This window comes from Streptomyces sp. NPDC055189 (assembly GCF_053606765.1).
Genome location: NZ_JBSGSG010000003.1, coordinates 113283 through 169938, shown reverse-complemented (window position 1 = coordinate 169938; position 56656 = coordinate 113283). Strand labels below are relative to the sequence as shown.

The 56656-nt window shown below is 70.9% G+C and carries 47 protein-coding genes (2 of these 47 only partly in view); 23 read left to right on the top strand and 24 right to left on the bottom strand.

Features of this window, described 5'->3' with window-relative positions:
- Nucleotides 1–1248 carry the 5' portion of an SWIM zinc finger family protein gene (locus ACWFR3_RS03985; protein ID WP_453732949.1) on the bottom strand. It extends 93 nt beyond the left edge of the window, so only the first 1248 of its 1341 coding nucleotides appear in the window; it begins with the start codon at nt 1246–1248; its stop codon lies beyond the left edge, outside the window.
- A complete protein-coding gene (locus tag ACWFR3_RS03980; protein WP_453732948.1) occupies nt 1245–4112 on the bottom strand; it encodes a DEAD/DEAH box helicase in 2868 nt (955 codons plus the stop codon). The genes ACWFR3_RS03985 and ACWFR3_RS03980 overlap by 4 nt, the downstream gene beginning before the upstream one ends.
- 250 nt (nt 4113–4362) lie before the next feature.
- Here ACWFR3_RS03980 and ACWFR3_RS03975 point away from each other — a divergent pair, with 250 nt between their 5' ends.
- From ACWFR3_RS03975 to ACWFR3_RS03965, 3 genes are all read left to right on the top strand, one after another.
- Nucleotides 4363–5418 (top strand): acyl-CoA desaturase, encoded by a 1056-nt coding sequence (locus tag ACWFR3_RS03975; RefSeq protein ID WP_453732947.1) that lies wholly within the window; start codon nt 4363–4365, stop codon nt 5416–5418.
- Nucleotides 5419–5559: 141 nt separating this feature from the next.
- Nucleotides 5560–5742: a hypothetical protein gene (locus ACWFR3_RS03970; RefSeq protein WP_344522782.1), complete on the top strand. Its 183-nt coding sequence runs from the start codon at nt 5560–5562 to the stop codon at nt 5740–5742.
- Nucleotides 5743–5934: 192 nt separating this feature from the next.
- Nucleotides 5935–9354: a hypothetical protein gene (locus tag ACWFR3_RS03965; protein ID WP_453732946.1), complete on the top strand. Its 3420-nt coding sequence runs from the start codon at nt 5935–5937 to the stop codon at nt 9352–9354.
- A gap of 21 nt (nt 9355–9375) precedes the next feature.
- Here ACWFR3_RS03965 and ACWFR3_RS03960 read toward each other — a convergent pair whose 3' ends face one another.
- On the bottom strand, nt 9376–10269 hold the full coding sequence (locus ACWFR3_RS03960; protein WP_453732945.1) for a hypothetical protein: 894 nt from the start codon (nt 10267–10269) through the stop codon (nt 9376–9378).
- 490 nt (nt 10270–10759) lie between these two features.
- Nucleotides 10760–11038: a hypothetical protein gene (locus ACWFR3_RS03955; protein WP_453732944.1), complete on the bottom strand. Its 279-nt coding sequence runs from the start codon at nt 11036–11038 to the stop codon at nt 10760–10762.
- Between the two features lie 100 nt (nt 11039–11138).
- Between ACWFR3_RS03955 and ACWFR3_RS03950 the strand changes: the two genes are divergently transcribed.
- Complete coding sequence (locus ACWFR3_RS03950; RefSeq protein ID WP_453732943.1) at nt 11139–12044, top strand: oxygenase MpaB family protein; 906 nt, start codon at nt 11139–11141, stop codon at nt 12042–12044.
- Here ACWFR3_RS03950 and ACWFR3_RS03945 read toward each other — a convergent pair.
- Nucleotides 12033–12554 carry a PadR family transcriptional regulator gene (locus tag ACWFR3_RS03945; protein WP_453732942.1) on the bottom strand — a complete coding sequence of 174 codons (522 nt, stop codon included), beginning with the start codon at nt 12552–12554 and terminating at the stop codon, nt 12033–12035. The genes ACWFR3_RS03950 and ACWFR3_RS03945 overlap by 12 nt on opposite strands.
- 135 nt (nt 12555–12689) lie before the next feature.
- Here ACWFR3_RS03945 and ACWFR3_RS03940 point away from each other — a divergent pair, with 135 nt between their 5' ends.
- Nucleotides 12690–13442 (top strand): alpha/beta fold hydrolase, encoded by a 753-nt coding sequence (locus ACWFR3_RS03940; protein ID WP_453732941.1) that lies wholly within the window; start codon nt 12690–12692, stop codon nt 13440–13442.
- Here the strand turns inward: ACWFR3_RS03940 and ACWFR3_RS03935 are convergent.
- The gene (locus ACWFR3_RS03935; RefSeq protein WP_453732940.1) at nt 13439–14038 is read right to left on the bottom strand and encodes a class I SAM-dependent methyltransferase; all 600 of its coding nucleotides are present in this window, start codon (nt 14036–14038) and stop codon (nt 13439–13441) included. The two genes, ACWFR3_RS03940 and ACWFR3_RS03935, sit on opposite strands and share 4 nt — an antisense overlap.
- 151 nt (nt 14039–14189) lie before the next feature.
- Here ACWFR3_RS03935 and ACWFR3_RS03930 point away from each other — a divergent pair, with 151 nt between their 5' ends.
- From ACWFR3_RS03930 to ACWFR3_RS03910, 5 genes are all read left to right on the top strand, one after another.
- The gene (locus ACWFR3_RS03930; protein ID WP_453732939.1) at nt 14190–14963 is read left to right on the top strand and encodes an MHYT domain-containing protein; all 774 of its coding nucleotides are present in this window, start codon (nt 14190–14192) and stop codon (nt 14961–14963) included.
- 70 nt (nt 14964–15033) lie between these two features.
- Nucleotides 15034–17580, top strand: coding sequence for a sensor histidine kinase (locus ACWFR3_RS03925; RefSeq protein ID WP_453732938.1), 2547 nt, complete (start codon nt 15034–15036; stop codon nt 17578–17580).
- Nucleotides 17577–18011: a roadblock/LC7 domain-containing protein gene (locus tag ACWFR3_RS03920; protein ID WP_453732937.1), complete on the top strand. Its 435-nt coding sequence runs from the start codon at nt 17577–17579 to the stop codon at nt 18009–18011. The genes ACWFR3_RS03925 and ACWFR3_RS03920 overlap by 4 nt, the downstream gene beginning before the upstream one ends.
- Nucleotides 18012–18030: 19 nt before the next feature.
- Nucleotides 18031–18444, top strand: coding sequence for a DUF742 domain-containing protein (locus tag ACWFR3_RS03915; RefSeq protein WP_453732936.1), 414 nt, complete (start codon nt 18031–18033; stop codon nt 18442–18444).
- Nucleotides 18425–19030 carry a GTP-binding protein gene (locus ACWFR3_RS03910; protein WP_453732935.1) on the top strand — a complete coding sequence of 202 codons (606 nt, stop codon included), beginning with the start codon at nt 18425–18427 and terminating at the stop codon, nt 19028–19030. The genes ACWFR3_RS03915 and ACWFR3_RS03910 overlap by 20 nt, the downstream gene beginning before the upstream one ends.
- 22 nt (nt 19031–19052) lie before the next feature.
- Here the strand turns inward: ACWFR3_RS03910 and ACWFR3_RS03905 are convergent, their stop codons facing one another.
- Nucleotides 19053–19481, bottom strand: a complete 429-nt coding sequence (locus tag ACWFR3_RS03905) for a PPOX class F420-dependent oxidoreductase (RefSeq protein ID WP_453732934.1) — start codon at nt 19479–19481, stop codon at nt 19053–19055.
- Between the two features lie 94 nt (nt 19482–19575).
- On the opposite strand from ACWFR3_RS03905, the gene ACWFR3_RS03900 reads away from it, so the two are divergent.
- From ACWFR3_RS03900 to ACWFR3_RS03885, 4 genes are all read left to right on the top strand, one after another.
- Entirely contained in the window at nt 19576–19989 is a 414-nt protein-coding gene (locus ACWFR3_RS03900; protein ID WP_453732933.1) for a roadblock/LC7 domain-containing protein, read from the top strand.
- A 109-nt stretch (nt 19990–20098) separates the two neighbouring features.
- Nucleotides 20099–21055: a DUF6397 family protein gene (locus ACWFR3_RS03895; protein WP_453732932.1), complete on the top strand. Its 957-nt coding sequence runs from the start codon at nt 20099–20101 to the stop codon at nt 21053–21055.
- Nucleotides 21056–21410: 355 nt separating this feature from the next.
- On the top strand, nt 21411–21689 hold the full coding sequence (locus ACWFR3_RS03890) for a hypothetical protein (RefSeq protein WP_453732931.1): 279 nt from the start codon (nt 21411–21413) through the stop codon (nt 21687–21689).
- Between the two features lie 17 nt (nt 21690–21706).
- On the top strand, nt 21707–21958 hold the full coding sequence (locus ACWFR3_RS03885) for a hypothetical protein (protein WP_453732930.1): 252 nt from the start codon (nt 21707–21709) through the stop codon (nt 21956–21958).
- 562 nt (nt 21959–22520) lie between these two features.
- Here the strand turns inward: ACWFR3_RS03885 and ACWFR3_RS03880 are convergent.
- From ACWFR3_RS03880 to ACWFR3_RS03870, 3 genes are all read right to left on the bottom strand, one after another.
- Complete coding sequence (locus ACWFR3_RS03880) at nt 22521–23042, bottom strand: tetratricopeptide repeat protein (protein WP_453732929.1); 522 nt, start codon at nt 23040–23042, stop codon at nt 22521–22523.
- Between the two features lie 132 nt (nt 23043–23174).
- Nucleotides 23175–24203, bottom strand: a complete 1029-nt coding sequence (locus ACWFR3_RS03875; protein WP_453732928.1) for a LacI family DNA-binding transcriptional regulator — start codon at nt 24201–24203, stop codon at nt 23175–23177.
- Nucleotides 24196–24357: a hypothetical protein gene (locus ACWFR3_RS03870; protein WP_453732927.1), complete on the bottom strand. Its 162-nt coding sequence runs from the start codon at nt 24355–24357 to the stop codon at nt 24196–24198. The genes ACWFR3_RS03875 and ACWFR3_RS03870 overlap by 8 nt, the downstream gene beginning before the upstream one ends.
- A gap of 346 nt (nt 24358–24703) precedes the next feature.
- Between ACWFR3_RS03870 and ACWFR3_RS03865 the strand changes: the two genes are divergently transcribed.
- From ACWFR3_RS03865 to ACWFR3_RS03855, 3 genes are all read left to right on the top strand, one after another.
- On the top strand, nt 24704–25702 hold the full coding sequence (locus ACWFR3_RS03865) for a glycosyl hydrolase (protein WP_453732926.1): 999 nt from the start codon (nt 24704–24706) through the stop codon (nt 25700–25702).
- 139 nt (nt 25703–25841) lie between these two features.
- The gene (locus ACWFR3_RS03860) at nt 25842–27563 is read left to right on the top strand and encodes a carboxylesterase/lipase family protein (RefSeq protein WP_453732925.1); all 1722 of its coding nucleotides are present in this window, start codon (nt 25842–25844) and stop codon (nt 27561–27563) included.
- 129 nt (nt 27564–27692) lie between these two features.
- The gene (locus tag ACWFR3_RS03855) at nt 27693–28595 is read left to right on the top strand and encodes an NADP-dependent oxidoreductase (RefSeq protein ID WP_453732924.1); all 903 of its coding nucleotides are present in this window, start codon (nt 27693–27695) and stop codon (nt 28593–28595) included.
- A gap of 120 nt (nt 28596–28715) precedes the next feature.
- Here the strand turns inward: ACWFR3_RS03855 and ACWFR3_RS03850 are convergent, their stop codons facing one another.
- The gene (locus ACWFR3_RS03850; protein WP_453732923.1) at nt 28716–29621 is read right to left on the bottom strand and encodes an acyl-CoA thioesterase; all 906 of its coding nucleotides are present in this window, start codon (nt 29619–29621) and stop codon (nt 28716–28718) included.
- 122 nt (nt 29622–29743) lie between these two features.
- Complete coding sequence (locus ACWFR3_RS03845) at nt 29744–32287, bottom strand: DEAD/DEAH box helicase (RefSeq protein WP_453733019.1); 2544 nt, start codon at nt 32285–32287, stop codon at nt 29744–29746.
- 114 nt (nt 32288–32401) lie between these two features.
- Here ACWFR3_RS03845 and ACWFR3_RS03840 point away from each other — a divergent pair, with 114 nt between their 5' ends.
- The gene (locus tag ACWFR3_RS03840) at nt 32402–33196 is read left to right on the top strand and encodes a metal-dependent hydrolase (RefSeq protein WP_453732922.1); all 795 of its coding nucleotides are present in this window, start codon (nt 32402–32404) and stop codon (nt 33194–33196) included.
- Between the two features lie 24 nt (nt 33197–33220).
- Here ACWFR3_RS03840 and vph read toward each other — a convergent pair whose 3' ends face one another.
- From vph to ACWFR3_RS03825, 3 genes are read right to left on the bottom strand one after another with little or no spacing between them, the layout of a single operon-like run.
- Complete coding sequence (vph, locus tag ACWFR3_RS03835) at nt 33221–34111, bottom strand: viomycin phosphotransferase (RefSeq protein WP_453732921.1); 891 nt, start codon at nt 34109–34111, stop codon at nt 33221–33223.
- Nucleotides 34104–35885 (bottom strand): ABC transporter ATP-binding protein, encoded by a 1782-nt coding sequence (locus tag ACWFR3_RS03830; protein WP_453732920.1) that lies wholly within the window; start codon nt 35883–35885, stop codon nt 34104–34106. Before ACWFR3_RS03830 ends, vph begins: the two co-directional genes overlap by 8 nt.
- The gene (locus ACWFR3_RS03825; protein ID WP_453732919.1) at nt 35882–37738 is read right to left on the bottom strand and encodes an ABC transporter transmembrane domain-containing protein; all 1857 of its coding nucleotides are present in this window, start codon (nt 37736–37738) and stop codon (nt 35882–35884) included. The genes ACWFR3_RS03830 and ACWFR3_RS03825 overlap by 4 nt, the downstream gene beginning before the upstream one ends.
- A 295-nt stretch (nt 37739–38033) precedes the next feature.
- On the opposite strand from ACWFR3_RS03825, the gene ACWFR3_RS03820 reads away from it, so the two are divergent.
- From ACWFR3_RS03820 to ACWFR3_RS03810, 3 genes are all read left to right on the top strand, one after another.
- A complete protein-coding gene (locus tag ACWFR3_RS03820) occupies nt 38034–38768 on the top strand; it encodes a L,D-transpeptidase family protein (protein WP_453732918.1) in 735 nt (244 codons plus the stop codon).
- Between the two features lie 101 nt (nt 38769–38869).
- Nucleotides 38870–40489, top strand: coding sequence for a peptide-N4-asparagine amidase (locus ACWFR3_RS03815; protein WP_453732917.1), 1620 nt, complete (start codon nt 38870–38872; stop codon nt 40487–40489).
- Between the two features lie 159 nt (nt 40490–40648).
- Nucleotides 40649–42085, top strand: coding sequence for a cation:dicarboxylate symporter family transporter (locus tag ACWFR3_RS03810; RefSeq protein WP_453732916.1), 1437 nt, complete (start codon nt 40649–40651; stop codon nt 42083–42085).
- Here the strand turns inward: ACWFR3_RS03810 and ACWFR3_RS03805 are convergent.
- From ACWFR3_RS03805 to ACWFR3_RS03790, 4 genes are all read right to left on the bottom strand, one after another.
- A complete protein-coding gene (locus tag ACWFR3_RS03805; protein WP_453732915.1) occupies nt 42024–43478 on the bottom strand; it encodes a Gfo/Idh/MocA family protein in 1455 nt (484 codons plus the stop codon). The genes ACWFR3_RS03810 and ACWFR3_RS03805 overlap by 62 nt on opposite strands.
- 185 nt (nt 43479–43663) lie before the next feature.
- Nucleotides 43664–45508, bottom strand: a complete 1845-nt coding sequence (locus ACWFR3_RS03800; protein ID WP_453732914.1) for a protein kinase domain-containing protein — start codon at nt 45506–45508, stop codon at nt 43664–43666.
- Nucleotides 45509–45643: 135 nt separating this feature from the next.
- On the bottom strand, nt 45644–48562 hold the full coding sequence (locus ACWFR3_RS03795) for an FAD-binding and (Fe-S)-binding domain-containing protein (protein WP_453732913.1): 2919 nt from the start codon (nt 48560–48562) through the stop codon (nt 45644–45646).
- Between the two features lie 117 nt (nt 48563–48679).
- On the bottom strand, nt 48680–49123 hold the full coding sequence (locus ACWFR3_RS03790) for a MarR family winged helix-turn-helix transcriptional regulator (protein ID WP_453732912.1): 444 nt from the start codon (nt 49121–49123) through the stop codon (nt 48680–48682).
- 116 nt (nt 49124–49239) lie between these two features.
- Here ACWFR3_RS03790 and ACWFR3_RS03785 point away from each other — a divergent pair, with 116 nt between their 5' ends.
- Together ACWFR3_RS03785 and mltG are read left to right on the top strand one after the other, a co-directional pair.
- Entirely contained in the window at nt 49240–51057 is a 1818-nt protein-coding gene (locus tag ACWFR3_RS03785; RefSeq protein ID WP_453732911.1) for an ABC transporter ATP-binding protein, read from the top strand.
- A gap of 46 nt (nt 51058–51103) precedes the next feature.
- A complete protein-coding gene (gene mltG, locus ACWFR3_RS03780; protein WP_453733018.1) occupies nt 51104–51970 on the top strand; it encodes an endolytic transglycosylase MltG in 867 nt (288 codons plus the stop codon).
- Nucleotides 51971–52007: 37 nt separating this feature from the next.
- Here mltG and ACWFR3_RS03775 read toward each other — a convergent pair whose 3' ends face one another.
- From ACWFR3_RS03775 to ACWFR3_RS03755, 5 genes are all read right to left on the bottom strand, one after another.
- Nucleotides 52008–53096: an NAD(P)-binding domain-containing protein gene (locus tag ACWFR3_RS03775; RefSeq protein ID WP_453733017.1), complete on the bottom strand. Its 1089-nt coding sequence runs from the start codon at nt 53094–53096 to the stop codon at nt 52008–52010.
- A gap of 102 nt (nt 53097–53198) precedes the next feature.
- Nucleotides 53199–54407 (bottom strand): LLM class flavin-dependent oxidoreductase, encoded by a 1209-nt coding sequence (locus tag ACWFR3_RS03770; RefSeq protein WP_453732910.1) that lies wholly within the window; start codon nt 54405–54407, stop codon nt 53199–53201.
- Between the two features lie 2 nt (nt 54408–54409).
- Nucleotides 54410–55453 (bottom strand): ABC transporter substrate-binding protein, encoded by a 1044-nt coding sequence (locus ACWFR3_RS03765; RefSeq protein WP_453732909.1) that lies wholly within the window; start codon nt 55451–55453, stop codon nt 54410–54412.
- Nucleotides 55454–55506: 53 nt separating this feature from the next.
- Nucleotides 55507–56292: an ABC transporter ATP-binding protein gene (locus ACWFR3_RS03760; protein ID WP_453732908.1), complete on the bottom strand. Its 786-nt coding sequence runs from the start codon at nt 56290–56292 to the stop codon at nt 55507–55509.
- Nucleotides 56265–56656 carry the final stretch of an ABC transporter permease gene (locus tag ACWFR3_RS03755; protein WP_453732907.1) on the bottom strand. The gene runs 529 nt beyond the window's last position, so 392 of the gene's 921 nt are visible here — the last part of the coding sequence; its start codon lies beyond the right edge, outside the window — the gene reads right to left on this strand; it ends in the stop codon at nt 56265–56267. Before ACWFR3_RS03755 ends, ACWFR3_RS03760 begins: the two co-directional genes overlap by 28 nt.

Genomic DNA, 56656 nt, shown 5'->3' with positions numbered 1-56656 from the left:
CCACCAGCGGCCGTCGGCCCCGTGCCGCAGTTGTGCATCACTGCCGACCACGGTCCAGCGGTTGCGGGCCGCGCGCAGCCGCGGTCGCTCGTCCTCGTCCCAGGCCGCGTCCAGCGCCGCACGCGCGCGTGCCAGCGCGTCCGCCTCGGGGGTCCACTCCTCCTCAAGGACGGACAGCGCGGCCGGGCCTCCGTACTCCCAGGCACGCACGGCAAGGGCGAGCCCCTCCCGGCCGCGGCCGGCGGCGGCCGAGAGGCGCGCGGCCACCGCCGCGGGAGCCGCGGCGGCGAGGCGCACGGCATCCTCCTCCGGCGTCAGTTCCCTCTCGACCGGCTGCCGGTCGTGCCCGGGGGAGAGCGCCTCGGCCAGCATCCGGTGCGCCCCGGCGGCGGCCTGTGCCGCCAGGAACTCCAGTGCCGTCACATCGAGACCGGGCGCGGGCTCCGCCTCCGTGTCGAGCGCGGGCGGCAGACCCGGCTCAGGCGGCAGCGGAGGCAGGTCGGGCAGCGGGGGCAGGATGGTTCCCTCCGCGTACGCCTCGTGGGCGTCCACGCCCTCCAGGGCCCCCTCCTGCTCGTCCGCGGGCGTTTCCTCGGCCTCCGCCTGCGCCACACTGCGTACTTGCAGCTCGTCGAGGAGCTCGCGCTCGGCACGGCCGCGCATCAGGAACAGCACGAACGGATCCTGGTCGAGCAGCCGGGCCACCTGGTAGCAGAGCGCGGCGGTGTGCCCGCAGTGGTCCCACGCGTTGCAGTCGCACTGTGGCTCCAGATCGCCGATGCCCGGCAGGAGTTCGACACCCGCCGCTGACGCGTCCTCCACCAGATGCGGCGGCATCTCGCGGTCGAGCAGCGCCGCGATGTGCCCGGCCCGCTCGACGGCCATGCCCAGGAAACGGTCCCAGTCGTCTTCGCCGAGCTGCTGCAGCAGGACGTCGGAGCGGTGCGGGGTGCCGTCACGGTCCTTGACGACCGCCGTGATCCGTCCGGGGCGCACCGAGACCGCGCCGACGGCCCCCGCGCGCGCGAGCCTGCGTCCCGCCTTCAGCTGTGCGAGGTCCAGCGCCGTGTCCTCGAGCGCCTTCAGCCAGGCCTGGCCCCACCAGGTCTGCGCGAAGCCCCGCCCGTGCGCGGGTGGCAGCGCGGCGAAGGTGCGCTCGTGCTCGTACGCGCCCTCTCCGTGCGGCCCGTCCGCCTGATATCCGTCCGCGTGTGTGTCGCCGTTCGGCTCGTCGTACATGTCGCTCATCGCGTCCCCCCTCGCAGCTCCACCAGATCCGACAGTTCGGCGTCGGTGAGTTCCGTCAGTGCCGCCTCGCCGGAACCGAGCACCGCGTCCGCCAGCTCCCGCTTGCGCAGCAGCATCTCGGCGATGCGGTCCTCGATCGTCCCCTCCGCGATCAGCCGGTGCACCTGCACCGGCTGCGTCTGCCCGATGCGGTAGGCCCGGTCGGTGGCCTGCGCCTCGACGGCGGGGTTCCACCAGCGGTCGTAGTGCACGACGTGCTCGGCGCGTGTCAGATTCAGACCGGTGCCCGCGGCCTTCAACGACAGCAGGAAGACCGGGACTTCGCCTTCCTGGAAGCGCTCCACCATCGCCTCGCGCGCTGCGATGGGGGTGCCGCCGTGCAGGAACTGGGAGGGGGTGCCGCGCGCTGCCAGGTGCTGCTCGATGAGGCGCGCCATCTGGACGTACTGCGTGAAGATGAGCACGCTCGCGTCCTCGGAGAGGATCGTGTCCAGCAGCTCGTCGAGGAGTTCCAGCTTTCCCGAACGGCCCGCGATCCGCGGCTTGTCCTCCTTGAGGTACTGCGCCGGGTGGTTGCAGATCTGCTTGAGTCCGGTGAGGAGCTTGACGATCAGGCCGCGGCGGGAGAAGCCGTCGGCGCCGGAGATCTCCGCGAGGGTCTCGCGCACCACGGCTTCGTAGAGGCCCGTCTGTTCCGTGGTGAGCGACACGGCCCGGTCGGTCTCGGTCTTGGGCGGCAGTTCGGGTGCGATGCCGGGGTCGGACTTGCGCCTGCGCAGCAGGAAGGGGCGTACGAGCTGGCCGAGCCGCTCGGCGGCTGCCGGGTCCGTGCCGCCCTCGACGGCGTGGGCGTAACGGGTGCGGAAGGTGCCGAGTTTGCCGAGCAGGCCCGGTGTGGTCCAGTCGAGGATGGCCCACAGCTCGGAGAGGTTGTTCTCCACGGGGGTGCCGGTGAGTGCCACGCGCGCGCGTGCGCCGATGGTCCGCAGCTGTTTGGCGGTGGCCGAGTAGGGGTTCTTGACGTGCTGGGCCTCGTCGGCGACGACCATGCCCCACGGCGTGTGCGCCAGGCTGTCCGCGTCCAGTCGCATCGTGCCGTAGGTGGTGAGCACGAACTCGCCGTCGGCGAGGTCCTCCAGGCTGCGCCGGGCGCCGTGGAAGCGGCGTACGGGGGTGCCGGGGGCGAACTTCTCGATTTCGCGCTGCCAGTTGCCCATGAGGGACGTGGGGCAGACGACGAGGGTGGGGCCGGCGGACTCGGTGTCCGTCTGACGGTGCAGATGCAGGGAGATGAGGGTGATCGTCTTGCCGAGGCCCATGTCGTCCGCGAGGCAGCCGCCCAGACCCAGGGAGGTCATCAGGGCCAGCCAGTTCAGGCCGCGCAGCTGGTAGTCGCGCAGGTCCGCTGCGAGCGCTGCGGGCTGGCCCACGGGCTCCATTGCCTCGGGGTCCGCGAGGCGTTCGCGCAGGGTGGCCAGCCAGCCCGTGGGCTCGACGTCCACGCGGCGCCCCGCCACTTCGGTCGTGCCCGTCAGAACGGCGCTGAGGGCGTCGATCGGCGTGACCTTGTGGTCCTGCTGTGCGCGGGCGCGCCGGACCTCTTCGGGGTCGATGAGCACCCACTGGTCGCGCAGGCGCACGACGGGACGGTTGGCTTCGGCGAGCCGGTCGAGTTCCTGGCGGGACAGTTGCTGACCGCCCAGCGCGAACCGCCAGTTGAAGGAGAGCAACGCGTCGGCGGAGAGATACGACGGCGTGTCCGACGACAGCTTGTCCGGGTTCTTCGTGTCCTCGTCGGGCGGGCCGATGACCGCGCGGGCGGTCAGATTGCGCGCCAGCTCCCTGGGCCAGTGCACCTCGACACCCGCGGTGGCCAGCAGGCGGGAGCCCTCACCGAGGAGCGAGGTGACCTCTTCGTCGGCGAGCTCGACGGCATCGGGGACGGTGGCCGAGAGCAGCGGTGCGAGCGGCGGCCACGCGCGCGTGGCGCGACGCAGCGCGAGCAGGGCGTCCATCCGTGACCGCGGCCCGAAGCCCTGCCCCGAGGCGCCGGATCCGGCCCACACTTCGGCCGCGTCCGCGACGAGCGAGGGGTCGCTGACGCTGTGCATCTGCAGGACGGCACTGAACGGCAGCCGAGTTCCCTCGGGGTTGTCGGACATCAGGCCGGGCAACTCGACGCGCAGCGAGATCCGTACGCCGGCGTCGTGCCCGGCTGCGACGTCGGTGGCCCAGGGGCGCTGCTCGGGGATGTGCTGCGGTGGCGAAGAGGTGAAGGCCGCAGTGCCCGCCGCCAGCGTCGCGGCGGGAGTGCGCGGCAGTGTGTCGGCCACCGCGTCCAGGAACTGGCGCAGCAGCCGCTCGGGTTCGGGCAGCCGCAGCGGCTCGGAGCCCTCCAGCGGGAGGGCGTGTGCGGCCGGTGGCATCGCGGCGGCGAGGTCGCGCAGCCGGCGCAGGTCGTCGGCGCCCAGCGGGCCCGAACGCCATGCGTCGTGGTCGCTCGGCGTCAGTCCGGGCAGCAGCAGTCCGCGCGCGGCGAGTTGCAGCGCGAGCAGGCCCGCGGTGCCCCAGAACGCGGCCGTCGGGTGCGTTCCTGCCGCGGCACGCGCGCGTGTGAGGACCGGCAGGGCCGCGCGCACCGGGAGCAGCACCGCGGAGACGTCGCTGAGCTGTGCTCCGCCGTCGCCGGGGACCGCGATGGTCAGTTCTTCGACGGCGCCCGCGGAGCACGCGGGCGGCGCGTCTCCGTCGGGGCGCCAAAAAGCGATCCGGCCGGTGCGGGCCGGGTCGGCGGCCACGAACAGCACGGAGCAGCGGGACAGTTCAGAGATCTCGGAGGGTGAGGCGGCAGAGGGCCCGGGCACGGCGATAGCGCATTCCTCAAACTTGACTACTGGGTCTGGAGCGGCCGAGAGTACAGCACGTCACCCCGAAGGCGTGAGCGAACGCGCAGTGATCCGCGTCACGCCTGGGTGCGGGGGTGTAGGTAACCCCCCTCACGCGCGGTGCTGTCCCCCTGCGGAAGACGGGTGAAAGCGCCATGGTTGCCGCAGGTCACGGGCTCATACGTTGTGTCACGTCAGCCCGATCCAGTCAGAGACCGGAGACCTCACCATGTCCCAGGCCGCCGCAGCAGTCGCGGAGCGTTCCCCAGGCACCACTCCAAGGCAGCCCGCCGGGAGCGATTTCGCGCCGCTGCTGCGCACCGTCAAGGAGCAGGGGCTCCTGGGCCGGCGCACCGGCTGGTACGCGCGCACCATCGCGGTCAACGCCCTGGCGCTGGCCGCCGTCGCGACGGGCATGTTCCTCATCGGAGGCTCCTGGTGGGTGCTGCTCCTGGCGCCCGCCCTCGCCGCCCTGTGCGCCCGCACCGCCTTCATAGGCCACGACGCGGGACACTCCCAGATCACCGGCGACCGCGGCGTGAGCCGCGCCATCGGGCTCATCCACGGCAACCTCCTCCTCGGTATGAGTTCGGCCTGGTGGAACGACAAGCACAACCGCCACCACGCCAACCCCAACCACATCGACAAAGACCCCGATGTCGCCGCCGACGTCCTCGTCTGGACCAGCAAGCAGGCCAAGGTCCGCGTGGGCTTTCGGCGCTGGCTCACCCGCAACCAGGCCTGGCTGTTTTTCCCGCTGACACTGCTCCAGGGCGTCGCCATGAAGATCTACGGCTTCCAGGACCTGCGCCGCCAGGCCCCGCGCGAGCGCCTCATCGAGGGCCTGCTCCTGGTGGCGCACCTCGCGGGCTACGTGACGCTGCTGCTCGCCGCGATGCCGCTGGGCCACGCCCTTGCCTTCGCCGCCATCCACCAGGCCCTTTTCGGCCTGCACCTCGGCCTTGCCTTCGCGCCCAACCACAAGGGCATGGAGATGCCCGACCCCCACGGCGAGCGCTGGGGCCATCTCAGCCGCCAGGTCCTGACCTCGCGCAACATCCGCGGCAGCGCCCTGACCGACTGGTTCCTCGGGGGACTCAACTACCAGATCGAGCACCACCTGTTTCCGAGCATGCCCCGCCCCAGCCTGCGCCGCGCCCAGCCCCTGGTCCGCGCCCACTGCGCCGAACTGGGCATGCCCTACACCGAGGCCGGATTCATCGACTCCTACCGTCAGGTGCTGCGCCACATGTACGAGGTCGGCGAGCCGCTGAGGGTCGAGTAGCCGCGCGGGGAGCGGCGCGGCTCAGGGTTGCCTCAGGGTCGCTCCTCAGGGATTCATCAGGGGAGCAGACTGGAACCCTGGGCGGCCCGGGCCCGTTTCTCAAGACAGAGAGCGGCAACAGCCGCGAAGGAGGCGACGCACATGTCGAAGAACGCGAAGATCGCCGCAGGAGGTGTGGCGGCCGGCATCATCCTGCTGATCTGGCTGCCCTGGTGGGCCGCCCTCCTGATCGTGCTGGGAGTCCCGGCCGCGGCCTATCTGACACTCGATCCCGGACAGCGGCGCAGGCTGCGCCGCGTCTCCCGCAAGGAGCTCGGCCACTGACCCGGCACCCCGCAGGGGGCGCCGCACCGGTGAGCAGACGCTCGACGTACAGGGGCTGACGGCCGCTCCGCTCGTGGTCCTGCCCCTGGCGGCTCCGCGAGCGGAAAACCCGTTGCGCCCCCGCAGTTGCCGAGTGATCATTGCGCACATGACTTCCCGAGAGGAGGCCCAGCGATCCTTCGGTGATCGCTGATGGCCGCACACGAGGCGTCGCAGACGCCGTCCACCCAGCCTCAGCCCACTCCCGCGCCGCTGACACCGGCCTGGCTGCAGGCGCACTTCGACCCGCTGCCTTTCCCCGCCCGCATGAGCGCCCTGGCCCGCTATGCGCGAGCACTCACCGCGGACGCCTACGCGACACTCCGCGACTGCCTTGCCGCCGGCACCCCCGACGAACGGCACACCGGGCTTTTTCTCGCCGTCACCCGGCGAGATCTCACCACCATCAGCCGGGCTTTGACCGACCCGCTCCTGCGCCGCCGCGCCCTCGCCGCCGCCATCCGGCTTCCCGTGCCGGACGCGGCCCTGGAACAGCTCGCGTTGAGCGACATCCGGGCGGTGCGCCACGAGACCTACCGCGTCCTGCGCCTCAGTCGCCGCCGCACCCTCGCCGCACGCCTGCTGCCCGAGGTCCACCAACACTTCGGCGCCGGTGACGCCGCGCAGCTCCTGCCCGCATGCCCCGCCGCGACGACCGCCGCATGGCTGCCCCGACTCGATCCGCCCCCGGGCGTCCTGAACGCACTGACCCGCACCGCACCGCTCGCCGTCGCCGAGCTGCTCGCCACCCGCATCGAGGGCCGCGGCGACCGCGACCGTCGCGGCTTCACGGGCCGCTACCGCGCGGTGGCGAGCGCAGCCGCCGAACGCGACCCGGACGCCGGACTGCTGCTCCTGGCACGGGCGCCCGGACTCCTGACACCACGAGCGGCCCGCGCCCTGCTGCGCCGGCCGGCCAGAGTCCTGGACGTCCTGCGCGCGGCCCCACCGAACCAGGACGGCTCTCCCGGCGAACTCCCGCTCGGCGCCGGGGCACTGCCGCCCGCCACGCGGCGCGCCCTGCGCGAACTCCCGCCCGCCGACCTGATGGACCTCGCCCGTCGCTGCCCCGTGACCCAGCCACGCCACCGCGCGCCGGGGCGCCACGACATCGAGCCGGACAGCCTCCTTGCGATGCTGCCCGCACCGGAGCGCCGTCGCGTGGTCGAGGAACGCACCGCCCGCCGCCGGTCGGTGCGAAGCCTGCCCATCGCCGCCCTCACGGCCCTGGCGCCGGCCGACCGGGCGGCGCTCGTCATGCCCCGGGTGGAGCGCTGCTCGAGCCGGGAGTGGACGGCCAGCCGCCTGGCCGTGGCGCTCCCGCTCGCTCTGGGGGAACCGATACTGCGCGACCTGGCCGGGGAGCATCGCATCCACCAGCGCCTGATGGCCTGGCCCGCGTTGCTGGCGTGCGCCGAACTCGAAGGGAACCCGGACGACTTCGCACGGATCGCCGGGGACTGCGAACGGGCCTGGCACGATCAGGAGGAGGTGCGCAGGGCCGCCCTCCAGCAGCTCGCGGGAACACCCCCGCACCTGCTCGCCGCGCTGCCCGACCGGGTCCTGCGGGACGCGACGCTGACCACCGTCCAGTCCCGCGACTCCACCGTCCACACCCTGGCCCCCGCCGAGCGGCTGCTGCGCCGGGCCGCGGAGAGGGCCGCGGCGACGGGCCGACACGACCGCGCCGCCTACGCCACGGAGTTGCTCTGCCACGTCGTGTCCGACCCGCGCAGGCAGCACCCCGTCGCACCCCTGCGCATCGACCAGGAAGCGGCCCGTGCCCTATGGGCCGCGATGCCGCCGACCGCACCAGCGCGCCCCGATCTGCGTACGGCCGTCGCGGAACTCCTCGCCAGGCATCTGACCGCGCTGCCGGAACTCGACGCCCTGGTGCGCGCCCTGGCCCTGGAGTCCGACGATCCCGGCATCGCGGCCCGCGCGGCCGCCGCCTGGGCGGCACCGACAGAACTGCGGGAGCAACGCGCCGCCGAACTGATCGCCCGCGACGCCTCCTTCGCCTCGGTGCCGCTCATCCTGCGCACCCTCGCCACCCGGCGCACCGACCTGCTGGACGCCGTACTGCCCGCAGCAGCCGAGGGCCTCAGCGGCCGCGTACGCCCCCGCGCCGCCGCCTGGGCCCCCGGCCTGCATCCCGGCGTCACCGGCCGCTGGCTGCCCGCACAACGCCGCGCGTGGGACGAACACCACGCGCACGTGGCCGCCGACGAGCCGGCAGCCCTGCGCACCCGCGCCGACGCCGCAGCGCAGGTGCGCGACCCGGCGCTCCTGTCGGCCCTCGCGGAGACGGCACCCCAGCCCGTCGCCGCGGCGGCACTCGGCGCCCTGGGCCACGTCCCCGGTGTGGCCCACGACAGCACACCGCCCGCCACCGAGCCGCTCCTGGACGTCCTGCTCCGGCACGCCGCGACGGGCGGCGTCCGGGGCCGGGCCGCCATGGCATCGGTCCGCCGACTCCTGCACGCGGTGCCGGACTTGCAGGCGGTCGACCTGCTCGCCCCCGTGGCCTGCGCGCCCGATGCACCCGTCGGCTCCCGCAAGGAAGCCGTACGAGCCCTCGGCGCGCTCACCGGTGACGCCGCGTTCGCTGCCCTGGTGGCCGCCTGGGACACCCCGCGCCAACACCGCGACGTACGCGCCGTCGCGGCACGCCACCTCCTGGCCGCGATCGACCGCCCCGCCATCGCCGACCGCCTGGCCCGGGCGGCCGACGAACCCGCCGTACGCGAAGCAGTCGTCCACGCGCGCGTGGGACCCGTGCCCGAATCGGCGCGGGAACCCTACGCGAACTTCCTCGCACGCCTGGTGAGAGAGGGCGACAAAGAAACCGTCGTTGCCGCATGCCGTGCCCTGCCCGCCTGGATCACACCGGATTCGGCCGACGCCATGCGGGCCATCGCCGAGGTCGCCACGGACCCGGCGCGCCGCCGCAGGGAGTGGGCCGCGGCCGCACAGCAGCTGGCCTGCTTCCCCTCGGGGCCGGTCGGTGGGTCCATCCTCACGGCAGTCATCGGCCGGCTCCAGGACCGGGCCGTCACACCGGATCCGCAAGCGCGCGCCGACGTGCTGCGACGCCTCTCGGGCATCGGCGAGGCCTTGAACGTCCGGCGGGGCACGTCCCAGACGCTCCTCATCGCCGACACTCTGGCCCAGTCGATGCAGGCCGTGGGCTTGTACGCCGATGCGGCGGCCCTGGCCTGGGACACGTCGCTGGCGGCCGTCTACCTCGGCGAACACCACACGGGGCGCTGGGAACGGCTCCTGGATCTGGTCGAGGAACGCCCCGAACGGTTGCCCCTGGGGGGCGGGTTCCACCTCGAAGCTCCCACGCCACGCGCGCGTGCCGCCCTGCTCGCCGCCGCCCGTCTGCTGCGCGAGCGGGGGACACCGGTGGCCGGAGTGATGGCGCTCGCGCTGGTGCGCGTCGGCGGCCGGACCACGTCGTGGGACGAGACCTGGTGCGCCGAACTGATGGCCCTTCGCGACCACGCCGACCACGACACGGCCATGGCCGCGTTCCTGCTCGACCCCGACCCCGACCACAACCGCTGACGGGGACAGGGGCGCGGGGGATCAGGCGGGGCGTACGGCTATCTTGTCGAGCGCGTCCAGGAGCCAGGGGAGTTCGGGTCCGCGGCCCACCGGCAGCACCTCGCCGGGCTCCTCGTCCAGGAGCACGAACGCGATGTCGTCGGTTCTGGCGACCATGGACCAGCCAGGGCCGTCGGCACGCAGGATGCGAGCCTCCCCCGAGGCGAAGGACGATCGCACGCGGCCCGGGGGCGGCGGCGTGCTCACATATGCCCGCGCTTCCGCAAGGACGCGACGCACGCCGGTGAGCGGTGCCTCATCACGAGCATCGGGAAGCGGATCGGCCCCAGGGGTTGCGCCCTCCGCCGGGCCGGAAGCCTCGCCCTCCTGAGCCTCGCCCTCCTGAGCCGTGCCCTCCTCGGCACCGTCGCTCAGGAAGTCGCCGTCGTCGATCTGCTCGCGCCACGCCGCCCACTGCAGCGCGATCTCGTCGGCGCCCAGCCGTCGCTGCGCGGGACCCCACGTATCGGACTGCGGAGGCGAGAGCGGCTGCTGGTCCGCCTCCTCGGGCTCGGGATCGTGCGGCGCGGGCACGCCGGGGGCCGCGACGGCGACCGCGAGCGGCCAGCCGGGCAGTCCGGCGACCACCGTGCGCTCGTCGGGCGACAGGTCGTACTCCATGCCGCAGTCCCAGGAGGCGATCGCGACGGCCACGAGTGACACGTCGTCGACGACGACGGTCCACCGGGCGCCGTCCCCGTCCTGACCGAGCACCAGACCGTACCCGTCGGCCAGCGGCGCCAGTCCCAGCGCCGCGCACGCCTCCGGATAGTCGTCACCGAGCACACTCGGGAACTTCGCGGGTGTCAGCAGCACCGCGGTCAGCACGTACAGCGCGTCGTCCTCGGCGGCGACAGCGTCGTCCGTTCCGGCCATGCCAGCCTCCCCATCGCTTCATCCGTCGGCGCACCCTAACCACAGGTCCGGTTGATCGTCGAGGGGGGTGTGACCAGGAGACTCGCTCGTACGCACCGGAAAACTCGCTCGTGGCCCGCGCGCCGGACGCCTACGGTGGGTGTCATGTCCAGTGCCAGAATGCGCTTCGTCTGTCTGCCGTGCCGCGCTTCTTTCAAGAAGGCGGTCGACCACGGACGCTCGCCCGTGGACATCTGCCCCCAGTGCGGCGGCCGGTTGCTCGGCGCCGGCAGCGCACTCGCCGTGCCCAAGCGCCGCGACGCGGCGGCGTGGCGCGCCCTGAGCGTGGTTCTGCTGTCCGGCCTCAGCTTCCGGCAGGGCTGCTGCGGCGACGGCCCCGGCTACCGCCCCCGCACCCCGCGCGAGGTCCGCGAACGCCTCGCGTACGCGGCCGAGACAGGCGCCCCCACCCAAGAGGCGCTGGCCTGCCCCGATCTCACGCACACAGACGTCAGGCGGCAGGCAGGCCGAGGAGCGTACGCGCCACGTCCGTCGGCGACTCGTCGCGTTCCCGGGCGAGGGCGATGACCGCCCGGCAGGCGAGTTCGCTGACGCCGAAGGACAGCGCCTCCGGTGACACCCAGTCCGTTGCTTCGTCCGCTCGCTCCTGGTCGTCATCGGCGCACGCCGCCACGTAGACGGCGGCCGCCTCGAAGAGGTTGTGCGGGCGCCGGTCCTTGCCGCGGACAGCGTCGTCCGTGCGCCACAGTTTGCGGATCTTGTCGATCATGTGGGTCGCCTTCCCCCGGTTCTGTTTACCGCTGATGATCACTCATCTGCCTTACTCCAAAGTAGAGTTGGAGCTCCAAGGACAGAAGGGGGACCGTGGGGTGAAGCGCTATGACCGCCTCAAGGAGATCCGGCGTCTCGACCCCGAGAAGGACGCCCTGACGATCTACCGGCTCACCGCGACGTATGAGTTCCCCTGGGATTACACCCGCGCACTTGAGCTCGCGCTCTACCGCACGTACGCCGTGCCCAGCATCGGCCGGCTCCTCGCCGAGACGGCGGAGCTGACAGACCGTTCGCAGAAGCGGTACGACGACACGGCACTGCTCCTGGACACCGTCGTGGAGCACGGATTCGGCACGGACGAGGGCCGCACCGCGATCCGCCGCATCAACCAGATGCACCGCAGCTACGACATCAGCAACGAAGACATGCGCTACGTGCTGTGCACGTTCGTGGTGATGCCCAAGCGCTGGATCGACGCCTACGGATGGCGCAGGCTGTCGCGCCACGAGACGACCGCTGCCGCCGTCCACTACCGCACCCTGGGCAAGCACATGGGAATCCAGGACATCCCGGACTCCTACGAAGCCTTCGAGGAATGTCTCGATGCCTACGAAGAGGCGCACTTCGCCTGGGACGAAGGCGCGCGCAGGGTCTCCGACGCGACCCTCGATCTCATGGCCTCCTGGTATCCGCGCCCCCTGGCGCCCCTGTTGCGCGCCTCGACCCTGGCCCTGCTCGACGAACCCCTCCTGCGTGCGTTCCGCTACGAACCGCCTGGCGCCGCCACCTGCGCGCTGGTCAGGCGCGCGGTGCGGTTGCGCGGCCGCGCCGTGCGCCTGATGCCGCCCCGTGGTGCACCGCACTACGCACGCCAGAACTGGGAGATCAAGGGCTACCCGAAGGGGTATCGGATCGGCGCCCTCGGTACCTTCCCGGCGCCCGGCGTACGGGGCTGCCCGGTCGCGCACACGGACGAATCGGCCGCTACCTCAGCGGAGTGAGCTCAGCGTCGCCCGCAGCCAGGTGAGTTCGGCACGGCTCGTCGCGCGGGCGATGGTGAGGACGCCGCGTCGGAACGGATCGTCCAGGTCCTCGGCGCGCAACGGCTGCTCGCCGTCGTAGAAGAAGCTGGCCGGCTCCTCCAGGAAGGCAAGGCGGCGCTCGAGCACGGCGGCCTGGGCCGCCTTGTCGTCGACGTGACGGAGGAAGGCGAGCACCGTGAACCAGCGGTTCTCGTCGGTGATGTCGCCCTGCTGCGGCTCCGTGAGCCTGCGCCGAAGCTCGCTCCTGCCGTCCTCGGTGAGGCTCAGGACGTGGCGCGGGGCCGCCACGGAGCCGGGCTGCGTCTCGCGGGCCAGCAGGCCAGCCTTCTCCAGCCGTTTGATGGCGGGGTACAGCGTGCTCTCCGCGACGGGCCGCACGTGCCCGGTCAGTGCGGTGATGCGCTTGCGCAGTTCATAGCCGTGCAGGGGCGCGTCGTAGAGGAAACCGAGGATGGCCAGTTCGAGCATGCCGTGCATTCTGCCGCACCTGCGGTGTACATCGATCACGTAATACATCGGTGGCGATGTATTGTCCTCCGCGGAAGTCCCCGGAGGCCCCCGGAAGTGCGGGCGGCCGGGTGTCAGGCGAGTGAGGGAGCGGCGATGCGACAGGCACGGTTCGACGCACAAGGCAGCTGTGTCCGCTGGACGGAGAGCGAAGGGGCCGGTCCGGCCCGGATATACGTGCACGGGCTCGGCGCGGCGTCGACGGTCTATCACGCGCACCTCGCGGCCAGGCCCGAACTGGTCGGCCGCCGATCGCTCTTCGTCGACCTGCCGGGCCACGGCATCAGCGACCGCCCGGCGGACTTCGGCTACACCCTGGAGGAGCACGCCGACGCCCTGGCCGCGGCGCTGGACGAGGCCCGGGTGAGCGGAGCCGAGATCGTCGCGCACAGCATGGGAGGCTCCGTGGCGATCGTGCTCGCGCACCGCCGCGGCGACCTGGTGTCACGGCTGGTCCTCACCGAGGCCAACCTCGACCCCGACCCGGCCGCGACAGCGGGAAGCAGCAACATCGCGGCCTACGAAGAGGAGGACTTCGTCGCCGACGGCCACGCGCGCGTACTCGAAGAGGTCGGCCCTCTGTGGGCGGCGACCATGCGGCTCGCCGACCCCCGCGCCCTGCACCGCAGCGCGACGGGGCTCGTGCGGGGGACACGGCCCACGATGCGCGCGATGCTCATGGAGCTGCCCGTGGAACGCGTCTACCTGCAGGGCGCGCGGAGCGGTGAACTCGCGGGCGCTGAAGAGCTGGTGGCGTCCGGGGTGCGGGTGCTGACCGTGCCGGACGCCGGGCACAACATCATGTTCGACAACGCGGAGGCGTTCGCCTCCGCCGTGGCCGGATGCTAGTCCCGTCGTACGGCCAGTGCGAGGAACCGCGCGTCCTCGTCGACGTAGGAGGTCATGTGCCAGCCCGCACCGGCGAGCAGCGGGCGCAGGTTCGCCTCGGCCCGCAGGTCGTCCGCGGTGATCTGGCGGCCCTGCCGCGCCGCGAGTGCCGCCCGGCCGATCGGGTGGAAGAGGGCGAGGGTTCCTCCGGGGCGCACCACGCGCCGCAACTCCCGCAGGTTCTCGGCCGGGTCGGGCAGGTGGGAGATCAGGCCCGCGCCGAACACGGCGTCGAGCGCCCCGTCGCGCAACGGGAGCCGGGTCACGTCCCCGAGCAGGAGCCGTCCCGCACGGTCCCTGCCCGCCCGTGTGGCGGCCTCCAGCATGGCGGGGGTCAGGTCGATGCCGAGGACGGCTCCCTCGGGTCCTACGGCCTCCCTGAGCGCGGGCAGTGCCCGGCCGGTGCCGCACCCGGCGTCGAGGACGCGACCGCCGGGCCGCAGGCCGAGTTCGGACGCGGCGGCGCGATAGGCGGGCCCGTCGTCGGGGAACCGGTTGTCCCAGTCGGCTGCTCGGGCGGAGAAGAAGTCGCGGACACGCGTGTGGTCATCGCTCATCTGGCCATGATTGCTTAACGACACGCATGCGCGTCGGGGGCACACGTTCGAACGTGATGCGGTCGTTCAGGTTCCCGTCTGCGTCATATTGCAACACCTTTCGAACTGCGCCCCCGTTGTGCGCCCCTGCCCGGACTAGCGTCCCGGAGCCATGGGACACCTGGACCACGCCGCCTTCGGCTGGCTGACCCCCGTGCTGTCGTACGCGATGGCCTGTATCGGCGCCGCTCTCGGGCTGCGCTGCACCGTCCGTGCGCTCGGTGCCACGGGCGCGTCACGCCGCAACTGGCTCATCACCGCGGCCTCCGCCGTCGGCACGGGCATCTGGACGATGCACTTCGTGGCCATGCTCGGCTTCGGAGTCACCGGAACCGAGATCCGCTACGACGTGCCCCTGACGATCCTGAGCCTGATCGTCGCGGTGGCCGTCGTCGGGGTCGGCGTCTTCGCCGTCGGCTACGGCCGTGACCGCGGGCGTGCGCTCGCGGTCGGCGGGCTCACCACCGGGCTCGGCGTCGCGAGCATGCACTACCTGGGCATGGCGGCGCTGCGACTGCACGGCGGCGTGCGCTACGACCCGGTCCTCGTCGGCCTCTCCGTGGTCATCGCCGTCCTCGCCGCGACCGCGGCGCTGTGGGCGGCGCTCAACATCAAGTCACCGCTCGCGGTCGCCGTCGCGTCCCTGGTCATGGGTGGCGCCGTGAGCAGCATGCACTACACCGGAATGTTTGCCGTGAGCGTGCGGGTCACCGAGTCGGGCGCGGCACTGCCCGGAGCCACGACCATGCAGTTCATCTTTCCCCTCGCGGTCGGGCTCGGCTCGTATCTCTTCCTGACCTCGGCGTTCGTCGCGCTGTCCCCGACCTCGGGGGAGCGTGAGGCCTCCGTGGCGGCCCAGCGGCCGGTGGGCGGCGCCGCTGGGTAGCGGCGCACCCGGATCGGGTCACGGTCGTCGGGCGGACACACGCCCCGAAATCTCTTCGAGCGAGGAGGCCATGCGCACACCCCGTAAGACCCCCGACCCGGCCGACGGAACCGTGCCGCCCACGCCCGGCGCCCCGGCACGTGGCCGCCGCGCACACGCGGGTGAGCCCGCCGACGAACGGCCCGCCGCGAAAGCCTCCGCGGAGTCCGGACCGCACGCACCCTCCGCGCGCGGGCGATCGTGGGGGCCGCGGCCCCGCACCGTCCGAGCCAAGATCGTCTGCCTGCTGATGGTGCCGGTCGTCTCCCTGCTCGCCCTATGGGGGTACGCCACCGTCAGTACCGCTCAAGACGTGGCGCACCTGCGACAGTTGCAGCGCGTCGACGACAAGGTGCGCGGCCCTGTCGATACGGCCGTCGCCGCACTGCAGGCCGAGCGGGCGGCAGCCGTGCGCTACGCGACCGAGCCCGCGCCCGAGCGGGGCAGCGAACTCAAGCGGCAGGCAGAGGGTACGGACCGCGCGGTGGCGAAGCTGCGCCGCGGCGAGGGCCGCACGGTCGCCGACGGCGCCGACCTGCCCACCGGCGTGGCCTCCAGGCTCGCAGGCTTCGTCGCCGCGGCCGAGGGGCTGGGCACGGTGCGCACCGACGTGCTCGACCGCCGCACGGGCTGGGATGCCGCCTACGGCCAGTACACGAAGACCATTTCGGCCGCCTTCGGAGTCGGCGGCGCGCTCACCGGCATTCAGGAGGCCGAACAAGGCTCCCACGCGCGCGTGCTGCTCGAATTCTCCAGGGCCGCCGAGATGCTGGCGCGCGAGGACGTCATCCTGTCCAGCGCCCGGCTGGAAGGCTCCCTGGACGGGGAGCGGCTGCGGCGGTTCACCGGTGCCGTCGACACCCGGCGGACCCTGACCGACGCGGCGGTCCCGGATCTGCGCGGACCCGAACGAGCAACCTGGCAGGACCTCGCGGAGGGAAGCGCGTACGCCGACGTGCGCGCCGTCGAGGACAAGGTGCTCGCCGCACCTCCCGGTGAAGCCGCCGCCGCGGCACCGGCCGCACAGTGGGACAGCGCCCACGCCGCGGTTCGCGATGATCTCCGCACGATCGACGCGGGGGCGAGCCGCAGTGCCGCCGGCCGGGCCGACCCCTTCACCCGCGGCCTGCTCACACCGGCAGGCGCCGCGGTCCTCTTCGGCCTCCTGGCCGTCGTCGCCTCACTGGTCATCTCCGTACGCATCGGGCGCGGCCTGGTCGTCGAGCTGGTGAGCCTGCGCAACGGCGCCCTGGAGATCGCCCGCCACAAACTCCCGCACGCCATGAGCAGACTGCGCTCCGGCGAGGAGATCGACATCCACGCCGAAGCGCCTCCCGGCCCGCCGGCGGAGGACGAGACGGGGCAGGTCTACGAAGCGCTCGGCACGGTGCACCGGGCGGCCCTGCACGCCGCCATCGAGCGCGCCGAACTCGCCAGCGGCATCTCGGGAGTCTTCGTCAACCTCGCCCGCAGGAGCCAGGTCCTCGTCCACCGCCAGCTCAGCCTCCTCGACAGCATGGAACGCAGGTCGGACGACCCGAACGAACTCAGCGACCTCTTCCGGCTCGACCACCTCACCACCCGGATGCGGCGGCACGCCGAAAGCCTGATCATCCTCTCCGGAGCCGCGCCGGGACGCGCCTGGCGCACGCCCGTCTCCCTGACCAACGTGGTCCGTGCGGCCGTCTCCGAAGTCGAGGACTACGCGCGCGTGGAGGTACGGCAACTCCCCGCCGCCGCGATCGTCGGCACCGCCGTCGCCGACCTCACCCACCTCCTGGCCGAACTCGTCGAGAACGCCGCCCAGTTCTCACCGCCCCACACCAAGGTGCGGGTCAACGGAGAGCCCGTCGGCAACGGCTACGCCCTGGAGATCGAGGACCGCGGCCTGGGCATGGGCACCGAAACGCTGGCCGATGCCAACAGCCGCATCGAGCAGTCAGAAGCCCTCGACCTGTTCGACAGCGACCAACTGGGGCTCTTCGTGGTGAGCAGGCTCGCTGCGCGACACGGGGTCAAAGTGCACCTTCGTACGTCCCCCTACGGCGGTACCACCGCGGTAGTCCTCCTGCCCACCGCACTGCTGCAGAGCGCCACACCGGAGAGTCCCGGAGCCCACACCATGGAACGTGACCGCGAACAGAACGGGCACGCGCGCGTGCCCGAAGCCGCACCGATGAACGGCAATTCCGTCCCCGCCCCGGCAGCCCGTCCGGCCCTGGCCCCCTCGGCGGAGGCGCCGGTGACCACACCCCCGGGCGTCACCGCACTGCGCCCGCACAAGCCCCCGGCCACAAAGCCCGACAGCGCCCCGAAGCCTGCGGACGACCTCCCGCGCCGCGTGCGCCAGGCCAGCCTGGCCCCCCAACTGCGCGAGCGGCACCCCGACGATCCGCCCGGATCCGTGAGCGTGCGCGAAACCGCCGAACGCAACCCCGACGAGGTTCGGGACCGCATGACCGCCTACCGCGACGGCTGGGCCAGGGGCGGCGGTCGCCGACCGGGCATCGTCGGCGCGGTCCCCGACATCCCGGGGTCCGCACCGGCCAGTGACAGCACCGAAGGAGACCCCGCATGATCCAGGATCAGAGCATCACCGCCGGCCGGGCCGGCGAACTCGACTGGCTCCTCGACGACCTGGTGCTGCGCGTCGGCGAGGTACGGCACGCCGTGGTGCTGTCCAACGACGGGCTCGCCGTCGGCGCCTCGACCGCCCTCACCCGCGAGGACGCCGAGCACCTCGCCGCGGTCGCCTCCGGATTCCACAGCCTCGCCAAGGGCGCCGGCCGGCACTTCGGGGCCGGGGGAGTGCGCCAGACCATGGTCGAGATGGACGACGGCTTCCTGTTCGTGGCCGCGGCGGGCGACGGCTCCTGCCTGGCCGTACTCAGCTCCGTGACGGCCGACATCGGACTGGTCGCCTACGAGATGGCACGCCTGGTCAAGCGGGTGGGCGAACATCTCTACACGCCCTCACGCTTCGCGCCGCAACCACCGGCCGCCGGATGACACAGGGCGGTCGACGCAGATGACCGAGGACAGAAGCGGCGACCCGCGCGACGCGGGCAGCCAGTGGTACGACCACGAGGCCGGACCCTTGGTCCGCCCGTACGCGATGACGGGCGGACGTACCCGGCCGGGACCCACCGGAGTGCGCTTCGACCTGATCGCACTCGTCACGCTGGACGAGAACGCACCGGGACCCGGCGACGACACCGCGCTCGGCCCCGAACACCGGTCGCTCATCGAACTCTGCCGCACCGAGACGCAGTCGGTCGCCGAGCTGGCGGCCGACGCCGACCTGCCCGTCGGCGTGGTCAGGGTGCTGCTCGGCGACCTGCTGGAAATGGGCTGCGTGCAGGTGAGCCGACCCGTGCCACCCGCACAGCTGCCCGACGAGAAGATCCTGCGAGAGGTGATCGATGGGCTCCGAGCACTCTGACGCCGACGGCGGCGACACGACCGCCATGGCGTTGAAGATTCTGGTCGCGGGAGGCTTCGGGGTGGGCAAGACCACCCTCGTCGGCGCCGTCAGCGAGATCCGCCCGCTGCGCACCGAGGAACTGCTCAGCGAGGCCGGCCAGCTGGTGGACGACACCGGGGGAGTGGACCGCAAGACCACCACGACCGTCGCCATGGACTTCGGCCGCATCACCATCAGGTCGGGCCTGTCGCTGTACCTCTTCGGTACACCCGGGCAGGACCGTTTCTGGTTCCTGTGGGACGAGTTGTCCCAGGGCGCGCTCGGTGCCGTCGTCCTCGCGGACACCCGACGGCTCGAGGACTGCTTCCCCGCCGTCGACTATTTCGAGCACCGGCACATCCCGTTCGTGGTGGCCGTCAACTGCTTCGCGACCGCGCGTACGTACGGTGCGCACGAAGTGTCACGGGCCCTGGACCTCGACCGCGGCACCCCCGTGGTGCTGTGCGACGCGCGGGACCGCGATTCGGGAAAGGAGGTGCTGATACGCCTGGTCGAGTACGCCGGGCGGATGCATACCGCCCGGCTGCTCGACACGGTGGGCTGAGGCCGGACCGCGGGCCGAGGCGTCAGTCGGCCACGCCGGCCAGAGCGACCACCTTGTCGATCCTGACGCGTACGAGGAGTTCGCCGGGCACGCCGTTGCGCGCGCCGAACTCCTCGGCGCGCCCCTCACCCATATAACGGGCGGCGAGCCGGGTCGCCCAGTGCCGCACCTCCTCGAGATCGTCGCTCAGCCGGGCCTGCCCCTGCAGGACGACGAACGCGAACGGAGGCTTGTCGTCGTCCACACATAGGGCGATGCGCCCGTCCCGCGCCAGATTCCGCCCCTTGACGGTTTCCGTCCCGGTGTTGAACACCAGCTTGTCCCCGTCCAACAGGAACCAGATAGGTGCGATATGTGGGCTGCCGTCCGCCCGGACGGTCGACAGCTTGCCGGTGCGGGTGCCCCGGGAGACGAAAGCCCGCCACTGGTCCTCGGTCATCTTCTGTGCCATGTCCTCATCATGCTTGCCGGAGCGCCGATGGTGGGGAAGGCTGGCAGGTCAGATCCTCCGGCCAGGGGGAACAGCGAGGCGGGGAGACGGGAACATGGTGCAGAACGCGGGGCTCGGTTGGCTGCTCGACGATTTGACCAAACGCATGGAGCCCGTGCGGCACGCGCTGGTGCTGTCCAACGACGGCCTGGTGACCGGCGCGAGCTCGGAACTGAAGCGGGAGGACGCGGAGCACCTCGCCGCTGTCTCCTCGGGTTTGCACAGTCTGGCCAAGGGATCGGGACGGCACTTCGGTGCGGGCAACGTCCGCCAGACGATGATCGAGTTCGATGACGCGGTGCTGTTCGTCACCGCGGCCGGCGACGGCAGCTGCCTGTGCGTCCTCAGTTCCGCGGAGGCGGACATCGGCCAGGTCGCGTACGAGATGACACTGCTCGTCAACCGAGTGGGCGAGCATCTCGGCGTGGGCGCCCGGCACCCGGACCGGACCTCGATAGTGGACCTCTGACCTGCTGAAACGGCGGCGTGGCGAGAGTTATCCACAGGCTCGGCGCCGATCGCGGTGATCGCGCTACGGTTTTCCCGAGAGCAAAGACGCCTCACGGGGGAGAACCACCATGACAGGTCACACGATCACGCAGGAAGCCGCCGACACGGCAGCGCCGACCTCGGTCACGCAGAGCCGCGCGGCACGGGAACTGGGTCTGAAACGCGGGGAGTTCGAGCTCGCCGTGATGCTGGGGCGCATCCGCACCGTCGGCGACACCGCCGGCGGACGGCGCCACGTCACACGCGAGGAGATCGAGCGCGTCCGTGCCGGGGAGGGCTTTCCCGAGGCATGGCTGGAGCGCATCAAGGCCGTGGGGACCACTGAGGGCGCGGCCCTCATGGACATCTCCACGGCCCGGTTCACCCGGCTTGCGCGGACGGGGTTCGTCACGCCCGTGAAGTTCTACCTGAACCGGTATCGGGCGGTCGTCTGGCTCTACCTCGCCGAGGAGCTACGCGAGTTCGCCCGCTCCGAGGCCAACGCCGCCCTCCTCACCGGTCGCGCTTCCGGCACGCTCCGCGCCCAACTGGAGGCGGGTGTCGACCTGCGGGCACGGAACTGGCGGGGCCGCCACGCCGGAGCGCTGCTGCGCCAGTCCGACGACCCCTGGGAGCGTGCCGCTGCGGTGGCCTCTCTGCTCGACCCGGTCCAGATCGCGGAAATCATCAAGGACCCGTACGAACGCGCCTATGTACACAGGCTCATGCCCGCATCCTTCGGCCAGGGCGCACCCGAGTCACCGGCGGGACGGATCATCCAGAAGATCACGACAGCGGACGACCCGGACGAGATCCGCTGGCTGCGAGCGAACCTGACCATCGGCCTCTCCCGGGCTCGGGGAGAACGCCCGGCACCACGGCCAGCGCCGCGGCCCGGCCTTGGCGCGGGCCCCGCTCCCGAGCTGCGTGAAGAACTCGCGCCGGATCACGCGGCACCGCCTGCCGCGCTGCCCCGCGAAGAGATGCTAGAACGGGTGTCGGAGCCGCGAGGCCTGCTGAAGTGGATGCGCCGCAGGGGAACCTAGCCGGGCGGGCGCGCCTGTCAGCCGGACACGGGTAGCGCCCCTGGACGGTGCTCGGTGGTGGGACGGTAGAACAAGCAGTCGGTCTGCCGCCGTCACGACGACGCTCCCGTCGGGCAGGACCGCAGCGAGGAGCAGCATCAGAACGTGCGACACGTCCAGTGTCGGCCCCGGCAGCAGCCGGGCCGGCGGGGCCTCGGCGGAGAGATCGTCCATGCCCGGTGCTACGACGGCACCCGCAGCTGGATACCGAGAGTCCGCAAACGTCGTGATACCCGGCCGCCCGCCCGGCCGGGCGGTACGCTCCGACTGTCAACCTGGAATCACGAACCGTGAATCCCAGATCCGGGAGGCAGTGATGACCGACAAGCCGTGGACCATCGACCGCATCCATGACGCTCTCGGCGCTCCCGCACTGGCCGCACGCTTCCTCAGCGAGATCAACAAGGCTCCGGCTCACGAGCTGTTGCCCGCCTTCGCCCGCTGGCAGCGCATCGCCGAGAACCTCGAAGCCGCCTTCGACGACGAGAGCGTCGATGCGGCCCGCCGCGGCGAGGAACCCCCTGGCGAATGGATCGACGGCACGCAGCGCCTCGACGAAGCAGCTGCCCGGATTCGCTCACGCGGCGCCGCCTGACCTGACACGCTTACCGCGTGTTCAGCCTCCGCCACACTGCGGCAGTCCGGGCCGTGTGGGACTCGCTTCCCGACGGCGCCCGACGCGAGTTCGAGGATGCCCTCTGGCTAGCCTGCGAAGACCCGTACAAGAACACCCGGTCCCGCAGCGATGACGAGCGCGATGTAGAGCGCATTCTTGCTCTGCAGCACACCGTCGCCGCCATCCTGCTTATAGACGCGAAGCCTGTTCAGCGCCTCTACATCCGCAACCTCGACTACTTCGACTGAGATGCCGCACGCCCCCGCCGGGACTCCAGAGCGGGGGGCGTCTTGTTGCCTGCGGACCACAGCGGGACCATCACCGTGCGGGGGGCCGACAGCAACAGACGACCGTCGACTGTCCGGCGTGCCGCGGGACCGAGCAGGTCGGCACGCTGCAGGACAACGAGGACGAGGGGCAGCCGGACGACGAACCGACAGTCACAGGAGCAGGCGCGACTGCCTGGACGCCGCCCCGCCGGGCGACACCCGCGAGTAGCTGCCCGACGGCATTTTCCGCCGGATCGAGTCGCGGGCGTACACGTCCACGGCGCGCGAGCCGCGCAGGCCCTGACCAAAGCAGCCCGGGCAGCTCTGTGACTGCGCCTGTCACTGAACGCGGCAGTACAGCCGGACTCTCCGCGCGGACGGTAGCGCGCTCACGCAACACTGCCCGCCGTTCTGCCTGGCGAAGAGACGAATGTGCGGGCGTCGGAGCCGCGGGGCCTGCTCAGGTGGATGCGCCGTAGGGGAGCGCAGCCAGAGGGGTGCGCGTGGCAGCCGATCGGGGGACGCGTCGTGGGAGGTGCCGCTATACGGTCTCGTCGAGATCCTTGGCGTAGTGCTCGATCGCGGGGCGGTAGACGGCGATGTCCGGGTTCTGGCTCGTGGTGGCGAGCAGGGTCAGCAGGATCTCCATCGCGTCGTGCGCTTGGCCGGTGTTGTAGAGAGCCATGGCCAGGAAGGTCTTGAGCGCGGCGTCGTCGGGGAACTCGGCCACCGCGTCGGTCAAGGTCGTGACGGCTTCCGGATAGCGGCCCAGGACGCGGTAGGTGCTGCCCAGGCCCAGGAGCGCTCCGCGGCGGTCATCGGGCGACAGACCTGGATCAGGCCCCTCGACCGCGCGCACGTAGTGGGGCACAGCCTCGGCCTCCAGGCCGAGCGCGTCGTGCACCCACGCGGTCTGGTAGGCCACCTCCGGGTCCAGGGGGAACTGATCGCACAGGGCGAGCAGTTGCTCCCGCGCCTCTTCGCGGCGACCGTCCGCGCGCAGCCGAACGGCTTCGGCGAGCAGCCGGTCGCGGTTTCCGGTCGTGTCCTCGTCCTTGGTCAATGCCCCGTTCCTCTCTGGATGTCGGCCTCTCCCAAACGATCGGAGGCACTCATGTCGACCTGGCCCGAATGGATCCGCACCCTACGGTCCGGCGAACCCCGGATCTCTGTGGCCCTGGAACGCAATCGATGCTCACTGGCGTTTCGGTGGTGGGCCCGTGGAACCCCGTGGGGTGAAGGTGGGCGTGGGCACCTGGTGAGGGGCGACGCGTTTGCCGGACAGGACCTCGTAGAGGGCGCGGGCGACGTCCGCGCCGAATGCGTGGATGTCGTGGCTCATCGCGGAGAGCGGCGGGTGGGTCAGCTTGCACAACTGCGAGTCGTCCCAGGCCAGCAGAGAGATGTCGGCGGGGACGCGCAGGCCCATCTCGGCGGCGACGGACAGCCCGGCGACAGCCATCAAGTCGTTGTCGTAGATGATCGCCGTGGGCCGCTCGGCCGCGGTGAGCAGCGAGCGTGTGGCCCGTGCGCCCGACTCACCGGAGAAGTCCGTGGCCAGCTGTCGGCCCTCCGGAAGCCCCAGGTCCGCCATCGCCGCGGTGAACGCGGTGGCGCGGATCACGCTGTGCCCCAGTTCGGCCGTGCCGCCGATGCGGGAGATGGAGCGGTGTCCCAACGCCGCGAGATAGCGCACGGCTTCGGTGATGGCTGTGGTGTCGTCGGTCCACAGCGACGTGAACGGCCCGGTCAGCGAGGGATGGGCGACGGCCACCACCGGCATCCCGAGCTGAGAGAGGGCGGGTACCCGAGGGTCGTTCTCACGGAAGTCGACCAGGATCGAGCCGGCGATCTGTCCGGATCGCCACCAGCGGCGCTGGAGCTCGATCTCCTCGTCCGGGCTCTTCACCAGGCGCAGAAGAAGTGCACCCGAGTGGTCGGAGAGCACGCTTTCCAGTCCGGAGATGAACTCCATGTAGAAGGGTTCGAGGCCGAGTTGGCGGGCCGGACGGCTGATCGCGAGACCGATGGTGCCCGTCCCCTGCTTGTTGAGCGCCCGAGCCGAGAGGTTCGGTTCCCATCCCATCGACCGGGCGACCTCCAGGATGCGGGACCGCGTCGCCTCCGACACTCCTGGCTTGTTGTTGAAGGCCAGCGAGACGGCGGCTCGTGAAACCCCGGCGCGGGCGGCGACGTCCCGGATGGTCAGCCTCTGCTCACTCATGCGGGCTCCAGCCGCGTACGCCGATCGTCACGCTCTTGTCAGGCGGCGGCGCCGCGGTTCCTCGGTCAGCCGTGGGCGCGAGTCGGTAGGCCGAGGGCTCGATTCGGTCGGCCTGAAGCAGCAGGTCACGCGGCAGCGTGCGGGCAGTCACCACGATGTCGACCCTATCCCCGTGCCGGACGTAGCGGACGTGCCGGACCAGGTCCACCCCATCGGTGCCGTCCGTGTCGGCGAGCGTGTCATCTGCTGCAGCCTCCAGGGGAGTTGCGGGCGGCCCTGGCGCGACCCGCCGAGCTTGGCGCACAACCTAGACAGGTTTTCCAGGTCCCGTCCATAGACCGGTCCAGTTTGGCTTCACTTGCAATATCAGCACACTCACATGACATTACTAAACCTTTGCTTAATTTGGTGGACATCTAGACAACGTTGTCCCGGGTGTGCAGAGTGTGCGATCGACCGCGGGCCGCCCTGGCTCGTGTCCCCGACAGAGGGGCTTTCCCATGCGCAGAAAACGCATCGCCGCGTTTGTCACAGCCGCGCTCCTGGCGCTGTGCCTCAGTCCCGACACCGCTCAGGCTCTCCCCAGCAGTTCCAAGCAGCAGGTGATCAATTACCTGCGTTCCATCACGGGGTCGAACGTCGTCTCCGGCCAGCACAACAAAGAGCCCGCAAGCAACCCCGGCCAGTACACCCAGCAGGTCAAGGACGTCACCGGGCAGTACCCCGGCCTGTGGGGCGGGGATCTGATGTTCCGGGCCGAGGACGTCGCCAATCGGCAGCGGGTGGTCGATCAGGCCAAGACGGAGTGGGCCAACGGTTCGCTCGTGGCACTGACCTGGCATGTGTGCCCGCCGACCATGGGCAGTTCCTGCGAGTTCGACGGTGGCGTCAAGTCCAGCATCACCGACGCCCAGTTCTCGCAGATCGTCACCAACGGCACGGCGTTGAACAACGCCTGGAAGCGCCGGCTCGACGAGGTCGTCCCGTATCTGCAGCAGCTGAAGTCGGCAGGAGTGCCCGTCCTGTTCCGGCCGCTGCACGAGATGAACGAGAAGTGGAACTGGTGGGGTAACCGGCCGGGAGCCAACGGCGGTGCCCGTCTCTACCAGATCACGCACGACTACCTGGAGAGCAAGGGCCTGAACAACCTCATCTGGGTGTGGAACGTGCAGGACAACCCGGCGGGCGGCTGGGCCAACTACTACCCCGGGAACAATTACGTCGACGTCGCCTCGCTCGATGTCTGGTACAAGAACTACCCGAGTACAGCCGACTACCAGCAGCTGCAGAACATCGCGGGAAGCAAGCCGATCGCTCTGGCGGAGATGGGCAAGGTCCCCAACTCCTCGCTGCTCAACAGCCAGACTCGCTGGTCGTACTTCATGATCTGGTCCGAGCAACTGCGGGGGAACAACACCAACGCCGAGATCCAGGCGGGCTACTTCCATCCGCGCGTCTTCAACCAGGGCGAGGTGAAGCTCCCGGCCGCCGCCAAGTGACGCCCTGACCCACAAGTACCGGCCGCCTACTCGGCCTCCCCGCGTGCGGGGCCGGGGCCCCCTGCCCGGACCCCGGCCCCGCACCTCCTGCACCTCCCCCCGCCTCCGCCCCTGCCGCATCCGCTTTGGAGAGGACCAGGTGAGACATTCATCCGCGCTGCCCACCCGCAGCCGCCGCCTGCTGACCACCGCCGCCGCGCTGTTGGGCATCGCCCTGTCCACGGCCGCCGCCGCGCCACCGACCACCTCACCGACCACCCCACCGGCCCGGTCCGATTCGGTGAGCACGGTCCGGGCGAGCACCTCTCAGGCCGCGCCAGCTCCCGCTCCCGTTGCCGCCGCCACCTCCCCGACAGTCCGCACCAAGCAGGGCCGCATCCAAGGCCGTCGACTCACTGACACCGGTACAGACACCGGTACCAACGTCGGCACCGCCGTCGATTTCTTCGGCAAGATCCCCTACGCGGCCGCCCCGACCGGCTCCCTCCGCTGGCAGCCGCCCCAGCCACCCCGGTCCTGGAAGGGGATACGGGATGCCGGCGCACCCAGCCCCGCCTGCCCGCAGACCGAGAACAGCAATGGGCCCCGATCAGAGGCGGAGGACTGCCTCTACCTCGACGTGTGGCGCCCGGACACCGCGGCCGCACGGGCCGGCAAGGCGCCGGTGCTGTACTGGATCTTCGGGGGCGGTGGCATCAACGGCTCCGGCAGCCAGTACGACGCCCGGAAGCTGGCCGCCGAAACGGGCAGTGTGGTGGTCACCGTCAACCACCGTCTGGGCTGGCTGGGATTCCTCGCCCTGCCCGAGCTGAGCGCGGCTTCACCCGACCGGACTTCCGGACAGTTCGGGTTCCAGGATCAGATCGCCGCACTCGGCTGGCTGAGGAAGAACGCCGCGGCCTTCGGGGGCGATCCCCGCCAGGTCACCGTGGCGGGGCAGTCCGCGGGCGGGCGCGCAGTCTGCAGGCTGCTCACCTCGCCACAGGCCACCGGACTGTTCCAGCGCGCCGTCATCCAGAGCGGCGCCTGCAACGCCGACGCACTCGATCCCAGGGAACGCGCGGGGACGTCCTTCGCCGACGCCGTCGGTTGCGGCGAGGAGCAGTCCAGGGCCGCGACTCTCGCCTGCCTGCGCGGCAAGAGCGTGAGCACCCTGATCGACCGGCCCAACCCGCCCGGCGCCCCCACCATCGGCGGCACGGCACTCCCGCGCGATCCCCAACAGGCCATCGACAGCGGGCGGTTCACCCGCGTCCCCGTCCTCGTCGGCAACACGCACGACGAGAACCGCCCTTATCCCGGCATCAGCCAGCCCGCCACAGCGGCCTCGCTCAAGGCGTGGATCGCCCGCACGTATCCGGCGGTGGCAGACGAAGTGTCCCAGCAGTACGCCGCCATGGAACCCGCGGACGCGGCAGGCGCCATCGCCTCTGACACCGACCGGGTCTGCCGTGCCTGGAAGATCGAGAACGCGCTGGCCCGGCACACCAAGGTGTACGCCTATGAGTTCAACGACTTCACCGCCCCCGCCGAGGCCGAGACGCCGGGCTTCGCCTGGGGCGCGTACCACACGACGGAGCTGGAGTACCTGTTCAACTTCACCCGCTCCGACGGCTCCCCGAAGTTCCTCACCGGCCTCAACGGTCGTCAGGAGAAGCTGGCCCGCGAGATGCGCGACGGTTGGGGAGCATTCGTCAGAGCCGGGACACCGGTCTCGACTTCGGTCTGGCCGGTGTACCGTCCGGGCCGCCATCCCGCAGTGCTCCAGTTCCAGCCGTCCGGCTCCCGTGTGACCCGCACCTTCGCCGAAGACCACCGCTGCGGCTTCTGGGACGAGCACGGACTGATCAAGCTCAGCTGATCCCGGCTGCAGCATCCACCCAACTGCGCGCCCTCCAACTGCGCGATCCCCGAGCTGGCGATCCCCAGCTGTCGATCCCCGTCCAACGCGTAGGTTCGAGCCACACAACTGTCGAGAGCGGAGTGAATGATGAAGGTGGCTCGTTTCGATGAGTTCGGGGGCCCGGAGGTCCTCGAACTCGTGGATCTTCCCGACCCGCACCCGGGCCCCGGCCAGATCCGGATCGCCGTCCGCGCGGCCGGCGTCAACCCGAGCGACTGGAAGAAGCGCAGAGGCCTGATGGACGAAGGGCTGCCGCAGAGCATGGGATACGAGGCCGCGGGCGTGGTCGACGAGCTCGGCGAAGGCGTTGCGGACGTGGCCGTCGGTGACCGCGTGTTCGGCTTCACCGCAGAGGAAGGGGCCCAGGCCGAGCTGGCGGTGCTTGCCCACTACGCGCCGATCCCGCCGTCGCTCGACTTCGCCGGAGCTGCCGCACTGCCGGCCGCCATCGAGACAGCCACGCGCGCACTCGACCAGCTCGGCGTCGGGGGCGGCAGTTCGTTCCTGGTCAACGGCGCCTCGGGGAGCGTCGGCAGCGCCGCGGTCCAGCTCGCCGTGGTGCGCGGTGCACGCGTGATCGGCACCGCAAGTCCGGCGAACCACGACTACCTCCGCTCACTGGGAGCCGAGCCCGTCGCCTATGGAGAGGGCCTTGTCGACCGGGTGCGCGCGCTCGCGCCCGATGGCGTCGACATGGCGCTCGACGTCGCAGGGAGCGACGTCCTGCCGGAGTTGATCGGGCTCGCGGGCGGCCCGGAGAACGTCGTGACGATCGCCGACTTCGCAGGGGCGCAGAAGTACGGCGTGACGTTCAGCCGTGGGGACAGCGGCCGCGCGCTGCACGCGCTCGCCGGGATCGGAAAGCTGATCGAGGCCGGGCACTTCTCGCTTCCCGTCGCGCAGACCTTCCCACTCGCCGAGATCGCAGAAGCGCATCGTGTCGGCGAGGAGGGTCACGTACGAGGGAAGCTCGTGCTGCAGGTCGGCTGAAGGGTCCGCCCTCGGCCGCACCGAGGCCCCCCTCGCTCAGACCCCCCTGGCTCACGCCCCCCCACAGACCTGGCTCACGCCCCCCGCAGACCCGGCTCACGGCCCTCCCGCAGACCTGGCTCACGCCCCCGCGGACGGCCGCCCGTCCATGTGCCGCTCCCCGTACGCCCGGAAAAGCCCTTCCTGTACGACCGAGACAAGGAGCCTGCCCTCGATGTCGTAGATACGGCCGCGCGCGAGACCGCGGCCGCCCGTCGCGATCGGGGATTCCTGGTCGTACAGGAACCACTCGTCCGCGCGGAAGGGGCGGTGGAACCACATGGCGTGGTCCAGCGAGGCCATGTCGAAGTTCCGCGGACCCCACAGCGGCTCGACCGGGATGCGGACGGCGTCCAGGAGCGTCATGTCGCTGGCGTACGTCAGTGCGCAGGTGTGGACGAGCGGATCGTCGCCGAGCGGGCTGACCGCGCGCATCCAGACCGCGCTGCGCGGCTCGGCGTCCTTGATCTCCTCGGGCGTCCAGCGCAGCCGGTCGACGTAGCGGATGTCGAAGGGCTGGCGCCGGGCCATGCGCTCCAGCTGCTCGGGGAGTGCACCCAGGTGCTCGGTGATCTCCTGGGCGACCGTCGGCAGCGTCTCGGGATCGGGAGCCGTGATGCGCGGTGGCAGCTGGTGCTCGAAGGCACCTTCCTCGGGCTGGTGGAAGGAGGCCGTGAGGTTGAAGATGGTGCGGCCCTGCTGAACCGCGGTGACACGGCGCGTGGTGAAGGAGCGCCCGTCCCTCACCCGCTCGACCTGGTAGACGATCGGTACGCCCGGGCGGCCCGGCCGCAGGAAGTACGCGTGCAGCGAGTGCACCGGGCGCTCGCCCTCGGTGGTGCGCCCGGCGGCCACCAGGGCCTGCCCGGCGACCTGCCCGCCGAACACCCGCTGCAGGGATTCCTGCGGGCTGCGGCCGCGGAAGATGTTGAGCTCGATCTGCTCCAGGTCCAGCAGGTCGACCAGCCGGTCGGCGGGATTGTTCATGACGGTTCCTCGACTCCAGGTCCGGACGGGGAAAAGCTCGGGCGGTCGGCGGTCGGCGGTCAGTGCTTAGCGCTCAGCGCTCAGCGCATAGCGCATAGCGCTCAACACTCAGCGTTCGGCGGTCAGAGCTGGCCGACGTCCGTGACCCGGACGACGGCGCGGCCCTCCTCGTCGGAGGCCGCGAGATCGACCTCCGCGCTGATGCCCCAGTCATGGTCGCTGTTCGGGTCGGCGAACGTCTGCCGGACGCGCCACAGACCGTGCTCCGTGTCCTCCTCGATGAGCAACAGCTTGGGGCCGCGGGCGTCGGGACCTGTGCCGAGATCTTCGTACTCGTCCCAGTACTTGTCCATGGCCGCGCCCCAGGCGTCCGCGTCCCAGCCGGAATCGGCGTCCAGTTCGCCCAGCTCCTCGACGTGGTCGAGGGCGGCGAGCTCGACGCGGCGGAAGAGGGCGTTGCGGACCAGGACGCGGAAGGCGCGGGCGTTGGCGGTGACCGGCTTGACCTGGTCAGCCTTCTCCTGGGCCTCCTCGGCGGTCATCACCTCGGGGTTGGCCAGCTGCTCCCACTCGTCGAGGAGGCTGGAGTCGACCTGGCGGACCATCTCGCCGAGCCAGGCGATGAGGTCTTCCAGGTCCTCGGACTTCAGGTCGTCCGGGATGGTGTGCTCGAACGCCTTGTACGCGCTCGCGAGGTAGCGAAGGACGATGCCCTCGGTGCGGGCGAGCTCGTAGAAGGACGTGAACTCAGTGAAGGTCAGCGCCCGTTCGTACATGTCGCGGATCACGGACTTGGGGGAGAGCGGGTGGTCGCCGACCCACGGGTGGCTCGTCTTGTAGGTGTTGTACGCGTGGAAGAGGAGCTCCTCCAGAGGCTTGGGGTAGGTGATGTCCTGGAGCCGCTCCATGCGGTCCTCGTACTCGACGCCGTCCGCCTTCATCAGGGCCACGGCCTCGCCGCGTGCCTTGTTCTGCTGGGCGGCGAGGATCTGGCGCGGGTCGTCGAGGGTGGACTCGACGACGGACACCATGTCCAGGGCGTACGAAGGGGATTCCTGGTCGAGCAGGTCGAAGGCGGCAAGCGCGAACGTCGACAGCGGCTGGTTGAGCGCGAAGTTCTGCTGGAGGTCGACCGTCAGACGCACGATGCGGCCCGAGGCGTCGGGCTCGTCGAGCTTCTCCACCACTCCGCCGTCGAGCAGCGAGCGGTAGATGGCGATCGCGCGGCGGATGTGCCGCAGCTGCTGCTTGCGCGGCTCGTGGTTGTCCTCGAGCAGGTGGCGCATCGCCTCGAAGGCGTTGCCCGGACGGGCGATCACCGAGAGGAGCATCGTGTGCGTGACGCGGAAGCGCGAGGTCAGCGGCTCGGGCTCGGAGGCGATGAGCTTCTCGAACGACGCCTCGGTCCACCCCACGAAGCCCTCGGGCGCCTTCTTGCGCACCACCTTGCGGCGCTTCTTGGGGTCGTCGCCCGCCTTGTTGAGGGCCTTCTCGTTCTCGATGACGTGCTCGGGCGCCTGCGCGACGACCAGGCCCGCCGTGTCGAAGCCCGCGCGTCCCGCGCGGCCCGCGATCTGGTGGAACTCCCGGGCGCGCAGAGTGCGTACGCGCGTGCCGTCGTACTTGGTGAGGGCGGTGAAAAGCACCGTGCGGATCGGGACGTTGACGCCGACGCCGAGGGTGTCCGTGCCGCAGATGACCTTCAGCAGGCCGGCCTGCGCCAGCTTCTCCACGAGCCGTCGGTACTTGGGCAGCATGCCCGCGTGGTGCACGCCGATGCCGTGGCGCACGTACCGCGAGAGGTTGCGGCCGAACTTGGTGGTGAAGCGGAAGTTGCCGATCAGGTCGGCGATCTTGTCCTTCTCCTCGCGGGTGCACATGTTGATGCTCATCAGCGACTGCGCGCGCTCGACGGCCTGTGCCTGCGTGAAGTGGACGATGTAGACCGGCGCCTGCTTGGTCTCCAGGAGCTCGGTGAGCGTCTCCGTGATCGGCGTCAGGCGATATTCGTACGAGAGCGGGACCGGGCGTGTCGCGGAGCGGACCACCGAGGTGGGGCGTCCCGTGCGGCGCGTCAGGTCCTTCTCGAACATCGAGACGTCGCCGAGCGTCGCGGACATGAGGATGAACTGCGCCTGCGGCAGTTCCAGGATCGGGATCTGCCAGGCCCAGCCGCGGTCGCCCTCGGCGTAGAAGTGGAACTCGTCCATCACGACCTGGCCGATGTCGGCGTCCTTGCCGTCCCGCAGCGCGATCGACGCGAGGACCTCGGCCGTGCAGCAGATGACGGGCGCGTCGGAATTGACGGAGGCGTCACCGGTCAGCATGCCGACGTTCTCGGTGCCGAAGAGCTTGCACAGGTCGAAGAACTTCTCCGACACCAGCGCCTTGATCGGAGCCGTATAGAAGGTGACCTTGTCCTGGGCGAGCGCCGTGAAGTGCGCGCCCGCCGCGACCAGGCTCTTTCCGGAGCCGGTCGGCGTCGACAAGATCACGTTGGCTCCGGAGACCACCTCGATCAGCGCCTCCTCCTGAGCCGGATAGAGGGTGATGCCCGTCTCCTCGGCCCACGAGGAGAAGGCTTCGAAGAGGGCATCGGGGTCGGCATCCGGCGGCAGCTGATCAATAAGTGTCACACCCCCATCTTGCCTCTCTTCCCACCCGATCAGGGAACCGGTTCCGACCCGATGAGGGAACCGGCGGTCCGAACGAAGATCACGAACGCTACGCTGAGTGGCCAACGGAGCGTCAGCACAACGGGAATGGGGCGGGGAACAGCCATGATGGGTCCGGCACACTCACTGTCGGGGGCGGCGGCCTGGCTCGGCGTCGGAGCGGCCGCGGCTGCGGCGGGGCACACGATGCCCTGGCCGGTTCTCCTCGTCGGAGCCTTGATCTGCGCCGGAGCGGCGCTCGCACCCGACCTCGATCACAAGTCGGCGACCATCTCGCGAGCCTTCGGACCCGTGTCCCGGGGCCTGTGCGAGATCGTCGACAAGCTTTCGGCGGCCGTCTACAAGGCGACGCGCAAGCAGGGCGACCCGCGCCGCGCGGGAGGGCACCGCACCCTCACGCACACCTGGCTGTGGGCGGTCCTCATCGGCGCGGGCTCCTCCGCCCTGGCCATCTTCGGCGGACGCTGGGCGGTCCTGGCGCTGCTCTTCATCCATATGGTGCTCGCCATCGAAGGCCTGCTGTGGCGGGCCGCGCGCGGGTCGAGCAGCGACGTCCTTGTGTGGCTGCTCGCCGCGACGAGCGCCTGGATCCTGGCCGGAGTGCTCGACAAGCCCGGCAACGGCGCGGACTGGCTGTTCACCGCGCCGGGCCAGGAGTACCTGTGGCTGGGTCTGCCGATCGTCCTCGGCGCCCTGGTGCACGACATCGGGGACGCGCTCACGGTCTCCGGCTGCCCGATCCTGTGGCCCATCCCCATCGGCCGCAAGCGCTGGTACCCCGTGGGCCCGCCGAAGCTGATGCGGTTCCGGGCGGGCAGCTGGATCGAGCTGAAGGTCCTGATGCCGGCCTTCATGCTGCTCGGGGGAGTGGGCGGCGCGGCGGCGCTGAACTTCATCTGAGGGGGCGGGCGGGTGCTGGTTGCCTTACCTGTATCCCGCAAGGCCGTCCGCCAGCTCCGCCTCGTCCTCGTCGTGGAACGCGGACAGCGCCTGCTGCAAGGCGAAGGTGCCGTGGAGCGCGGCGGCGCGCGCGGCGATCCCGTCGTCGTCCTTCGCCCGGCCGCCGTACATGCTCAGTGCGAGTACCCGGTCCATCAGCCCCTGGCCGTAGCCGGCGCCGATTGCCGCCAGGTCTTCGGCCGGGTCGCCGAGCGCGACCTCGTCCCAGTCGACCACTCCGCTGAGTCGCGGCCACCCCTCGGGGTCCTCCCACAGCACGTTCTCCCCGCCGAGGTCGCGGTGCACCACCGCCCCGGTGAGGCGGGGGAGGGCATCGAGCGCCGCCAGCTCCCGCTCGGCGCGCCGCCGTCCCGCCTCCGACATGAGGCCGAACAGATCCGCGCGGACGTCCGCCGCGAACCGCCGCCATTCGTCCTCGCGCGCATGCGGCAGCGCAGCCCGTACGCCGGTGTCGGTGCCCGCCTCGGCGAGCGCGGCCAGCAGCTTGGCGTACTGCGCCGCCACCGACTCGGCCACCTCGGGGCGAGCGAGGACGCCGTCGGCCAGGGGCGCTCCGGGGATGCGGCCGAGCACCAGGTACGGCGGCTCGTCCGTGCCGGGGGCGCCGCCCGCGAGCAGTGGCTCGGGCGTGCGGAAGCCGAGGTCGAGGCCGGCGAGCACGCGCAGGGCGGCGGCCTGCCGGGGCAGCCGGGCGGCTGCCGCCTCGGTGCGGGCGAAGCGCACCACCCGCTCCGAACCGATCACCACCTGGTGGAACTGCCCCTGGATCAGGGGAAGTTCCACCACCGTCTCGCCCGGCAGCAGGCGCCCCAGCAGCGCCCGGTTGGCGCTGACCGCGCCAGGCGGCCTATCCATGCCAGGACCGCCACAGCGCCGCGTACGCACCCCCCGCCCCCACCAGCTCGTCATGGCTGCCCAGCTCGCTGATCCGGCCGTTCTCGACGACGGCGATCACATCCGCGTCGTGCGCGGTGTGCAGCCGGTGGGCGATGGCCACGACCGTGCGGCCGTCCAGGACGCGCGCGAGGGAGCGCTCCAAGTGGCGTGCCGCGCGCGGGTCGAGCAGGGAGGTCGCCTCGTCCAGGACCAGTGTGTGCGGATCGGCGAGGACCAGGCGGGCCAGCGCGATCTGCTGGGCCTGCGCCGGGGTGAGGGCGAAGCCGCCCGAGCCCACCTCGGTGTCCAGCCCTTCGCCCAGCGCCTTCGCCCAGCTGTCCGCGTCGACCGCGCCGAGCGCCGCCCACAGCTCGGCGTCCCGCGCTCCCGTCCTGGCGAGCAGGAGGTTGTCGCGCAGGGAGCCCACGAAGACATGGTGCTCCTGGTTGACCAGGGCCACGTGGGCGCGGACCTCCTCCGCGGGCATGGCCGACAGTTCCGCGCCGCCCAGCGTCACGTGACCGTCCCGCGGGGCGTAGATCCCGGCGAGCAGCCTGCCGAGCGTGGACTTGCCCGCGCCGGACGGGCCGACCAGGGCGACGCGTGAGCCCGGCTCGACGGCGAGGGACACCTCGCGCAGGACGTCGACGCCCGCGCGGTAGCCGAAGTGCACGTCGTCCGCGAGCACGTCGCGCCCTTCGGGCGCGACGGAGGTGTCGCCCGCGTCCGGCTCGATGTCCCGCACGCCCACCAGGCGGGCGAGCGAGACCTGGGCGACCTGCAGCTCGTCGTACCAGCGCAGGATGATGCCCAGCGGATCTACGAGCATCTGCGCGATCAGGGCGCCCGTGGCCAGCTGGCCGACGCCGATCCAGCCCTGCAAAACGAACACGCCGCCGACCATCAGGACCGAGCAGAGCACGACGGTGTGGGTGAAGGTGATGACCGGGAAGAGCACGGAGCGCAGGTAGAGCGTGTGCCTCTCCCATGCCGTCCATTCCTTGACGCGGCGCTCGGACAGCTCCACGCGGCGTTCGCCGAGCCGGTGCGCCTCCACCGTGCGCCCCGCGTCGATGGTCTCGGCGAGGGCGGCGGCGACGGCGGCGTACCCGGCGGCCTCCGAGCGGTAGGCGGCGGGCGCCCGCTTGAAGTACCAGCGGCAGCCGACGACGAGCAGGGGCACGGCGATGAGGATGGCGGGTGCCAGCGGTGGCGCGGTCACGGCGAGGCCGCCGATCAGGAGCGCGGCCCACACCACGCCGATAGCCAGCTGCGGCACCGCCTCGCGCATGGCGTTGGCGAGCCGGTCGACGTCCGTGGTGATGCGCGACAGCAGATCGCCCGTCCCGGCCCGCTCGAGCACGCCCGGCGGCAGCCCCACCGAGCGGACGAGGAAGTCCTCGCGCAGATCGGCCAGCATCCGCTCACCGAGCATCGCGCCGCGCAGCCGCACCTGATGGACGAAGAAGGCCTGCACGACGAGCGCGACGGTGAACAGACCGATGGTGCGGCCCAGATGGAGGTCGCGTGCGGTGTCCGTGACGTTCTCGACCAGGTCGCCCAGGAGGTAGGGACCGGCCATGGAGGCGATCACGGCAAAGGTGTTGACCGTGATGAGCAGGGCGAACGCCCGGCGGTGCCGCCTGACCAGTTCGCGTACGTAGGCTCCGACCGTCGCGGGCGCGCCGACGGGCAGGGTGTCCGCGGTGGTCGGGGCCGCCGGGTCGTACTCCGGTGGCGCCAGGCCGATCATGCCGTCTCCTCGATGTCGATGTCGGTCTTGATGTCGGTTGCCGTGCCGGGCTTGGTGGCGGACTTGGTGCCGGCCCGGATGCCGCCCGGCGCCTTCGGCGCCTGTTCCTCGTCCGTCTCACGCGTCACGACCGCCCGGTAGCGCGGCTCGCTGTGCACCAGCGCACGGTGTTCGCCCACCGCCACGACCTCGCCCTCGTGCAGGAAGACCACGCGCTCGGCCCGGTCGAGTAGCAGCGGCGACGAGGTGAGGACCACGGTCGTACGGCCCTTGCGCAGCCCCTTGATGCCCTCGGCGACCCGCGCCTCGGTGTGCGAGTCGACGGCGGAGGTCGGCTCGTCGAGCACGAGGACCCCGGGGTCGGTGATCAACGAGCGTGCCAGCGCGAGGCGTTGGCGCTGCCCGCCCGACAGGGAGCGTCCGCGCTCGGTGACATGGGCGTCCAGCGGGGCCTCGTCCACCGAAGCCTGCGCCAGGGCGTCCAGGACGTCGGCGCACTGCGCGGCCCGCAGCGCCTCGTCGGCGCTGACCTCGCCCGATGCCGGTACGTCCAGGAGGCCGCGGAGCGTGCCCGAGAGCAGCACCGGGTCCTTGTCCTGTACGAGGACGGCGGCACGGGCGGTGGCAAGGGGCACCTCGTCGAGCGCGACCCCGCCGAGCAGTACGGAGGGCAGTTCCTCCGCGTCGTCGAACGCGGCGTGCCCGCCCAGGCGTTCGGCGAGCCGGCCCGCCTCGTCCGGGTCGCCGCACACGACGGCCGTCAGACGGCCCGAGGGAGCCAGGAGCCCGGTCGCCGGGTCGTAGAGATCCCCCGAGGGCGTCTCCGTACTGTCCGGAAGCCCGCCCCCGGCGTGAGTCGTGCGCTGGAGCGCGAGCACCCGGGCGGCGCGCTTGGCCGAGGGGCGCGAGAAGCTGTAGGCCATCGCGATCTCCTCGAAGTGCCGCAGCGGGTAGGTCATCAGCGTGACCGTGCTGTAGACGGTGACCAGTTCGCCGACGGTGATCCGTCCTTCGCGGGCCAGGTTGACGCCGTGCCAGACGACCACGATCAGGAGCAGCCCCGGAAGCAGCACCTGGACCGCCGAGATCACCGCCCACATCCGGGCGCTGCGCACGGCGGCCGTACGCACCTCCTGCGAGGCCCGGCGGTAGCGGTCGAGGAAGAGGTCCTCGCCGCCGATGCCCCGCAGCACCCGGAGGCCCGCCACGGTGTCCGAGGCCAGTTCGGTCGCCCGCCCGGCCTTCTCCCGCTGGTGGTCGGCGCGCCGGGTGGCGCGCGGAAGCAGCGGAAGCACGGCAAGGGCCAGCACCGGGACGCCGATGGCGACGACGATGCCGAGGGCGGGCTGGTAGATGACCACACCCACGCAGACGAGCACGACGGTGAGCGCGGCCGCCGCGAACCGCGAGACCGCCTCCACGAACCAGCCGATCTTCTCGACGTCGCCGGTGGATACCGCGACCACTTCACCGGCGGCGACGCGCCGCGTGAGCGCGGAGCCGAGCTGCGCGGTCTTGCGGGCGAGGAGCTGCTGGACGCGGGCGGCCGCGGTGATCCAGTTGGTGACCGCCGTGCGGTGCAGCATGGTGTCGCCCAGGGCGATGGCGATGCCGAACAGAGTCATCGCCACGCCGGCCACCGCGAGCCGTCCCCCGTCGCGGTCGATCACGGCCTGTACGGCCAGGCCGACGAGGTAGGGGAGCGCCGCGATGGAGCCGAAGTGCAGCAGACCCCAGGCGAGTGACTTCAGCTGGCCGCCGAGCTGGTTCCGCCCGAGCCAGCGCAGGAAGTGAGGGCCCGAACGGGCATCCGGCATGCCCGGGTCGGAGAAGGGAAGATCGCGAATCTGCATGACGTGTGACGTCCCGGGGTCGGTGTCGGAGTCGGAGTCTCGGAGTGGTGGACCGTCGGTTCGGCGGAGCGTGCCGGCGTGAACGGACGGTCGTGATCTGCCAGTAGTGATCGGCCAGTAGTGATCGGTCACGGCGGAAGGGGCGATTCAGCAGCGGTAACAGGCCGTGAAAGGTTCGCCTCGGACGGTGGTGCGAAGCAAACGGTTTTCCGTCGGGGAGTAAAGATTCGGCCCCTTCTCCGCCCGCGGCCGGGCGCCGGAACGGCTTGCGTGATCCGGGTGCGACCATGGACGGATGCGTATAGCTGGTGCGGTGCGAGCGGTGGCTGCCTTCGCGGCCTGCGGTGTTCTTCTGACGTCCTGCGGAAGCGGGGACGACGGGGCGGACGCCGGAGGAAAGGCGGGCACGGACCGGGCGAAGGGTGCCGAGCCGTCCGCCACGACCGACCTCAAGCGCATCCCCGACGTCGGTGACCGCCTCCAGAAGAAGATCCCCGCGAACTCCCGGCAGGTCGTCGCGGTCTACGGGGAGGGCGAGGACTCGGCGAAGTCCACCGTCGTCCTGTACACGAAGTCGGGCTCGACCTGGGACAAGACCCGCAGCTGGGACGCGCACAACGGCAAGAAGGGCTGGACGACCGACCACCGCGAGAACGACAAGCGCAGCCCGGTCGGCGTCTACACCCTCACCGACGCGGGCGGCGTCCTCGCCGATCCGGGCGCCGCACTCCCGTACACCCAGAGCGAGTCGATGCAGGCCCCGCACTACTGGGCCAAGTCGCACTGGCACGACTTCGACTACGTCATCGCCATCGACTACAACCGCGCCAAGGGCACCCCGCCCAACGACCCGACCCGCCCCCGGGGCCAGTCCAAGGGCGGCAGCATCTGGCTGCACATGGACCACGGCAGCGGCACGTCCGGCTGCGTGAGCCTGTCGAAGCAGGGCATGGGCTACCTCCTCAAGAAGCTCGACCCGAAGCAGCATCCGGTCGTGGTGATGGGCGACAAGGCGAACCTGAAGGCCTGACCCCGCGCCTCGCCGAGCCTGCCGGTCCGGCTCCCCGTGCCTGCCTGTCCGGCACTCGGGAACGCATTGCGGTGATCGTCGACTCACCGTAGAAATCCCCCATGAGAAGACGCGTCATGTCCATGCTCGCCGGGGTCACCCTCGCGGCGAGCACACTCTTCAGCGCGGGCCCGGCGGCGGCCGACACGCCCCCGCCTGAGTTCGGCAACGACTGGCACGACCCGATCACGGCCGCCCCGCCCGTCCCGAAGCCGCACACCAAGTCGTGCGAAGTGACCGTGGCCGAGGCACAGTTCAAGGACTTCACGCCCTACGAGGGCGCCTACAGCCCGCCCGGGAAGTGCGGCCCGGGTGACTGGGGCAAGGTGGTGCTGCGCCTCGACGGCAAGGTCAAGGGGCGGCAGTACGACCGCCTCGGCTATCTGCGCATCGGCGGCGTCGAGGTCTTCCGCACGTCCACTCCGGAGCCGTCCGCCGATGGCATCACCTGGTCCGTGGAGAAGGACGTCACGCGCTACCGCGAGACCCTCGGGCACGACCAGCGCGTCGAGATGCTCATCGGGAACGTCGTCAACGAGACGTACACGGGCATCATCGACGTCAAGGCGACCCTGACGTTCTACGCGGCGCAGAAGGCCGGCGACGGCAAGCGCGAGCAGTCGCCCCCGGACCGCGTCCTGCCACTGGGCGACGGCGACGGCACCACCGCCCTCACCGCCCCGCGCAACAGCGAGCGCATCGTCGCCGAGGTCTACGCGACCGGCTCCGGCGGCGGCTGCGAGGAGTACTGGTACCTGACGGTCCCCGATGCCGCGCCGTACTCCTGCAAGGCGGAGGGCGGGCCCTACCGCGAGGTGCAGGTCACGGTCGACGGCCAACTCGCCGGTATCGCCGCGCCGTTCCCGACCGTGTGGACGGGCGGCTGGTCCAACCCCTTCCTGTGGTACGTGATCCCCGGCCCCCGCGCCTTCGACATCAAGCCCATCGAGTACGACCTGACGCCGTTCGCCGGGCTCCTCAACGACGGCCGCCCGCACCAGGTGGAAGTGTCCGTCGCGGGCAGGCCGGAGGCGACGACCGGCTGGCACACGCCCACCAACATCCTGGTCTGGCAGGACGAGAAGAGCGAGCACGTCACCGGAAAACTGACCGCCCACGAGGCGGGCGACCTCGCCAACAAGGCGATATATACGCCCGGTTCACCCGAGCGGCAGCACCGCCTGGACACCAAGGGCAGCCACCGGCTCAGCGTCGCGGGATACGTCGACACCTCCCATGGCCGCGTCAGGACGACCGTGACCCGCGCGCTCGCCAACACCTCCGTGCACCGCTGGACCGAGGGCGAGTCCACCGACGCGCTCCAGTCCACCTGGAGCGACCGCGAGACCGTCACCACGGACGGCCGCGCCACCCGCTTCGACCGCACGTACACGATGGACGGCACGACGACGCTCGGCGCCGGTGACCGGCTGCGCACCGAGATCGACCTCGGCGACCGCGCGCGGACCGTCGTCACGCACCACGGCCGCACCACGGCCCGTTCGGTCACCGACGACCGCTACGAAGGCGACGCCACGTACACCGCCAACGTGCCGCGCGAGGACCGGCACGCCGTCGGTACCTCCCGTGAGCGCTATCGCGTGTACGGCGACGGCGGCTGCTACGACCGCACCCTGGCCACCGAGCAGGGGGCGCTGACGGTGAACCGCCTGCGCTGCTGAGCCCCTCGTCGAACCCCGCGGTTTGGAGCAAGATCCAAGATTTACGCCGATGTGATCTGTAGGTCTTTTGCGGAAGCGATCACTCCACCATAGTGGCGCCTCGCGGAAAGAAATTTCCGTATGGCAGAAGTAAGTTGAAGCCTCACCACAGGAGTGCCCGTGCCGCAGTCCGTACCGTCCATACCGCGACGCGTAGCACGCACATTGCGAACCTCACTGTTCGCGCAGGTCGCCTGCGCGTTGGTGCTCGGAGTCCTCGTCGGACGGCTGTGGCCGGACATGGGCACAGCCGTCCAACCGCTCGGCGACGGCTTCGTACGTCTGATCAAGGCGATGATCGCCCCGCTCGTGTTCTGCGTGGTCGTCGCCGGCATCACCAAGGCCGGAGACCTCAAGGCCTTCGGCCGCATCGGGATCAAGGCCCTCATCTGGTTCGAGGTCGCCACCACGGTCGCCCTCGTCGTCGGCCTGCTCGCCGGAAACCTCGTCAGTCCCGGCACCGGCATGAACGTCGACCCCTCCAAGCTCGACGCCTCCGCCGTCGACGAGAAGACCGGCGGCGGGGAACTGCCCTCGACCAGCGAGTTCATCCTGCACTCGCTGCCCGACAGCGCGATCGGCGCCTTCGCCGAGAACTCACTGCTCCAAGTCCTCGTCCTGTCCTGCCTGGTGGGCGCGGCCCTGCTGCACCTGGGCAACACGAAGGTCCCCGCGATCCTGCCCGCCATCGAGCAGGGCCAGGAGGTCGTCTTCGCGATCGTCGGCTTCATCATGAAGCTGGCGCCGCTCGCCGTGTTCGGCGCCACCGCGCATCTGGTGGGGGAGTACGGGCTCGGCGCCCTGACGACCTACGGCAAGCTCATCGGGGTCTGTTACGCGGTGGCCCTGCTCTTCCTCGTCCTGCTCGGCGTGGCCCTCAAGGCACTGACCGGCCTGAGCCTGTGGAAGTTCGTCCGCTACACGCGCGAGGAGATGCTGCTCGCGCTCGGCACGGCCTCCAGTGAGGCCGTCATGCCGCGCATGATGCAGAAGCTGCGCCAGGCGGGCTGCCGCGACGACGCGGTGGGCCTGGTCCTGCCGACGGGCTACTCCTTCAACCTCGACGGCGCCTCGATCTACCTCTCCGTCGGTACGTTGTTCATCGCGCAGGCCGTGGGCGTGGACCTGAGCCTGGGCCAGCAGATCACGGTCGTCCTCGTGCTGATGCTGACCAGCAAGGGCATGGCGGGCGTGCCCGGTTCGGCGTTCCTCGCGCTGTCCGCGACCGCCTCCGCGCTCGGGGTCATCCCGGCAGGCGCGGTCGCTCTGCTGCTCGGCGTGGACCGCATCATGGACGCCATGCGCGTCGCCACGAACCTGCTCGGCAACTGCGTGGCCGTCTTCGTGGTCTCGCGCTGGGAGGGAGCGTTGGACACGGCGCGGGCCAAGAAGGTCCTGGCCGGGGAGATCGCTTTCGTCCCCGAGCAGGTCGAGCCGGCGGCGACGGCGGAGGAGCCCGGCAGCGCAGATGAGAGCACCGCCGGGCCCAAGTCGCCTACGCCTTCGGCTTCTCCGAGTCCACGCCCGGCCGAGCCTTCTTCCACAGCCCGCGAGTGAAGTCCGGGATCTCCTGCGGCGCGCCCTTCGCCTTGATCGACAGATGGCTCAAGGGGACGGGCGACGTCCAGGTCGCGGCGTCGTAGACGTCGAAGTCGGGCACGAGGCCGAGCTGCATGGTCTGCATCAGACGGAAGATCATGATGTAGTCCATGCCGCCGTGCCCGCCCGGCGGGTTGGAGTGCTCCTTCCACAGCCAGTGGTCGAACTCCGCGGCGTACTTGCCGAAGTCGCCCCACTCGTCGTTCGTGTGGTCCGGCTCGATGTAGATGCGCTCGGGATAGTCCTCGAAGACACCCTTGGTGCCGCCGAGGCTGTTGATGCGGCTGTACGGGTGCGGGGTGGAGACGTCGTGCTCCAGACGGATCACCCGCCCCTTAGCCGTCTGGACGAGGCTGATGGTGCGGTCGCTCTCGATGTACGTCTCCTTCCAGCTCGGGTCGCCCGCGGGCATGTGCGCCTTGCGGTACTCGGCCAGACCGAGGGCGGGCGTGCCGAAGCTGGAGATGTGAGTGACGCGGTCGCCGCGGTTGATGTCCATGTAGTTGGAGACCGGGCCGAAGCCGTGGTTGGGGTAGAGGTCGCCGCGCAGCCGCGTGTGCCACAGGCGCCGCCAGGGCCCCTCGTAGTAGTCCGGGTCGAACATCAGGCCGCGCAGGTCGTGGTTGTAGGCGCCCGCCCCGTGCAGCAGATCGCCGAACTTGCCCGCGTGGGCCATGCGCAGGACGCGCATCTCGTTCTTGCCGTAGCAGCAGTTCTCCAGCTGCATGCAGTGTCTGCGGGTGCGCTCGGAGAGGTCGACCAGTTCCCAGAGCTGGTCGAGCTGGAGGGCGACGGGACACTCCACGCCGACGTGCTTGCCGTTGAGCATCGCCGTCTTGGACATCTCGAAGTGCCAGTCCCAGGGCGTCGCCACGTACACGAAGTCGATGTCCCCGCGCTTGCACAGGTTCTCGAAGTCGTGATCGCCCTTGGTGTACGTCGCCGGGGCGGGCTGGCCCGCGTCGGTGACCTTCTTCGCGGCGGCCGCGGTCTTGTCCTTGACCGGGTCGCAGAGCGCGACGACCTTGACCCCCGGGACCGCCAGGAACAGGTCGATCATGCTGCCGCCGCGATTGCCGAGCCCGACGATGCCCACGCGCACCGTGGTACGCCGCTCGAACGGGACGCCGACCATGGTCTTGCCCTTGCGCGGCGGCGCCTGGGCGGCCGATGCGCTCGTGCCTTGCGCGGTATCCGCATGGGCCGTGCCGCCGCTGAAGGCGCCCCCCAGGCCGAGTCCCGCCCCGGCGAGGCCCGCGGTGCGCAGGACATTGCGCCGGGAGTGGCCGTCGGAGGACGACGGGCCATCGGCGGACTCGTCAGGGGCCGGTACTGCGTTCTCGTCGTGCATCGGGACCTCCGTAGCTCAGGGGCGGCTGGTCTCTACCACTGGGGCGGAAGCCACCTTGGCCGGAGCACGGCTGGGGCGCAAGGGACCTGAGTGGACGGAGAGTTGGACTTATGTGCCGGATCCTCAGGTAGCTCGATAGCTCGATAGCTCGATAGCTCGGGATGCCGGTGCCGGTGCCGGTGCCGTCAGCCGAACCAGGAACGTCGCCCGCTCGTCCCGTTCGATGCCCGGCGTGCCCGGCGCTTGAAGCGGGACAGCAGGCGTCTGGCGCGGTGTTGGAGGTCCGCGTTCTCGACCCGCGGGAGCAGTTCGTCGAGCATGGTCACGGCGCGTTCCGGGTCGCCCGACTCGCCGACGCTGTGTGCGTGTTGCAGGGCCCACTCGATGGGGAAGTCAGTCCCGTGCACCGCACGGAAGAGCGGGATCAGCGCGTCGTAGTGACGAGCTGCGGCCGCGTGGTCCTCCAGGAGGTGACTGTCGATGGCCACACAGACCTGTGCCTCATAGCGTGCCATGTCGGTGTCGGGCAGACCGCGGGCGAGATCGGGCAGCAGGGGTTCAAAGACGGCACGTCGGCGCAGCGAATCGGCGCGGCTGACCGGCATGAAGGACATATGCACGGGTCCCGCCGCGGCGCGGGTGACGGTCCGTCCCTCGGCCAGGTCGAGACGTGCGCGCAGGGTGACCGGGTCACAGGGCCCGAGGACTCGCGCCGCCAAAGCGATCACCTCCTTCAGCTCGGGGAAGGCGTCCCTGACCCCGTCGTACGCGAGCCGCCCGAAAAGCAGCGCCCGGGCTTCGATGGTGCGTCGATCCTCGGGGCCGAAGACCCGGGTCAGTTTCGGCACGATGCGAAGCAGCCTGTCGTCGCTGCTGCGGACTGCCCGGGCGAGCATCGCCTCCGCGGTGAGCGGATCGTCGGGCCCCAGCTCACGCTGTGCGTCCGGGATCAGTGCGTCGAGGAGATCGAGGAACTCCTGTGGGTCGGCGTCCGGCGGGAGCGCGACGATCTGGTCGAGTCGTCGGCGGAGGCCGGAGCGCACCGGGTCGGCGCCGGAGGCAGGGCCGGCCGGGGAGTGCGGGGGACTTGGCGCCACGGTGTTCGGCTCGGTGGGCGCGTTCGGTGGACCTGGGGCCGGGGAGCCCAGCACGGTGGCTGCGTGCGGGGGTCCCGAGGCGGGGGCCGTGACGGTCACCGCGGATGCCACTTCGGCCAGCAGCGCGAGCCGACGCTCGACGTCACGGGCGTGGCGGGGGCGCTGGTCGGGGTCCTTGGCCAGTAGGTCCAGTACGAGCTGATCCGCGGCAGGGGGCATACCCGAGCGCGTTGAGCTGGGGCGTGGAGGTGGTGCGGTCAGGTGCTGGGCGTTCAGGGCCGCCGCCGGAGCGGCACGGAAAGGGGGATGCCCCGTCCACAGCTCCATGAGGACGCAGCCGAGGGAGTACAGGTCGCTGCGTCCGTCGACCGGGTCACCCATGAGTCTCTCCGGTGCCATGAACCCGGGAGTACCGACGGCGAAGCCCTCGCCGGTGATAGCCGCCCCGCCGTCCTGCCGTTTTGCGATACCGAAGTCGAGGACCTTCACCGTGCCGCTGTCGGTCAGGATGAGGTTGGCGGGGGTGATGTCGCGGTGGACGATGCCGGCGTCGTGGGCGACGGCCAGAGCGGCGCAGATCTGGCGCGTCCACGCCAGGGTGTCCTTGAAGGGCGGGAGACCGCGGGTGATGAGTTCGGCGAAGGTCTGGCCGGGCACGAGCTCCATCACGATGTAGATGAAAGGCCACCCGTCCCGCTCCAAGCGGCCGAAGTCGTGGATCGTCGCGATGTTGGGATGTGTCAGATTGCCCGCTAACTCCGCCTCCTGGATCAGGCGTTGGGTCAGTTCCAGGGTCCCGGCCGCGCCGATTTTCACCGCGACCGGACGGCCTATGCGCAGATCATGGGCACGCCACGCGGTCCCGAATCCGCCATGGCCCAGCTCGGAATCGAGTCGGTACCGCCCGTCGAGAACGTCACCCTGTCGCGTCATGCCGCTCCCCTCGCCATACCGACAACGGGTCATGGTGCCAGACAGGGTGACAAAAGTGACCCGCATGCCAACAGTGCGCAGCGGGGTTCCGGTGACGCGGATCCGCCGGGGCCGGGCTATGCGCCGCTGCCGCTCTCACGGTCGCGTCGCTCGCTCCAATTCCTGGAGCACGGAGTAGTAGTGACGGCCCGTCGCGTGGTCCATGCCGACCTCGCACATGCGGTTCGCCGAGAGGTGCGCGTCGAAGGGGCGGGCGGTGACCTCCGCGGCTTCCTTGTGGGTGGCCGATTCGGTCAGTTCCTTGTGCAGCATGCCGCGGTCGCCGGCGAAGGCGCAGCAGCCCGCGTCGTCGGGGACCACCACTTCGTCCGCGCATGCCTCGGCGACGGTACGCAGCTGGGCCTCGTCTCCGAGGTGGCTCATGGAGCAGGTGGGGTGCAGGACGGCGGAGCCGATCGTGCGGTGCACGGTCAGATGGGGGAGCAGCTCGTCCGCGGCCCAGACCAGGGAGTCGACGACCGTCAGCTCGCGGTGCAGCTTGCGGTTGTCGGCGCTCAGATAGGGCACGACCTCGTGCGCGATGCCCAGCGTGCAGGACGAGGCGTCCACCACCAGGGGCAGCCTGCCGCCCGCCGTCCAGCCCCAGGCCGCCTCGACGATGCGGTTGGCCATCACCGCGTTGCCCTCGTCGTAGCCCTTGGAGTGCCAGATCGTCGCGCAGCACGTCCCCGCGACATCGCCGGGAATCCAGACGGGCCGTCCCGCGCGCGCGGAGACGGCGACCACCGCTTCGGGCAGGGAGCGGTCGCCGGGGCTGCCGAAGATGCGGTTGACGCACGCCGGGTAGTAGACGGCGCTCGCGCCCACGCGGGTGGTGCGCGGCAGTTTCCGGGCGGCCGCGCCGGGGATGTCCGGCAGCCACTCGGGGACCAGGTCGGGGCGCACGGCCTTGCGTGCGGCGCGCGTCACCGAGGTCAGGAGCCGGTCGCTGATGCGGTCGGCGGCGCCGACCGCGAGCCGGGCGGCGGCCTCGACGGCCTTGAAGTTCTTGGCGGTGAAGGCGGCCACCTTCTCCTCGCGCGGGGAGTGCCGTGCGTGACGGAAGTCCTTCATCAGGGCGCCCGTGTCGATGCCCACCGGGCAGGCCAGCTTGCAGGTCGAGTCGCCGGCGCAGGTGTCCACGGCGTCGTATCCGTACGCCTCGACCAGGCCGTCCTCGACCGGGGAGCCGGAAGGCTGGCGCATCATCTCGCGGCGCAGCACGATCCGCTGGCGCGGGGTCGTCGTCAGGTCCTCGCTGGGGCAGGTCGGTTCGCAGAAGCCGCACTCGATGCAGGGGTCCGCGATCAGCTCCACCTTGGGGATGGTCTTCAGGCCGCGCAGATGGGCCTTGGGGTCGCGGTCGAGGACGATGCGCGGCGCGAGCACCCCGTCCGGGTCGATGACCTGCTTGGTGCGCCACATCAACTCCGTGGCCTTGGACCCCCATTCGAGCTCCAGGAAGGGGGCGATGTTGCGGCCCGTCGCGTGCTCGGCCTTGAGCGAGCCGTCGAAGCGCTCGACGGTCAGCCGGCAGAAGTCGTCCATGAAGGCGGCATAGCGCTCCACGTCCGCGGGCAGGGCCGCGTCGAAGGCCAGCAGGAAGTGCAGATTGCCGTGTGCGGCATGGCCCGCCACGGCGGCGTCGAAGCCGTGCCGCGTCTGCAGTTCGAGCAGCGACTCGCAGGCGTCGGCCAGGCGCGACGGCGGCACCGCGAAGTCCTCGGTGATCAGCGTGGTCCCGGAGGGCCGCGATCCGCCCACCGCGGTCACGAAGGCCTTGCGGGCCTTCCAGTAGCTCCCGATCGTCTTCGGGTCGCGGGTGAAGGTGTTGGTCACCGAGGCGACCGGCGCGACGAGTTCGAGCCCTTCGACGACCTTGGCGGCCGCCGCTTCGTACGCCTCCTGGCGCGCCTCGTCCGGAGCGCGGAACTCCACCAGGAGCGCGGCCGTGGACTTCGGGAGCTGCGCCCAGTCGGCGGGCACCCCCGCGACGCTGATCGAGGCGCGCAGCGTGTTGCCGTCCATCAGCTCGACGGCCAGTGCGCCCGCTTCGTTGAACAGCGGGACGGCCGCCGCGGCGGCGGGAAGGGAGGGGAAGAAGAGCAGGGCCGTGGTGACCCGGCGGTCCAGCGGCAGCGTGTCGAAGACGACCTCCGAGATGAAGCCGAAGGTGCCCTCCGAGCCGACCATCAGGCCGCGCAGGATCTCCACGGGAGTCGTGCCGTCGAGGAACGCGTCCAGGCGGTAGCCGTTCGTGTTCTTGATCTCGTACTTGGCGCGGATGCGGGCGGTGAGCTCCCGGTCCGCCTCGATCTCCCCTTTGATCGCCAGCAGGCCCTCGCACAGGGCCGGCTCGGCGTGCGCCAGCTGCTCGTCGGCGTCCGGCTCGGCGGTGTCCACGACCGTGCCCGTCGGCAGGACGAAGGTCAGCGAGGCCACCGTGCGATAGGAGTTGCGGGTGGTGCCCGCCGTCATCCCCGAGGCGTTGTTCGCGACGACCCCGCCGATCGTGCAGGCGATGGCGCTCGCCGGGTCGGGGCCGAGCACGCGCCCGTGCCGGGCGAGCGTGGCGTTGGCCCGCAGGATCGTCGTGCCGGGGCCGATGCGGGCCTGCCCGCCGTCGCCGATGACCTCGATGCCCGCCCAGTGCTTGCGCACGTCGACCAGGATGTCCTCGCCCTGGGCCTGGCCGTTGAGGGAGGTGCCCGCCGCGCGGAAGACGACCTCACGGCTCCGGCCGTGCGCGTAGGACAGGACGGCGGAGATGTCGTCGATGTCCTCCGCGACGACCACGACCTGCGGCACGAAGCGGTAAGGGCTCGCGTCGGAGGCGTACCGCACGAGGTCGGAGATCTTCGTCAGGACCTTGTCCGGGCCCAGGAGCGCGGACAGTTCCGAGCGCAGCGGCTCGGGGGTGCCCGCGGCTTGCCGGTCCGGCACCCGGTCGGGGGCCGGGCCCTCGGTGCGCCGTGCGGGGCGCAGGGCTTCCGGCTTGGGCTCCAGGAACGGCATGAGCTCTCCTCGGCGGGTCGTACGGTCGGGCTGGGGCGTACGGTCTGGCGGGGTCGTACGGTCGGGCTGGATCGTACGGTCGGGCGGCGCGGCAGTGGGTCCGGACGGCCGCCGGGATCAGCAGCGGCGGATCTCCGGCACATCGAACAGGGCGTTCAGCAGGCCGCCCAGCTGCTCGCGCTGCTCGGCGTCCAGTGGGGCCAGGATGTCCTCTGCGGCGGCCCTTCGCGCGCTGCGCAGCTCGCGCAGGGCCTTGCGTCCCGCGTCCGTGAGCTCGATGCGGATCACCCGCCGGTTGGTGGGATCGGGGACACGCCGTACGTGATCACTGGCCTCCAGTGCGTCGACCAGGCTCGTCACGGCGCGCGGGACCACCTCGAGGTGCTGGGCGAGATCGGCCATGCGCGGCGGCGTGTCGTACTGCACGAGGGTGCGCAGCAGGCGGGACTGGGCCGGGGTGATGCCGATCGGCACGAGGTGGCGCTTCTGGATGCGGTGCAGCCTGCGGGTCAGCCGCAGCAGCTGTTCGGCGAGCAGTCCGTCGGCGTCCGGGGTGTTCATGCGGGAACAATATCAGGACCTTGTGCATTGTGAGTATAGGTAACAGTGAGCTATGCTCCCTCAGTAATCGTCGGCTGTATCTCTGCCGACCGCCGTCTCACCTCCCGTAGGAGCCCATGCGTCACGACGAACCCAAGTGGACACCGCAGCCCCCGGCCCCCGGCCAGGAAGAACAGCCGCGGCAGATCCGCCGCATCCTGCGCCTCTTCCGCCCCTACCGCGCCCGCCTCGCGATCGTCGGCCTGCTGGTCGGCGCCGCATCCCTGGTCTCGGTCGCCACCCCCTTCCTGCTGAAGGAAATCCTCGACACCGCCATCCCGCAGGGCAGGACGGGCCTGCTGAGCCTGCTCGCCCTCGGAATGATCCTCAGCGCGGTCGTCACCAGCGTCTTCGGCGTCCTGCAGACCCTGATCAGCACGACGGTCGGCCAGCGCGTCATGCACGACCTGCGCACGTCCGTCTACGGCCGCCTGCAGAGCATGTCGCTCGCCTTCTTCACCCGGACCCGCACCGGCGAGGTCCAGTCCCGCATCGCCAGCGACATCGGCGGCATGCAGGCGACGGTCACCTCCACCGCCACCTCCCTGGTCTCGAACCTCACCAGCGTGATCGCCACGATCGTGGCGATGCTCGCCCTGGACTGGCGCCTGACGGTGGTCTCGCTGCTCCTGCTGCCCGTCTTCGTGTGGATCAGCCGCCGGGTCGGCCGCGAGCGCAAGAAGATAGCCACCCAGCGCCAGAAGCAGATGGCCGCGATGGCCGCCACGGTCACCGAATCGCTCTCCGTCAGCGGCATCCTGCTGGGCCGCACGATGGGCCGCTCCGACTCGCTGACCAAGACCTTCGCCGACGAGTCCGAGCGCCTCGTCGACCTGGAGGTCCGCTCGAACATGGCGGGGCGCTGGCGCATGGCCGTCATATCCATCGTCATGGCCGCCATGCCCGCCGTCATCTACTGGACCGCGGGCCTGGCCTTCCAGATGGGCGGCCCGACGGTCTCGATCGGCACGCTCGTCGCCTTCGTCTCGCTCCAGCAGGGTCTGTTCCGGCCCACCGTGAGCCTGCTCTCCACCGGCGTGCAGATCCAGACCTCGCTCGCGCTCTTCCAGCGCATCTTCGAATACCTCGACCTGCCGATCGACATCACCGAGCCCGAGCACCCAGTGCGCCTGGACAAGATCAAGGGCGAAGTCCGCTTCGAGGGCGTCGAGTTCCGCTACGACGGCGACGAGGGCCAGGGCCGCCCGATCCTCGACGGCATCGACATCACCGTCCCCGCCGGCGGCAGCCTGGCCGTCGTGGGCCCCACCGGCTCGGGCAAGTCGACCCTGAGCTATCTGGTGCCGCGGCTGTACGACGTCACGGGCGGCCGCGTCACGATCGACGGCGTCGACGTGCGTGACCTGGACTTCGACTCGCTGGCCCGCGCGGTGGGCGTCGTCTCCCAGGAGACGTATCTCTTCCACGCCTCGGTCGCCGAGAACCTGCGCTTCGCCAAGCCCGACGCCACGGACGAGGAACTCGTCGCCGCCGCGGGCGCGGCCCAGATCCACGACCACATCGCCTCCCTGCCCGACGGGTACGACACCGTGGTCGGCGAGCGCGGCCACCGCTTCTCCGGAGGCGAGAAGCAGCGCCTGGCCATCGCCCGTACGATCCTGCGCGATCCGCCCGTGCTCATCCTGGACGAGGCCACCAGCGCCCTGGACACGCACACCGAGCACGCCGTACAGGACGCCATCGACGCCTTGTCCGCCGACCGGACGACGCTGACCATCGCCCACCGGCTCTCCACGGTCCGCGGCGCCGACCAGATCGTGGTCCTGGACGCCGGACGCACCGCCGAGCGCGGCAGCCACGAGGAGCTCCTGGCCAGGGACGGCCGTTATGCCGCCCTGGTACGTCGAGACGCTCAACTTGAGCCCGCGACATGAAAATATGCTCGGTATGTCCGCATTTGCGGGATAATGTGCCCGCATGCTGCAGACCAAGACTCCGCGCCGGGGCACGATTCGACTGACGCGCCGGGGCCGGATCGCCCTGATCGCGACCGGAGCCGTCGCGGCGGTCACCGCCGTGGCGGTGCCGCTGCTGCTCCCGGACGACAGCGCGCGCCCCCAGACACTGACCATCCCGGAGGGCTGGCGCTCGAGCCAGGTGTACGGGGCTGTCGACAAGGCCCTCGACGTGCCGGCCGGCACCACGAAGAAGGCCATTCCCAAGGCCCGGCTCAAGCTGCCCGGCGACGCGAGCGGCAACCCCGAGGGGTACCTCTTCCCGGCGACCTATCCCATCGGCGACCAGTCGACCCCCGCGTCCGTCCTCTCGTACATGGTGAACACCGCCACCAAGAACTTCAGCGGCGGCCAGGTCACCGCGGGCGCCGACCGCAACGCCGTGAACGTCTACCAGACCGTCACCATCGCCAGCATGATCGAAGCCGAGGCGGGCTCCAAGGAGGACATGGGCAAGGTGGCCCGGGTCATCTACAACCGCCTCGAACAGGGCATGCCCCTGCAGATGGACTCGACGATCAATTACGCCCTCAACCGCTCGACGCTGAACACCCGCGACAGCGACACGAAGATCAACAGCCCCTACAACACCTACACGCGCATGGGCCTGCCCCCCACCCCGATCGGCAACCCCGGCGAGGAGGCGATGCGCGCGGCGACCAGCCCGACTCAGGGCGACTGGCTGTACTTCGTGACGGTGAAGCCGGGCGACACCCGCTTCACGTCGAACTTCGAGGAGCAGCGCAAGAACGTCGCGGAGTTCAACAAGAACAAGAGCAAGGACCAGGACGGCGAGGACCAGGGCAAGGACGAGAACAAGCAGGACGGCTAGGAGCCCGCGAAGAAGCCGTCGGACGCCGGCACGGTGCTCACGCCGTGACCGGCGCCCCCGCGAGCAGCCGCTGGATGTCCCGGACCGCCGCGCGCCCCGCGCGGTTCGCGCCGATCGTGCTGGCCGAGGGGCCGTACCCCACCAGGTGGATGCGGGGGTCGGCGGCGGCCCGGGTGCCCTCCATGCGGATGCCGCCGCCCGGCTCGCGCAGGTGCAGCGGCGCCAGGTGCTCGATGGCCGCCCGGAACCCGGTGGCCCAGAGAATGACGTCGACCTCCACGTGCCGCCCGTCGTCCCACTCCACGCCGCTGGGCGTGATGCGGTCGAACATCGGGAGCCGGTCGAGCACCCCCTCCGCCCGCGCCTGCCGGATGGCGTCGTTGACGGGCAGCCCGGTCACGGACACCACGCTGCGCGGCGCGAGCCCCTGGCGTACGCGCTCCTCGACCATGGCGACGGCCTCGCGTCCCCAGTTCTCGTCGAACGGGCCGTCGCGGAAGACGGGCTCCCGCCGGGTGACCCAAGTGGTCCCGGCGGCGTGCGGAGCGATCTCCATCAGATGCTGGGTGCCCGAAGCCCCGCCGCCCACGACGATCACCCGCTGTCCCTTGAAGGCCTCGGGCCCCGGATAGACGGCCGTGTGCAACTGCCGCCCGCGGAAGGTCTCCTGCCCCGGATAGCGCGGCCAGAACGGGCGGTCCCAGGTCCCCGTGGCATTGACCAGGGTGCGGGTCGCCCAGGTCCCGGCCGACGTCTCCACAAGCAGCCGCCCGCCGTCGCCCTCGCGCACCTGGTGCACGTCGACGGGCCGGTGCACCCGCAGGTCGAAGCGCCGCTCGTACTCCTCGAAGTACTCCCGGATGACCTCCGAGGAGGGCCGCGCGGGATCGGCGCCCGTCAGCTCGAAGCCGGGCAGCGAGTGCATGCCGTGCACCTTGCCGTAGGTGAGCGAAGGCCAGCGGAACTGCCAGGCGCCGCCGGGGTGCGGGGCGTGGTCCAGGACGACGAAGTCGCGGTCCGGCTCGAATCCGACCCTGCGCAGGTGGTAGGCGCTGGAGAGGCCTGCCTGCCCGGCGCCTATGACGAGCGTGTCCACCTCGCGCGCGTCCACCTCGTGCGCACCGATTTCTCGTGCCGCTGCGTGTGCGGCCGCGTCCCGTACCCCGATGTCGTTCACGCTTCTACTAACTCCATCGGGGTCCGGGATCTTCCCCCGCCGGCGTACGGGTCAGCGCCCGCCCGCCACCAGGAGCGGCGCACCGCCCGGAGCGGAGGCCGGACGCCCGCCGGCCGCGGACGCCCCGCCCAGCTGCGAGGCCGGAATGCGGGGCAGCAGCCCGCGCGCCGCCAGGTCCGGGATCACGCCCTCGCCGAACCAGTACGCCTCCTCCAGGTGCGGATAGCCCGACAGGACGAAGTGCTCGACGCCGAGCGCGTGATACTCCTCGATCCGGTCGGCGACGTCCGCGTGGCTGCCCACCAGCGCGGTGCCCGCGCCGCCGCGTACGAGACCCACGCCCGCCCACAGGTTCGGCGAGATCTCCAGGTCGCCGCGGGAACCGCCGTGCAGCGCCAGCATCCGCTGCTGGCCGACGGACTCGCTGCGGCCCAGCGCCTGCTGGGCGGCGGCGATGGTGTCCGGGTCGAGGTCGTCGAGCAGCCGGCCCGCGGTGGCCCACGCCTCGGCGGCGGAATCGCGCGAGATGGTGTGAAGGCGGATCCCGAAGCGGACCGTGCGCCCCTGCTCCTCGGCCAGCCCGCGAATCCAGTCGATCTTCTGCTTGACCTGCTCCGGCGGCTCGCCCCACGTCAGGTACACATCGGTGTGGCGGGCTGCGACCGGTCCGGCCGCCGGCGACGAACCGCCGAAGAAGATCTCCGGCAGCGGGTCCGGCGGCAGCGCGGTCAGACCGCCCTCCACGTCGTAGTGCTCCCCGTGGAAGTCGAAGGGCTTGCCGCCCCACACGCCCCGCACGATGGACAGGAACTCGTCGGTACGGGCATAGCGGTGATCGTGGTCGAGATGGTCGCCGAAGCGCCGCTGCTCGGTGGAGTCGCCGCCCGTGACGACGTTCAGGAGCAGGCGCCCGCGCGTGATGCGCTGATACGTGGACGCCATCTGGGCGGCGAGCACGGGCGAGATGAGGCCGGGCCGGAACGCCACCAGGAACTTGAGCCGCTCCGTGTGCTGGGCAAGGGCCACCGTCGTCAGCCAGGCGTCCTCGCACCAGGTGCCGGTCGGGGTAAGGACCGCCTCGAAGCCCAACTGCTCGGCCGCCTTGGCGATCTGGATCAGATAGTCGATGTCGGGAGCCCGCACCCCGCTGACCGGGGCGACACGGGAGCGCTTGACGCCGCCGTCGGTGTAGGCGTGCCGGTCGACGAGGGTGCGACCGTCGCCGCCGGTCGGCAGGAACCAGTTGAGGTGGACGGTCATCGTCAGGACTCCTTGTTGTACGTGCGCGGCTTGCTGGTCGAGGGCGGCAGGCTGCCGTTGAAGCGGGTGTCGACGAAGTCGCCGAAGTCGACGCGGCGCGGAATGAGCTTCTGGCCGGTGAAGGTGTCCGCGATCTGCTGCTCGGAAGAGATCACGTTCTTGTCGATGGCCACCGGGACCCGCGTGCCGTTGCTGCGCTTGACGGCGGCGAGCGCAGCCTCGTAGGGCAGCCCGGTGTCCTTCGCCCAGACCTTCGCCCACGCCTCGGGGTGGTCGTAGACCCAGTCCTGGGCCTTGCGCAGCCGCTTGAGGTAGTCGGTGATCGCTGCGGACTTCTTCTTGTCCTTGAGCGCGTCGGGCGCCGCCACCTGGAAGCTCAGGCCGTTCACCAGGCCTTCGCCGTCGGTCAGGATGCGCCCCTTCTTGCTCTCCAGGACCTGCGAGGTGTACGGGTCCCAGACGGCCCAGGCGTCCACCTTGCCGCTGGTGAACGCGGCGAGGGCGTCGGCCGGCTGCAGATACTTGACCTTGACGTCCTTGAGGCCGAGCCCCGCCTTCTTGAGGGACGCGATGAGCTGGAAGTTCGCCGACGAACCCTGGGTCACGGCGATGGACTTGCCCTTGAGCTCCTCGGTCTTCTTCAGGGACGAGCCATTGGGCACGAGGATCGCCTCGCCCTTCGCGGAGCCGTGGTACGCGGCCACCGCCGAGATCTTCGAGTTGGCTCCGGCGGCGAAGACGGGCGGTGTGTTGCCGACGGCGCCGAGGTCCACGGCCTTGGCGTTGATGGCCTCCAGGAGCGGAGGCCCGGAGGTGAACGTGGACCAGTGGATCTTGTACTTCAGGTCGTCCAGCTCCCCGGCCGCACGCAGCACGGCCTCCGAACCGCCCTTCTGGTCACCGACGTTGAGGGTGAGCGACCCTTTGCCGTCGGTCCTGCCGCCCGCGCCGGCGGAGGAGGTGCTCGCGGAGGGGGAGCCGGAGCATGCGGCGAGCAGCAGGGCCAGGGGGAGGAGCAGGGCGGGGGCGGCGATGTGTCGTCGCATGGTGAGTCCGTTCGGTGTGTTCGTGCTGTGCGGGGGAGGGTTACGGGCGGTGTTCAGGCCGCGGCGACGGTTTCCGGTTCCGGAGAGACTTCCTCCGCGTCGACGCCCAGGCGCCGCAGAAGCTCGGCGCGCAGTTCGCCGAAGCGCGGATCGGCGATGCCGCGCGGCCGCTCCAGATCGATCTCGGTCTCGTACGCGATGACCCCCTCGTCCATGACGAGGACCCGGTCGGCGAGGAACACGGCCTCCTCGACGTCGTGCGTGACGAGCAGGACGGCGCAGCCGCGCCGCTGCCACAGTTCGTCGACGAGCCGTTGGGCCTTGATGCGGGTGAGTGCGTCGAGCGCGCCGAAGGGTTCGTCGAGCAGCAGCAGGTCGGGCTCGCGCACCAGGGCGCGGGCCAGCGAGGCGCGCTGGGCCTCGCCGCCGGAGAGCGTCTTGGGCCAGGCGTTCGTACGGTGCTTGAGCCCGACCTCCTCCAACGCCCGCTCGGCGAGGCCGCGTTCGGGCTTGCCCTGCAGACCGAGCAGGACGTTGCGCCACACGCGCTTCCAGGGCATGAGGCGGGGCGCCTGGAACGCGACAGCCTTGCGGCGCGGCACGAGCACCGTCCCCTCGATGTCGCGGTCGAGCCCGGCGAGGATGCGCAGCAGGGTCGACTTGCCGCAGCCACTGCGTCCGAGCAGCGCCACGAACTCGCCCGGTTTCACGTCGAGGTCGAGCCGGTCGATGACGGCGCGCCCGTCGAAGGTGCGGGTCAGGCCTTCGACGCGTACGGCCGAAGTCGCCCGGGTCGTGGGGGAAGCGGTGGTCACCGGCCGGTGAACGTCGGTCGCCATTGCAGCAGCAGCCTTTCGAGGGTGCGGACGATGAAGTCGGCGATGAGGCCGAGGAAGGCGTAGACGATCAGGCAGACGACGATCACGTCGGTCCGCAGGAAGTCACGCGCCTGGACCATGAGGAAGCCGATCCCGGAGTCCGCGTTGATCTGCTCGGCGAAGACCAGGGCGAGCCAGGCGATGCCGAGGGAGTAGCGCAGGCCGGTCATCGCGCCCGGCAGCGCGCCCGGCAGGATGACGTGGCGCACGAGCCCCCACCGCGAGAGCCCCAGGGACTCACCGGCCTCGATGAGCTGCGAGTCGACCCCGCGGATGCCCGCGTAGACGTTCAGGTAGAGCGGGAAGGACACGCCGAGCGTGATGA

Bases quoted from the DNA above. Each gene is read 5' to 3' on its own strand.
- ACWFR3_RS03925 (WP_453732938.1), top strand. From the start codon at position 15,034: ATGCGCACACCCCGTAAGACCCCCGACCCGGCCGACGGAACCGTGCCG.
- ACWFR3_RS03765 (WP_453732909.1), bottom strand. From the start codon at position 55,453: ATGCGACGACACATCGCCGCCCCCGCCCTGCTCCTCCCCCTGGCCCTG.
- ACWFR3_RS03825 (WP_453732919.1), bottom strand. From the start codon at position 37,738: ATGCAGATTCGCGATCTTCCCTTCTCCGACCCGGGCATGCCGGATGCC.
- ACWFR3_RS03960 (WP_453732945.1), bottom strand. From the start codon at position 10,269: ATGGCCGGAACGGACGACGCTGTCGCCGCCGAGGACGACGCGCTGTAC.
- ACWFR3_RS03875 (WP_453732928.1), bottom strand. From the start codon at position 24,203: ATGAGTGAGCAGAGGCTGACCATCCGGGACGTCGCCGCCCGCGCCGGG.
- ACWFR3_RS03890 (WP_453732931.1), top strand. From the start codon at position 21,411: ATGACCGACAAGCCGTGGACCATCGACCGCATCCATGACGCTCTCGGC.
- ACWFR3_RS03930 (WP_453732939.1), top strand. From the start codon at position 14,190: ATGGGACACCTGGACCACGCCGCCTTCGGCTGGCTGACCCCCGTGCTG.
- ACWFR3_RS03800 (WP_453732914.1), bottom strand. From the start codon at position 45,508: ATGACGCGACAGGGTGACGTTCTCGACGGGCGGTACCGACTCGATTCC.
- ACWFR3_RS03805 (WP_453732915.1), bottom strand. From the start codon at position 43,478: ATGCACGACGAGAACGCAGTACCGGCCCCTGACGAGTCCGCCGATGGC.
- ACWFR3_RS03830 (WP_453732920.1), bottom strand. From the start codon at position 35,885: ATGATCGGCCTGGCGCCACCGGAGTACGACCCGGCGGCCCCGACCACC.
- ACWFR3_RS03965 (WP_453732946.1), top strand. From the start codon at position 5,935: ATGGCCGCACACGAGGCGTCGCAGACGCCGTCCACCCAGCCTCAGCCC.
- ACWFR3_RS03920 (WP_453732937.1), top strand. From the start codon at position 17,577: ATGATCCAGGATCAGAGCATCACCGCCGGCCGGGCCGGCGAACTCGAC.
- ACWFR3_RS03915 (WP_453732936.1), top strand. From the start codon at position 18,031: ATGACCGAGGACAGAAGCGGCGACCCGCGCGACGCGGGCAGCCAGTGG.
- ACWFR3_RS03865 (WP_453732926.1), top strand. From the start codon at position 24,704: ATGCGCAGAAAACGCATCGCCGCGTTTGTCACAGCCGCGCTCCTGGCG.
- ACWFR3_RS03900 (WP_453732933.1), top strand. From the start codon at position 19,576: ATGGTGCAGAACGCGGGGCTCGGTTGGCTGCTCGACGATTTGACCAAA.
- ACWFR3_RS03975 (WP_453732947.1), top strand. From the start codon at position 4,363: ATGTCCCAGGCCGCCGCAGCAGTCGCGGAGCGTTCCCCAGGCACCACT.
- ACWFR3_RS03855 (WP_453732924.1), top strand. From the start codon at position 27,693: ATGAAGGTGGCTCGTTTCGATGAGTTCGGGGGCCCGGAGGTCCTCGAA.
- ACWFR3_RS03895 (WP_453732932.1), top strand. From the start codon at position 20,099: ATGACAGGTCACACGATCACGCAGGAAGCCGCCGACACGGCAGCGCCG.
- ACWFR3_RS03955 (WP_453732944.1), bottom strand. From the start codon at position 11,038: ATGATCGACAAGATCCGCAAACTGTGGCGCACGGACGACGCTGTCCGC.
- ACWFR3_RS03850 (WP_453732923.1), bottom strand. From the start codon at position 29,621: ATGAACAATCCCGCCGACCGGCTGGTCGACCTGCTGGACCTGGAGCAG.
- ACWFR3_RS03820 (WP_453732918.1), top strand. From the start codon at position 38,034: ATGCGTATAGCTGGTGCGGTGCGAGCGGTGGCTGCCTTCGCGGCCTGC.
- ACWFR3_RS03910 (WP_453732935.1), top strand. From the start codon at position 18,425: ATGGGCTCCGAGCACTCTGACGCCGACGGCGGCGACACGACCGCCATG.
- ACWFR3_RS03790 (WP_453732912.1), bottom strand. From the start codon at position 49,123: ATGAACACCCCGGACGCCGACGGACTGCTCGCCGAACAGCTGCTGCGG.
- ACWFR3_RS03785 (WP_453732911.1), top strand. From the start codon at position 49,240: ATGCGTCACGACGAACCCAAGTGGACACCGCAGCCCCCGGCCCCCGGC.
- ACWFR3_RS03840 (WP_453732922.1), top strand. From the start codon at position 32,402: ATGATGGGTCCGGCACACTCACTGTCGGGGGCGGCGGCCTGGCTCGGC.
- ACWFR3_RS03795 (WP_453732913.1), bottom strand. From the start codon at position 48,562: ATGCCGTTCCTGGAGCCCAAGCCGGAAGCCCTGCGCCCCGCACGGCGC.
- ACWFR3_RS03760 (WP_453732908.1), bottom strand. From the start codon at position 56,292: ATGGCGACCGACGTTCACCGGCCGGTGACCACCGCTTCCCCCACGACC.
- ACWFR3_RS03770 (WP_453732910.1), bottom strand. From the start codon at position 54,407: ATGACCGTCCACCTCAACTGGTTCCTGCCGACCGGCGGCGACGGTCGC.
- ACWFR3_RS03815 (WP_453732917.1), top strand. From the start codon at position 38,870: ATGAGAAGACGCGTCATGTCCATGCTCGCCGGGGTCACCCTCGCGGCG.
- ACWFR3_RS03905 (WP_453732934.1), bottom strand. From the start codon at position 19,481: ATGGCACAGAAGATGACCGAGGACCAGTGGCGGGCTTTCGTCTCCCGG.
- ACWFR3_RS03945 (WP_453732942.1), bottom strand. From the start codon at position 12,554: ATGCTCGAACTGGCCATCCTCGGTTTCCTCTACGACGCGCCCCTGCAC.
- ACWFR3_RS03940 (WP_453732941.1), top strand. From the start codon at position 12,690: ATGCGACAGGCACGGTTCGACGCACAAGGCAGCTGTGTCCGCTGGACG.
- ACWFR3_RS03935 (WP_453732940.1), bottom strand. From the start codon at position 14,038: ATGAGCGATGACCACACGCGTGTCCGCGACTTCTTCTCCGCCCGAGCA.
- ACWFR3_RS03970 (WP_344522782.1), top strand. From the start codon at position 5,560: ATGTCGAAGAACGCGAAGATCGCCGCAGGAGGTGTGGCGGCCGGCATC.
- vph (WP_453732921.1), bottom strand. From the start codon at position 34,111: ATGGATAGGCCGCCTGGCGCGGTCAGCGCCAACCGGGCGCTGCTGGGG.